Below are 57,671 nucleotides of genomic sequence, written 5' to 3' on the forward strand. Positions count from 1 at the left end.
AATTAATAGTTTGTTAACATACTAATGTTTTTCTTAGGCGATCTGTGTATGCCGAATGATTAGGTTGTGTGTATTAAGTTATTGGAGTTGTTATGAGTTTTTGGGTTGGTTTTTTGCATGTTGTGGGGCTTTTCGCGGTCATCGGAATGCTTTTATTAGCAGGTCTTTTGATCAGAGCGTTGCTTTCAGATCCTGAGTGCAAGCCAAAGTATCGCTTGCCGCTGCTTAATTCAGCTAAGTATTTGGCATTTGGTCTGATGTTTTTGAGCACAGCGAGTGTCATTCGTCTTGGAGAGGCATTTAGCCCCATTTTGTCAGCATGGCGTGTCCTGATCGGAGATCCTCTCGAAACTGAGTTCAGCTCTCAGTTTCCTTACCCATGGCTTTTGTTATCTGAATACTGGCCCAAAGTGATTGAGTTCTGGGCATATGGTGGCAATGAATACCCTGTCTTGTGGTGGATTAGCATTATTTCAAGTGGTGTTCTTTGTATTGCCGCTTTGGGAAACATTATAGAGGCTTTCCGTCTGAAACGGTCTGAACCAGATACACGCTGGCATTTCATATTTTTTGACATAACTGCTTTTGCTGCTGTCTTTTCTACGTATCTTTTGTGTTGGCATATATTGATGTTCATATCGGCTTATGTGCTTGGTTTCCTCGTATCTTTTCTGCTCGGAATATTTTTGGTTGGTATAATTATTTTGGGCTTGCTGTTCTTTGGGGCAGTTGCACCAACGCCTGTATACGTTGTGAACAACAGTGGTATCCGTGAATAGGGAACAAAGGTGACCAGGACCTCGGACCTACGTTCATTGAACTAACAATACAAATCTTAGGGAAAGTAATTTCGCTTGCCGCGACGCTGCGATACGGCGAAAAGTCCAGTCGTTCCGCGTATACCCCCTTGCCAAAGCGAACGCCTGCGTGTAACCGGCCACTCTGCCATTTTCAGTGGCAGATTCTGATGTGGGAGGTGACGGCAGCGCGCTGTTTGAACCGGACCACGGCAACCGAAAACCCGCCTGACGCGTCAGGTGTGGTGTTGAAAGAAGGAGAGGCCATATGGCCAAGAAAGTCGCTGGCACGATGAAGCTGCAGGTTCCTGCAGGTCAAGCCAACCCATCCCCGCCCGTCGGACCCGCTCTGGGTCAGCGTGGGATCAACATCATGGAATTCTGCAAGGCGTTCAACGCCAAGACCCAGGATATGGAGCCCGGTGCGCCGTGCCCGACCGTGATCACCTATTATCAGGACAAGTCCTTCACCATGGACATCAAGACGCCGCCTGCGTCTTATTACCTGAAGAAAGCCGCCAAGGTGAAATCTGGCGCCAACAACCCAAGCCGTGAAACGGTGGGGTCTGTCACGGCGGCTCAGGTACGTGAGATTGCTGAGGCCAAGATGAAGGACCTGAACGCCAACGATATCGAAGGCGCAATGCTGATCATCGTGGGCTCGGCCCGGTCGATGGGTATCGAGGTGAAAGGGTAAGTCATGGCCAAGTATGGAAAACGCACAACAGCTGCGCGTGAGGCATTTGCCGGTAAGGAAAATGTCACGGTTGAGGAAGCCGTTGCCCTGGTCAAGGGCAATGCCAAGGCCAAGTTCGACGAAACGGTCGAGATTGCCGTGAACCTAGGGGTTGACCCGCGTCACGCCGATCAGATGGTCCGCGGTGTTGTCAGCCTGCCCAACGGCACAGGTAAAGACGTCCGCGTCGCTGTCTTCGCCCGCGGTCCCAAAGCGGACGAGGCGAAAGAGGCTGGTGCTGATATCGTTGGGGCCGAGGACCTGATGGAAACAGTGCAGGGCGGCAAGATCGAATTCGACCGCTGCATCGCGACCCCTGACATGATGCCGATTGTTGGCCGTCTGGGTAAGGTGCTGGGCCCACGCAACCTGATGCCGAACCCAAAGGTTGGCACCGTGACGATGGACGTGGCCGAGGCTGTGAAAGCGGCCAAGGGCGGCGAAGTGCAATTCAAGGTCGAAAAGGCCGGTGTGGTGCACGCAGGCGTCGGCAAGGCGTCCTTTGATGAAGCCAAGCTGGTCGAAAACATCCGCGCCTTTGTGGATGCGGTGGCCAAGGCCAAACCCGCCGGGGCCAAGGGTGCCTATATGAAGAAAATCGCGCTCAGCTCGACCATGGGGCCGGGTGTCAGCGTATCGATCGACAACGCGACCGGCAATTAAGACAGTCTTTCAAGCGGCCCCGGTTTGGGGCCGTTTTTATTTTCAGGGTCTGCTTTCATGCTTCGATACGGCCTGGCTGTATTTCTGGTTGTCATTAGCGCCCGCAGCGGCGTTGGGGCCGAGCGGGTGTTAGGCGTTGATCGTGTGGATCGTCTGATGTGCGATCCGGTTTGACTGAAATAGGCGGCGCCGCCTGTTCGGCTGCGGTTTCATTCAAAGGGTTTGAGGCCCCTTTGGCCCGTTGGGAGTTATCCCTGATCCAGCTGGTTCAAAATTCCCGTGAGTTGGGCAATCGAAACCATTTCCTGATGTGCGGGGGCGTCACTCGCCCGCGTTGGTACCGGGAACGGGTTTTAGGCGTGAAAGGTTAATGCCGCCTTGGGGATGCGTGCGGTGGTGCTGTAAGGTCCCGGATCAGGTCCGGGACTGCGTAGGTGGTGGGAATTGAGCTGAGTGTTAGACGCTGCGCGGATAGCGATGTTGGGATTTGAGTATTTGGGCCAAGAAGAGTGAGGGCCGTCTTGGAAACGCTCTGGGGGAGCGTTTCAGGCCCGAACGGGCGGAGCCCAGTGTAATGCGCATCATTGTTCTGAAAATACTCATGAGACGGCCTTTACCAGGCGCCACGGCAATTGAGCATTATAAAAAACGCTGTATTTGCTAAAAAACTCTTGCTCGGGGGTTTTCATATCCGCGCGTTGGGCATAAGCGGAACACCTGACCCGTCGAAGTGATTCGTGCGGGTCTACTTCGTCCGAGACGGAGGGTGAGCGTAAGTTCATAATTCCTTCCTGAGATGGGGAACGAGTTTAAGGTTTCCGAGGGATGTTTCCTCGGGCGATCCGGCCTCGGGACCCTGAATGCGGACCCGAACGCCCCGAGACCGGGGCAAACATGAGCCGGGGGGTAACCCCCAGATTTGGAGTAAAACTGTGGATAGAGCCCAGAAAGAGAAAGTGGTCGAGGAACTCGGCCAGATCTTCGAAAGCTCTGGCGTCGTTGTGGTGGCCCACTACGAAGGTCTGACAGTTGCTGAGATGCAGGACCTGCGCGCGCAAATGCGTGACGTTGGCGGGTCCGTTCGCGTTGCCAAAAACAGGCTTGCCAAGATCGCCCTGGAAGGAAAGCCCTGCGAAAGCATTGCTGACTTTCTGTCGGGTATGACCGTACTTGCCTATTCCGAAGACCCTGTGGCCGCGGCCAAGGTCGTGGATAAATACGCCAAGGACAACGATAAGTTGGAAATCCTTGGTGGTGCCATGGGCGAGACGGCATTGGACGTTGCCGGTGTCAAAGCCGTCGCAGCGATGCCATCGAGAGAGGAGCTTATTGCTTCGATCGTCGGTTGTATCGGTGCGCCTGCTTCGAATATCGCCGGTGCGATTGGCGCGCCCGCTTCGAACATCGCAAGCATCTTGTCCACGATCGAGGACAAGGCAGCAGCTTAAGACCGGCGTAGGGAAGACCCTGACGTTGGAACACACTTAGTAAACGGAAAGCATATCAAATGGCTGATCTGAAAAAACTTGCTGAAGAGATCGTTGGTCTGACGCTTCTCGAAGCCCAAGAACTGAAAACCATCCTGAAGGATGAGTATGGCATCGAACCTGCAGCCGGTGGCGCAGTGATGATGGCAGGCCCTGCTGGCGGTGACGCGGGTGCGGCTGCAGAAGAGAAGTCGGAATTCGACGTTGTTCTGAAGAACGCTGGTGCGTCGAAAATCAACGTGATCAAAGAAGTTCGCGGCATCACCGGTCTTGGTCTGAAAGAAGCCAAGGATCTGGTTGAAGCCGGCGGCAAGATCAAGGAAGGCGTTGACAAAGCCGAAGCCGAAGAGATCAAGGGCAAGCTGGAAGCAGCTGGCGCCGAGGTCGAATTGGCCTAAATCACGTTTTTCAGGGCGCAGGCCTTGTAATTCTGTGGCTGGACCCGATTTATGCGGGTCCAGCCTGACCTGTCTTAATAGTTCCCCGCCAGCACGGGGCACTTTTAGGGAAGGTTTCATGATCGGGAGGCGCCCGGTGGGACGGTCGCCAGGAATAGATCTGAACCCCCTGTCTCAACTGGGTGCATCGCCGGGGCCCGACGGCGGATGCGATCCGATGAGAAACGAAAGGTGTTATCACACATGGCTCAGTCCTTCCTTGGCCAAAAACGCTTGCGCAAATACTACGGAAAAATCCGCGAAGTTCTGGAAATGCCGAACCTGATCGAGGTTCAGAAAAGCTCTTACGATCTGTTTCTGAAATCCGGCGATCAGCTTGAACCGCTTGACGGCGAGGGGATCAAAGGTGTTTTCCAATCGGTTTTCCCGATCAAGGATTTCAACGAAACGGCGGTTCTTGAGTTTGTGAAATACGAACTGGAAAAGCCGAAATACGATGTTGAGGAATGTCAGCAACGTGACATGACTTACAGCGCGCCGTTGAAGGTGACGCTGCGGCTGATCGTGTTTGATGTTGACGAAGACACCGGCGCGAAATCGGTCAAGGATATCAAGGAACAGGATGTGTTCATGGGCGATATGCCCCTGATGACACCCAACGGCACGTTCATCGTGAACGGGACCGAACGGGTGATCGTATCTCAGATGCACCGGTCACCCGGCGTGTTCTTTGACCACGACAAAGGCAAAACGCACAGCTCGGGCAAACTGCTGTTTACCTGCCGTATTATCCCATATCGCGGCAGCTGGCTGGATTTTGAATTCGACGCCAAGGATCTGGTTTTCGCCCGCATTGACCGCCGCCGCAAACTGCCCGTGACGACGCTGCTTTATGCTTTGGGTCTGGATCAGGAAGGCATCATGGATGCCTATTATGATACGATCGACTATAAATATAAGAAGAACAAGGGCTGGATTACCAAGTTCTTCCCTGAACGTGTGCGCGGGACGCGGCCGACGTTTGATCTGGTGGATGCCAAGACGGGTGAGGTGATTGCCGAGGCCGGTAAGAAGGTTACGCCACGTGCGGTCAAAAAGCTGATCGACGACGGCAAGGTCACCGAATTGCTGGTGCCTTTTGACTATATCGTCGGCAAGTTTGCGGCCAGGGATATCATCAACGAAGAAAACGGCGCGATTTATGTCGAAGCCGGGGATGAGCTGACCTGGGAAACCGACAAAGACGGCGACGTCACCGGTGGTACGCTGAAAGAGCTGATGGATGCGGGCATCACCGACATTCCGGTTCTGGATATCGATAACATTACCGTCGGCCCCTACATGCGCAACACCATGGCCAACGACAAGAACATGAACCGCGACACGGCGCTGATGGATATCTATCGCGTCATGCGTCCGGGCGAGCCGCCCACCGTGGATGCGGCCAGCACCTTGTTCGACAGCCTGTTCTTTGACAGTGAGCGTTATGATCTGTCAGCCGTGGGTCGCGTCAAGATGAACATGCGTCTGGCGCTGGATGCCGAAGACACCGTGCGCACCCTGCGCAAGGAAGACATCGTGGCCTGTGTCAAGGCTCTGGTTGATCTGCGCGACGGGCGCGGTGATATCGACGATATCGACCACCTTGGAAACCGCCGGGTGCGGTCCGTTGGCGAGTTGATGGAAAACCAGTATCGCGTGGGTCTGTTGCGGATGGAACGCGCGATCAAGGAACGCATGTCGTCGGTCGAAATCGACACGGTGATGCCGCAGGATCTGATCAATGCGAAGCCTGCCGCAGCGGCTGTGCGTGAATTCTTTGGCTCATCTCAGCTGTCGCAGTTCATGGACCAAACGAATCCGCTATCCGAGGTCACCCATAAACGCCGTCTGTCCGCGCTTGGGCCAGGCGGTCTGACCCGTGAACGCGCGGGCTTTGAGGTGCGCGACGTGCACCCGACCCACTACGGCCGCATGTGCCCGATTGAAACGCCCGAAGGTCCGAACATCGGTCTGATCAACAGTCTTGCGACTTTCGCGCGGGTGAACAAATACGGCTTTATCGAAACGCCTTACCGCAAGGTTGAAAACGGTCAGGTGACAGACGAAGTGCACTATATGTCCGCGACCGAAGAAATGCGCCACACCGTGGCGCAGGCCAACGCGAACCTGGACGAAAGTGGCAAGTTTGTGAATGATCTGGTGTCGACCCGTCAGTCGGGCGAATACACCTTGGCGCCCAATGAAAATGTCGATCTGATCGACGTGTCGCCGAAACAGCTGGTGTCGGTTGCGGCCTCGCTTATTCCGTTCCTGGAAAACGACGATGCGAACCGGGCGCTGATGGGGTCAAACATGCAACGTCAGGCCGTTCCATTGCTGCAGGCGGAAGCCCCGCTGGTCGGCACCGGTATCGAAGAAGTCGTTGCGCGCGACTCTGGCGCCGCCATCATGGCCAAGCGGGCAGGGATCATCGACCAGGTGGACGCCACCCGGATCGTTGTGCGTGCCACTGCTGATCTGGAGCTGGGCGATGCGGGCGTTGATATTTACCGCATGCGCAAATTCCAGCGGTCGAACCAGAACACCTGCATCAACCAGCGTCCGCTGGTGAAGGTGGGTGATACGGTTCAGAAAGGCGAAGTGATTGCCGATGGTCCGTCCACCGATATGGGGGAACTGGCGCTTGGCAAGAACGTGGTCGTCGCGTTTATGCCCTGGAATGGCTACAACTACGAAGACTCGATCCTGATTTCGGAACGTATCGTGCGCGATGACGTCTTCACCAGCGTCCATATCGAGGAATTCGAAGTCGCCGCTCGTGACACGAAACTGGGGCCTGAGGAAATCACCCGCGATATTCCGAACGTCGGCGAAGAGGCCCTGCGGAACCTGGATGAGGCGGGCATCGTCTATATCGGGGCCGAGGTCGGGCCAGCGGATATTCTGGTGGGTAAAATCACACCCAAGGGCGAAAGCCCGATGACGCCGGAAGAAAAGCTGCTGCGTGCGATCTTTGGCGAAAAGGCCAGCGACGTGCGCGACACATCCCTGCGTCTGCCGCCCGGTGACTACGGGACGGTTGTTGAGGTGCGCGTCTTTAACCGCCACGGCGTGGAAAAAGACGAACGTGCCCTGCAGATAGAACGCGAAGAGGTCGAACGCCTGGCCCGTGACCGCGATGACGAGCTGGCGATCCTGGATCGGAATATCTATGCCCGTCTCAAAGGCATGATCCTGGGCAAGACCGCGGTGAAGGGTCCGAAGGGCGTGAAGCCGAATTCGGAAATCACCGAAGATCTGCTGGAAACGCTCAGCCGTGGCCAGTGGTGGCAGTTGGCCTTGGGCGATGAAAAAGACGCCAGCCAGGTCGAGGCCCTGAACGAGCAGTATGAGGTGCAGAAACGCGCCCTTGATGCCCGGTTCGAGGATAAAGTCGAAAAGGTCCGCCGCGGCGATGATCTGCCCCCCGGTGTGATGAAGATGGTCAAGGTCTTCGTGGCTGTGAAGCGCAAGCTGCAGCCTGGTGACAAGATGGCCGGTCGTCACGGCAACAAGGGTGTGATTTCCAAGGTGGTCCCGATGGAGGATATGCCGTTCCTTGCAGACGGTACGCCCGTTGATTTCGTGCTGAACCCGCTTGGGGTGCCGTCACGGATGAACGTCGGTCAGATCCTGGAAACCCACATGGGTTGGGCCGCACGTGGTCTGGGTATTCACATCGACGAAGCGCTTGGGGAATATCGCCGGTCCGGTGATCTGACACCTGTGCGGGATGCGTTGAAGATTGCCTATGGCGATGACGTCTACGACGAAGGCATCCAGGGCATGGATGAAGACACGCTGGTCGAGGCTGCGGGCAATGTGACCCGCGGTGTTCCGATCGCAACGCCTGTTTTCGACGGTGCCAAGGAAGCCGACGTGAATGACGCGCTGGTGCGTGCGGGCTTTAGCGAAAGCGGTCAGTCGGTGCTGTTTGATGGTCGGACGGGCGAACAATTCGCGCGGCCTGTGACGGTGGGCATCAAGTACCTGCTGAAACTGCACCACCTGGTGGACGACAAGATCCATGCGCGCTCCACCGGGCCATACAGCCTTGTGACGCAGCAACCGTTGGGCGGTAAAGCCCAGTTCGGTGGCCAGCGTTTCGGGGAAATGGAGGTCTGGGCGCTGGAAGCATACGGCGCGGCCTATACCCTGCAGGAAATGCTGACTGTGAAGTCGGACGACGTGGCAGGGCGGACCAAAGTGTACGAGTCCATCGTGAAGGGCGAAGACAACTTTGAGGCTGGCGTGCCCGAGTCGTTCAACGTGCTTGTGAAAGAAGTCCGCGGCCTTGGCCTGAACATGGAGCTTCTGGATGCGGAGGAGGACGACGGCGGGATTCCAGCCGAATGACAGTGGGCAAACGCATGATTTCCTTAGGCGTCGCAGCACCGATATTGGCGGGTTGCGATCCTATTGGTGGTATGGATTTCGTGGACACTCGCGACAACTCCCTGATCTATGCGGAATGGGATACCAGTTCACCACACAGGTTATCAGCCTGCAGCTATTCATCGGAGAGGCAGGAAATTGCCCCTCCGCCGCGTGACGTTCTGTGGAGAGCCACAACTGAGGGCGGGCCAATGTCTGAAAATATCTACCGGCGTGCGACGTTCTACGTTTGCCCCGAACTTAGAGAGGTTTCCGAATGAACCAGGAACTGACAAACAACCCGTTCAACCCGTTGACGCCCCCAAAGGTGTTCGACGAAATCAAGGTCTCTCTGGCGTCGCCCGAGCGAATCCTGTCGTGGTCTTATGGCGAAATCAAAAAGCCCGAGACCATCAACTACCGGACGTTCAAGCCTGAACGCGACGGTCTGTTCTGTGCGCGGATTTTTGGGCCGATCAAGGACTATGAATGTCTGTGCGGTAAATATAAGCGCATGAAGTATCGCGGCGTTGTCTGCGAAAAATGTGGGGTTGAGGTGACTCTGCAAAAGGTGCGCCGTGAACGGATGGGCCACATCGAACTGGCCGCGCCCGTGGCCCACATCTGGTTTCTGAAGTCGCTGCCAAGCCGCATCGGCCTGATGCTGGATATGACGCTGCGCGATCTGGAACGGATCCTTTATTTCGAAAACTACGTGGTGATCGAACCCGGTCTGACCGATCTGACCTACGGTCAGCTGATGACCGAAGAAGAGTTCATGGACGCTCAGGACGCCTATGGCATGGACGCCTTTACCGCCAACATCGGCGCCGAGGCGATCCGCGAGATGCTGCAGGCGATTGATCTTGAGGCCGAGGCCGAACAGCTGCGCGCCGATCTGAAAGAGGCAACGGGTGAACTGAAGCCGAAAAAGATCATCAAGCGTCTGAAAATCGTCGAAAGCTTCATCGAATCCGGCAACCGCCCGGAATGGATGATCCTGACCGTCGTGCCTGTGATCCCGCCGGAACTGCGCCCGCTGGTGCCGCTGGATGGTGGCCGCTTTGCGACGTCGGATCTGAACGATTTGTATCGTCGTGTGATCAACCGGAACAACCGTCTGAAGCGTCTGATCGAACTGCGCGCGCCTGATATCATCGTGCGGAACGAAAAGCGGATGCTGCAGGAATCTGTGGATGCGCTGTTCGACAACGGCCGTCGCGGCCGCGTGATCACGGGGGCCAACAAACGCCCGCTGAAATCGCTGTCAGACATGTTGAAGGGCAAGCAGGGCCGCTTCCGTCAGAACCTTCTGGGGAAACGCGTCGACTTCTCGGGCCGTTCGGTCATTGTGACCGGGCCGGAACTGAAGCTGCATCAATGCGGCTTACCCAAGAAAATGGCGTTGGAGCTGTTCAAGCCGTTCATCTATTCGCGGCTTGAGGCGAAGGGGCTATCGTCCACCGTCAAACAGGCCAAGAAGCTGGTCGAAAAGGAACGTCCCGAGGTCTGGGATATTCTGGACGAGGTCATCCGCGAACACCCCGTGATGCTGAACCGTGCGCCTACGCTGCACCGTTTGGGTATTCAGGCGTTTGAACCTGTGCTGATCGAAGGCAAGGCGATCCAGCTGCACCCACTGGTATGTTCGGCCTTTAACGCCGACTTTGACGGCGATCAGATGGCGGTGCACGTGCCGCTTTCGCTGGAAGCCCAGTTGGAAGCGCGCGTGTTGATGATGTCGACGAACAACGTTCTGTCGCCTGCCAACGGTGCGCCGATCATCGTGCCGTCGCAGGATATGATCCTGGGTCTTTACTATGTGACCCTGGAACGTAAGGGCATGAAGGGCGAAGGCATGGCCTTTGCCAGCGTTGACGAAGTTCAGCACGCCCTGGACGCGGGCGAGGTGCATCTGCACTCTAAGATCATCGCGCGTATCAAGCAGATCGATGACGAAGGCAACGAGGTCTACAAACGGTTCGAAACCACCCCCGGCCGTGTCCGACTGGGGGCGCTGCTGCCGCTGAACGCCAAGGCACCGTTTGATCTGGTCAACCGTCTGCTGAAAAAAGGCGAAGTGCAGCAGGTGATCGACACAGTCTATCGTTACTGCGGTCAGAAAGAGTCGGTGATCTTCTGTGACCAGATCATGACCATGGGCTTCCGCGAGGCGTTCAAGGCTGGCATCAGCTTTGGTAAAGACGACATGGTGATCCCCGACAACAAGTGGGACATCGTCGATGGCGTGCGCGACCAGGTCAAAGAGTTCGAACAGCAGTATATGGACGGCCTGATCACTCAGGGCGAAAAATACAACAAGGTGATCGATGCCTGGTCGAAGTGTTCAGATCAGGTGGCGGATTCGATGATGTCCGATATCAGCGCGATGCGGGTTGAGGATGGTGTCGAACAGGAACCGAACTCGGTCTTCATGATGGCCCATTCCAAGGCCCGTGGTTCGCCCGCTCAGATGAAGCAGTTGGGCGGGATGCGCGGTCTGATGGCCAAACCATCCGGTGAGATTATCGAAACGCCGATTATCTCGAACTTTAAGGAAGGTCTGACCGTTCTGGAATACTTCAACTCGACCCACGGGGCCCGTAAGGGTCTGGCGGATACGGCGTTGAAGACTGCGAACTCGGGCTATCTGACCCGTCGTCTGGTGGACGTGGCACAGGATTGTATCGTGCGCGAACACGACTGTGGCACTGAAAACGCCATCACGGCCGAAGCCGCCGTGAACGATGGTGAGATCGTGTCGTCGCTGTCCGAACGCATTCTGGGTCGTGTGGCCGCCGATGACGTTCTGAAACCCGGCACGGACGAAGTGCTGGTGTCGAAGAACGAACTGATCGACGAACGCAAAGCCGATGCGATCGAGGCCGCAGGTCTGGCCAATGTCCGCATCCGGTCGCCCTTGACCTGCGAAAGCGAAGAGGGCGTCTGTGCGATGTGTTACGGTCGTGACCTGGCCCGCGGTACGCTTGTCAACCAGGGCGAGGCCGTCGGTATCATCGCCGCGCAGTCCATCGGTGAACCCGGCACGCAGCTGACGATGCGGACCTTCCACATCGGCGGCATCGCGCAGGGTGGTCAACAGTCGTTCCTGGAAGCCAGCCAGGCTGGTAAGGTCGAATTCCGCAACGCGAATGTGCTGGAAAACGCCGGTGGCGAACAGATCGTCATGGGCCGCAACATGCAGATCGCCATCATTGACGATAACGGCGAAGAACGTGCCAGCCACAAGCTGGGCTATGGTTCGAAGCTGTTGATCAAAGACGGTGCCAAGGTCAATCGTGGGGATAAACTGTTCGAATGGGATCCCTATACCCTGCCGATCATCGCTGAAAAGGCGGGTATGGTACGCTATGTTGATCTGGTCAGCGGGATTGCTGTTCGTGATGAAACTGATGATGCAACGGGCATGACACAGAAGATCGTGTCAGACTGGCGCGCAGCCCCAAAGGGCAACGAACTGAAGCCCGAGATTATCATCGTGGGCAGCGATGGCGAACCGGTGCGGAACGAACAGGGCAACCCTGTGACCTATCCGATGTCGGTTGACGCGATCCTGTCAGTCGAAGACGGTCAAGACATCAAGGCCGGTGACGTCGTCGCGCGTATCCCGCGGGAAGGTGCGAAAACGAAAGACATCACCGGTGGTCTGCCCCGCGTGGCGGAACTGTTCGAAGCCCGTCGTCCGAAAGATCACGCGATCATCGCCGAAATCGATGGTTACGTGCGCTTTGGCCGCGACTACAAGAACAAGCGTCGCATCAGCATCGAACCTGCGGACGAAAGCCTAGAGCCCGTCGAATACATGGTGCCCAAGGGCAAGCACATTCCTGTTCAGGAAGGTGACTTCGTTCAGAAGGGCGACTACATCATGGACGGCAACCCGGCGCCGCATGACATCCTGTCGATCATGGGGATTGAGGCCCTGGCCGACTACATGATTGACGAGGTTCAGGATGTTTACCGTCTGCAGGGCGTGAAGATCAACGATAAGCATATCGAAGTGATCGTGCGCCAGATGCTGCAAAAGTGGGAAATCAGCGAAAGCGGTGACACCACGTTGCTGAAAGGTGAACACGTCGACAAGCAGGAATTCGATGCCGCCAATGACAAGGCGCTGGCCAAAGGCGGGCGTCCGGCGCAGGGCGAACCGATCCTGCTTGGTATCACCAAGGCATCGCTGCAGACACGGTCGTTCATCTCGGCTGCGTCCTTCCAGGAAACGACCCGCGTTCTGACCGAGGCTTCGGTGCAGGGCAAGAGAGACAAGCTGGTCGGCCTGAAGGAAAACGTGATTGTCGGGCGTCTGATCCCTGCGGGAACCGGTGGTGCGACACAGCGCATGCGCCGCATCGCGCAAGAGCGTGACAATGTCGTGTTGGAAGCCCGCCGGGAAGAGGCCGAAGCCGCTGCGGCCCTGGCGGCCCCCACAACATCGGCCGAAGATGTTTTTGGCAGCAATGAGGCCGAGGGCGAAATGATCGATACGCCCGAAAGTCGCTAAACGGTTCAAACGAATAGAAAAGGCCCGCATCATGCGGGCCTTTTTTGTTGCCCGGATGCGTCCTATAACAGTGGGGTGACTTGGATAGGGGATTATGGTGGGACAGCCCGTTAAAAACCAGATCGTCGGACTGATCCGTTTTTCCTATCCATCGATCGGCGGCTTTAAGCAAAGCCAGGATAGCGATGAAAAAACAAGGGCTTATCTTTATGACCCGAACCGTCTTGAACAGCGTTTCCGCCTGTTCGAACGTCTGACCTTACCCAGCCTGATCAAGCAGACTGACCAGGATATGACAGTGCTGATCCTGACCGGTCGCGACCTGCCGCACGCCTATAGCAGCCGTCTGAATGATCTGGTGGCGGGCTATGACTGGATCAAGATCATCCGCTACGCGCCGCGCAAACACTATAACGCGATCAAATCCGCTTTTGCCGAGATCAGCCGCGATGGCTTTACGCATCGCACGACGTTTCGGTTGGACGACGACGACGCGGTGGACATGCGGTTTATCGAACGGCTTCGACGCACCTGCGATGATCTGGCGGGTCATCTGGCCGTGACACGGCCCACGGCGATATCTTTTCAGCACGGGCTATATGTCGATTATCGCAGCACACCGCCCAATCTGTTCAGCGCCACGGAAAAGACGCCCTTGTCTGTCGGTACAGCATTATTGGCGCCCGTTGACTACACGGATAATATTTATCGCCGCAATCACAGGATCTTAGGGCAGTTTTTTAATGTGTTTTCAGACTGCGACCCCCCCAGCTTTATTCGCGCCATTCATGATCACAACGACTGCAATCCGGGCTTTTCTGGACGAACCGGGGATCTGAGCAATCAGGACATCGACCGCGTTCTAAAAGATCATTTCGCGATATCCCGCATGGATCTGCTGGCCCGCTGAACTGTCGCAGATGATCAAAGCCCCCTCCGAAAGGAAGGGGCCACGGCATTCGGTTCAGCTTGACGGGGATCGGAAATTACCATCTTCACTATCAGGCTGGGGTCCGCCGTTGATTTCGTCCCGCAGATTATTACCCCACCCAATCGGTGCAGGCCCAAGATAGTTAACGTTCAGATCACCCGCTTCGGCGACGGTGCCTGCGACACTGTTCGAATTCTGCGATCTGAAGTTATAGTTCAGGTCGGCCGCGCCGATTTCACGTGCAGCGTCCTGCATGTCGGCCCATCGCGCGCCTTCATTCACCTGGGCTCCGTTCTGAGCCTTAAACAGGTTCCACTGTCCGCCGATGCTGTAGCTTTTCAGAAAGTCACCCAAGCTCATGACCTGGACATTCAGCTTGGTCTGATCGACGCCGTTCACATCCGGGTCACTGGACGGCCCCGCATTGATGATCTGCGCGGGCGAGCCATCGGCCGGAATACGGATAAAGTGTCGGTGATCGGCCAGACCCGTCGCTGGCCCCAGGTTGATCGCCGCCGTCACAGCATAGATGCCAGGGTCCAACACATCAGACCAGTCGATCTTAGGATCGCCTTCGACGCTGTTGGCAATGGCTTGGTTCAAGCCGCCGTTTTCAGTGATCTGGTTGCGCAGCGTGGCGATCTTTTCACGGGTCTGGGGGTCTGAGGTCGAGGTGATATCAGCCGCCGTCACGGTGTCGTTGTTTCGGACGGATTGCGAAACAGAAAAGCGGATCTCATTGGGGCCCAAGGGGTCGGGCCGTGTGAAACGGTTTGCGACGGCGGGCGCCTGGGTGCTTTGCTGGGCCAAGGCAGTGCCAAAATCAGCCTTGTCCACTGTGGGCGCGGGCGTTTTCGCGATACTGCCCGCCGTTGCTTGCTGGATATGTGTCATATCTGATCCTCTGTCTGTGGGTGGTGCCCCATTCAGACCAGAACGACCTTACGGCAAGCTGACGTTAGGCTGCTTTTAATGCCCGTGGCATCAAATCATAAGGCGGTGCCCAATCGGGCAGGTCTGAGATACGGGTCAGCCAGGCGTCGATATGGGGCCAGTCTTTGCGATCAAAGCCCATGTCTTCGGGATAATACAGATAGCTGCAGCAGCTTAGGTCAGCCGCGGTGATGGTATCGCCCACCAACCATGGCTGATCCTGCAGGGCGGTGTTGAGGATTTTGAACGCGACACGTTGGCGGCCTTCTAGAAAGGCGATCGTCTCAGCGGGGCGTTTGTCCGCTGGCAGAAAGTTTTTCAGAAAGCGCAGGACGCCGATGTTTGACGACATTTTGTGATTGTCCCACAGCACCCATTTCAGAACATCCCGCCGGATGGCAGGATCATGCAGCCCGAAAAGCCCCGTCTTTTCCGACAGATAATCCAATATCACACCAGATTGTGTCAACGTGACATCACCGTCGACCATCACAGGCGCTTCGCCCATGGGGTTCAGGGCCAGATAGTCGGGCGTGCGGTTTTCGCCGTTGAAGAAATCAACAAAGACGGGCTGCCAATCCAGTTTGGCCAGGGTCAATGCCAGCGCAACCTTGTAGGAATGGCCGCTTTCGCCGAAACAGTGCAGTTTTATGGTCATGGGGTGGCTCCTGGATATGTGCTGGTATTTGAACGCACTGCGGGGCATTCTTCAAGCGGACAAAAGGGGCAGGGCGGATGACATTGCAAAAAATCGTCATATTGGGGGCCGGCAGCATTGGGTGTTTCGTGGGCGGGCATTGGGCCGCCGCTGGTGCTGATGTCACGCTGTTGGGCCGCGCGGGCAAGCTGGACGCGCTGTCGGGCGGATTGGTTCTGGGCAGTGACGCGGGGCAGATATCTGTCGCGCCTGATCGATATCAGTTGGCCACCGATCCGGCCGTTCTGGGGCAGGCGGATCTGATCGTTCTGGCGATCAAGTCCCATGGGTTGCCGACTGCGATTGCTGAAATCACGGCCCATGCCGGGGAAATGACGCCGGTATTGAGTTTGCTGAACGGCGTCAGACCCGCGGCCACACTGGCGCGTGAACTGCCGGAACGCTGCGTTTTGGCTGGGATGGTGCCGTTCAACGTGGTTTGGAAGTCGGGCAATCACCTGCATCGGTCAAGTCTGGGCCAGGTTGTCGTGCAGCGCAGCCCCGAGACAGCCGCGCTGGCGCGTCAGGTTCAAGATAGCGGAGCGCCGGTTGATCCTGTGATCGATATAACATCCATTCAATACGGCAAGCTATTGTTAAATTTGAATAATCCTGTTAATGCGCTGTCGGGAGTGACGCTTTATCAGCAGATGTCTGACCGCGGCTTTCGTCGCATTTATGCGGCTGTCTTGGAAGAAACCCTGACCGTTTATCGTGCCGCGGGTATCCACCACGAAAAGGTCGGGCCAATGTCGCCCGGTCTGATCATCCGCCTGCTGCGCAGCCCTGATTTTCTGTTTGGACTTGCTTTGCGTATTCAGAAGCTGGACCGCGACAGCATGACGTCCATGGCCGTAGACCTGCGCGATGGGCGCAAGACCGAGATTGAGGTGATCAACCAGGAAATCGTCGATCTGGCCGCCAAGACTGGGCAAACCGCACCGCTGAACGCAAAGCTGGTGGATTTGATTCATCAGGCTGAACAAGGGGGGCAGAAGGTTTATTCAGCTGAGGAATTGGCGGCCGCTTTGGGGCTTGGCTGATTCATCTTCCTAAAATGAAATTGCTTTGTTCAACCAACCCGCCCGGTGGGCACCACCGGGCAGCGCCCGACCGCCCCCCATGGGCGGGCGCTTCACGCCCACCCGCGGACGGCCGCTGCCCTCTTCGTTTTAGTATCCATGCTTCAAAACTTCAGGCCGATGCACGTAAAATAAAACGGGCGCCCGAGAGTTCGGACGCCCGCTGATCACGTGAGTGGTTAGACTTTAGAAGTTCGCCGCATCCAGCGCCATGACCGTGTCTGCGCCGCTTTCGATGCGGGCCAGATGGGTGCCGGTGACGGGCAGCTGGCGGGCCATGTAGTATTTACCCGTGGCGATTTTGGTTTCATGGAACTCGGTGTCGGATGTGCCGTTTTCCAGCGCGGTGTAGGATGCCTTGGCCATCATCGACCAGACATAGCCCATGCAGACCTGACCGAAGAGGTGCATGAAATCATAGCTGCCCGACAGCGCATTGTTCGGGTTCTGCATCCCGTTCTGCATGAAATACATGCCAGCGGCCTGCAGGTCCTTGGACGCTTTCTTCAGCGGTTCCAGGAAGGCTTTGTTCAGGTCTTCGTTGGCTTCGTTTTCTTTGATAAAGCCCTTGATCAGCTCAAAGAAGCCCATAAAGGTCTGGCCGCCGTTCATGGGCAATTTGCGCCCGACCAGGTCCAACGACTGCACGCCGTTTGTACCTTCGTAGATCATGGTGATCCGGCTATCGCGAACGAACTGTTCCAGGCCCCATTCCTTGGTAAAGCCGCTGCCGCCCAGGGTTTGTTGGGCCAGAACGGTGGTTTCAAAGCCTTTATCGGTCAGGAAGCCCTTGACGATCGGGGTCAGCAGCGACACCAGGTCGTCGGCTGCTTTATCCTCATCACGCTTGGCTTTGTCGATCAGTGTCGCGGCCCACAGGGCAAAGGCACGGGCACCTTCGATGAAGGATTTCTGATCCATCAGGTTCCGACGCACGTCGGGGTGGACGATGATCGGATCGGCGGGTTTGTCAGGTGCCTCGGTCCCGGTGACCGCGCGACCCTGCAGTCGGTCCTGCGCGAAGGCCAGCGCGTTCTGATAGGCCACCACGCCTTGGGCATAGCCCTGCAGGCCAACGCCGATGCGGGCTTCGTTCATCATGGTGAACATCGCGCGCATGCCTTTGTGCATTTCACCAATCAGGAAGCCGGTGGCGCCGTCATAGTTCATCACACAGGTCGCGTTGCCGTGGATGCCCATTTTCTTTTCCAGACCACCACAGGACAGGCTGTTGCGTTCGCCCAGGCTGCCATCTTCCTTGACCATGAACTTCGGAACGATGAACAGTGAGATACCCTTAACGCCGTCGGGCCCGCCGGGAATTTTCGCCAGAACAAGGTGAATGATGTTGTCCGACAGGTCGTGTTCGCCGGCCGAAATCCAGATTTTCTGACCCGAGATTTTATAGGTGCCATCGTCCTGAGGTTCCGCCTTTGTGCGGATCAGGCCCAGATCGGTGCCGCAATGCGGTTCGGTCAGGTTCATTGTACCTGTCCAGGTGCCTTCGATCATCTTGGGCAGGTAGGTTGCTTTTTGTTGGTCCGACCCATGTTCATGGATCGCGGAATAGGCACCGTGGGTCAGGCCCTGATACATGTTGAACGCCATGTTCGAGGCGGTGAACATTTCACCCACAGCAGACCCCAACACGAAAGGCATACCCTGCCCACCGTATTCGGGATCTGCATCCAGACCCAGCCAGCCCCCTTCGACCATCTGGTCATAGGCTGCCTTGAACCCCTTGGGCGTCCGCACGACGCCGTTTTCCAGGTGGCAGCCTTCTTCGTCGCCTACGGGATTAAGCGGTGCCAGCACCTCAACCGAAACCTTGCCGGCCTCTTCCAGGATCGCGCTTGTGAAGTCGCGGTCCAGATCGGCGTAACCAGGTGTAGATTGTTCCGACACTTGCAAAACGTCATGCAGAACAAATTGCATGTCTTTGGTCGGGGCGGTGTAATGCGGCATCTCTCTCTCCCTTGAGACTAACGATTACTCAGCGGCTTGTGAGCTATGAAGCGATTTAACCATTTCATCGACCCATGTCAGCTGTTCCTTTAGGTCACGAATTGCCAGATCCAGTTCACTGCGCTGGCGTTCCATGTCTGCAAGGTGCTTTTGGCCAAGCTCCTGAGTTTTGATAAGTTGTGTGGCCTGCTGATCGTTCAGATCATACAGATCCAGCAGTTGGCGGATTTCCTCAAGGCTGAAACCAAAGCGCTTGCCGCGCAGGATCAGCTTAAGGCGGGCGCGATCGCGCCGGGTGAACAGCCGTTTCTGACCCTCACGGATCGGGAACAGCAGTTCCTTGGCTTCGTAGAACCGCAATGTGCGAGGAGTCACTTGGAACGCATCACACATTTCACGAATAGTCATAGTTGTACCAGTCATGATCATTTCTCTCGCGTGTTGTTGAATGACCGGTCAAATGCGGCTCGTAGGCGTTTCTTACAAGCTTTCTTGACCTAAGGGTAATTGTAACGCGGCGTCATTCAATAGCTGACGAAAGGTAAAGGAAGTCTTACCCGTGTTTTGCGCAACTTTTGAAAATTCAAAGCGCTTTGAGTTCAGGAAATTTGGCGAAAATGCCTTATTTTCCTTGTCGCGTGATTACGTGACGAGTCGCGCTGAACGCATCGGTTCACACAAGAAAATTCGAATGGCCTGGCCAAATCTGCTTAAAATGGATGCGTCACGTTACGTCCGAAATCACCGATAGACCTGGTCTTCGCCGGGGAAGCTGCGCGATTTGACCTCATCGGCGTAGTCGCTGACGGCTTTTTCGATCATCGGGCCCAGGGTGCCGTAGACCTTGACGAATTTCGGGGTCCAGGGGTTCATGCCCAGCATATCCTCCAGCACCAGGATCTGACCGTCGCAATCCGCACTGGCGCCGATGCCGATGGTGGGGATGTCGATCTGTTTGGTGATTTTCGCGGCCAGGGGTTCGACCATGCCTTCCAGCACGACGGCAAAGGCACCCGCTTCGGCCACCGCTTTGGCGTCGGCTTCGTGGGCGGGCCAGGTGTCTTCCTGACGGCCTTGGGTCTTGAACCCGCCCATCACGTGACTGGATTGCGGGGTCAGGCCGGTGTGCGCCATCACCGGGATGCCGCGTTCGGTCAGGAATTGGATCGTTTCAGCCATCCGTTCGCCGCCTTCCAGCTTGACCGCACCGCAACCGGTTTCCTTCATGACGCGGGCCGCGTTGCGGAAGGCGATGTTCGGGCTTTCCTCATAGGTGCCAAAGGGCATGTCGACCACAATCAGCGCTTTCTGCGTGCCGCGCACCACGGCCTTGCCATGCATGATCATCAGGTCCAGCGGCACACCCACGGTGGTTTCCATTCCGTGCATCACCATACCCAGACTGTCCCCTACAAGGATGAAATCGGCATATTTATCGACGATCGCTGCGGTGTGGGCGTGATAGGACGTGAGCGAGACAATCGGATCACCCCCCTTGCGCGCGGCAATCTGTGGAACGGTGTTGCGGCGGATTTTGTTCTGGACGCTCATGGTGTGATGACCCTTTGATCGATTAACAGAATGCCGCCGAATTCGGCCGACAGCATGATGGCGGTGGGATGGGATAGGGGGCCTGATAGCGGGGCCAGCGTTTCGGCGTGGACGATATCAAGACCTTTGAGTGTGGCGCGTGGTTCAGCGGAGATGGTGTCGCGGATCGTTTTTTCGGCGGCTTCTATAGTATCAGTGTTTTCCGCCGCATCCAAAGCGCGCGACAGAACGGTGGCCACAGCGCGGTCCGGGTCTGACAGGCGCACGTTGCGCGATGACATCGCCAAGCCGTCCGCTTCGCGCATCGTTGGCACGCCGATGATCCGGATCGGAAAATGCAGGTCGCGGACCATTCGTTTGATGATCTGCAGTTGTTGATAGTCCTTTTCGCCGAACACAGCGATATCAGGCTGCACCATGTTAAACAGCCGCGCGACAACGGTTGTCACCCCGCGAAAATGGCCGCGGCGGACCTGCCCGTGCAGCATATTGGCCATGCGCGTGGTTTCGACAATGGTTTCATCGCCCTCGGGATAGACATCGGCGACCTCGGGGATCAGCACCGCGTCCACGCCCGCCGCGCGCAGCATGTCCAGATCGCGGGTTTCATCCCTGGGATAGGCCTCAAGATCAGCCGCTTGCCCAAACTGAGTGGGGTTCACAAAGATTGTCACGACCACGCGATCGGCGCTTTCCTTGGCCTGATCCACCAGCGCCATATGCCCTGCGTGCAGAAACCCCATGGTGGGGACCAATGCGACGCTTTCAGAGGCCGCGCGAAAGGCTGACACCGTTGCGCGCAGATCAGCAATGTGGCGACAAACCCTCATAGATATCGACATTGTATCTTTGACACAGCCGACGCAACGAAGCGTGCAGGGCGGCGCCGGCCCGAGGGGGGCGCAAACGCGCCGCCCTGGGGGGCGGGTCGGCGCGGCCCGGTGGTGCCCACCGGGCGAATAAGATGAATTGGCAATCCCGCGTTACGCATTCTGGGGCTCATACGCCTTCCCAAACGTCATTCAGACGGTTTGATACTGCGCAACTTTCTGATCTACAACCAGATCATGGTCGGTTTTGCAGTCTGATGCGTCGGAAGAACGGCGCAGGTTTTGAACGATTGCGCCAAACTGATCCAAAAAGACGGAGAGCGCCCATGAAAACACATGTCAAAGCCCTGGTTGTCGGTGGGGGCGCTGTGGGGACCTCGATTGCCTATCACCTTGCCCGCGCAGGGTGGGACACGATGTTGCTGGAACGGGATGAGCTGACCAGCGGTTCGACCTGGCATGCGGCGGGGCTTTTGCCGTATTTCAATATGTCCTATGCGACGACCCACATTCATGACTATTCGATCAAATTCTATAAGGGGCTTGAGGCCGAAACGGGCCTGAACGCTGGCTTCTATGTCGTGGGCAACCTGCGGATGGCCCAAACCGACGCGCGGATGGATGAATATATGCTTTATGCGTCCACGGCTGAAACATGCGGTGTGCCATATGAATGGCTGTCACCTGCGCAGATCAAGGATCGCTATCCGCTGGTCCGGACCGAGGACCTGAAAGGCGCGATTTATCACCCGACCGATGGCTATATAAACCCCGCGGATGTGACCATGGCGATGGCCAAGGGCGCGCGGCAGCATGGCGCAGTGATCGAACGCAAGTGGCAGGTGGATGGCTATGACTGGACCGGGTCTGAATGGCGTGTGACGGTCACGAAGATGGTGGAAAAGGGCGGCAACCTTGTGCCCTCGGACGAGCAGACGGTTATCACTGCCGAACATGTGGTCACGGCCACCGGCAACCATGCGCAGCGGACGGCGCAGTTGTTGGGGCTGAAAATCCCGGCCATTCCGGTTGAGCATCAATATATCGTCACCGAACCCGATCCGGCGCTGGTCGAGTGGCGCAAGTCGAACCCCGAACACCCGGTGCTGCGGGACGCCGACGCCAAGTGGTACGTGCGCGAAGAACGCGGCGGCTGGATCTTGGGCCCTTATGAACGCAATGCCCCTGCGCGGTTTGAATATGCCGTGCCGGACAGCTTCCGCGCGGATCTGTTCCCGCTGGATCTGGAGCGGATTGAAGAAGAATACATGAGCATGATCCACCGCATTCCGTCTTCGGAAACCGTGGGGCTGAAGGACGACTATAACGGTCCGATCTGCTATACACCCGACGGCAACCCCTTGCTGGGGCCTGCGCCGGGGCTGCAGAACATGTGGCTGGCCGAGGGGTTCAGCTTTGGCATCACGGCGGCCGGTGGGGCAGGGCACTATCTGGCGCAGCTGATGGTCGAGGGCGAGGCCGAGATCGACATGGCCAGCCTTGATCCCAAGCGCTATGGGCCCTGGATGACCACCGAATACGCCGCCCGCAAGAATGAAGAGGCGTATGAACACGTCTATATCCTGCACCACCCGGACGAAGAACGCCCGGCCTGCCGCCCCCTGCGCACCAGCCCGGCCTATGACCGGCAAAAAGCGGCGGGGGCTCAGTTTGGGCAGGTGAATGGATGGGAACGGCCGAATTATTATGCACCTGACGGGTTCAATGACCACGACAGCCGCAGTTTCCGCCGCGGCGGGTGGTGGCAATATGCTGTGGACGAGGCGAAAGCGATCCGCAGCGGTGTTGGTCTGATCGATGCCACCGCCTTTGCCAAACATCGCATCAGCGGCCCGGGCGCGACGGCGTTTCTGGATTGGTTCACCTGCAACCGTCTGCCCAAGGTCGGGCGGATCAACCTGACCTATGTGCTGACCAGCCATGGCACGACCCGCACTGAATATACCATCGTGCGGGTGGCCGAGGATGATTATTACCTGATTTCCGCAGGCGCATGGCATGCCTATGATCAGGATTATCTTTATAACGCGATCATGGATAAGGAACCCGAGTTCGGCCGCATCAACGAACAGGACGTGACGACCCAATGGGGCGTCTTCGCCATTGCAGGGCCAAAGTCGCGGGATGTGCTGCAAAGCCTGGTCAGGGATGCTGACCCCGAAACTGTGTTAAGCAACAAGCGCTTTCCGTGGCTGTCCATGCGGAACATCGAACTGGGCATGTGCCCGGTGCGTGCGGTGCGGGTGGCCTATACGGGCGAGTTGGGGTGGGAACTGCACCACCCGATTGAGATGCAGAACTATCTGTGGGACCAGCTGATGGTCGCGGGCGAGCCCCATGGCCTGAGGCTGGTGGGCGCGCGGGCGCAAAACTGGCTGCGGCAGGAAAAAAGCTATCGCGCCTTTGGCACCGAACTGGGCCGTGACGCGACGCCGCTTGAGGCAGGGCTGGATCGGTTTGTTGATCTTGAGAAAGATTATCACGGCAAGCAGGCGATGCTGGACACCGGCGTGCGCTTCAAATGCGCGACGTTCCTGATTGATGGCCCATCGGATGCGGACCCCTGGGGGCGTGAGGCGCTTTATCATGGCGACACGCGCGTTGGGCGCCTGACCTCGGGCGGGTATTCGGTGCATTTCGGGAAATCCATCGGCATGGGCTATGTCACACCGGATCTGGCCGCACCTGGCACACAGCTGAAGGTTAAGATGTTTGACCAGCTTTGGGACGCCGAAGTGGCAGAAGACAGCCCATATGACCCCAAAAACGCGACAATCCGCGCAGATATCACCTGATCGGGTCAAAATCGATCACGAAATGCCAAGCCTTTTCCCTGATTTTGCCGCATTTGGTGTTAACGCTGAACTGTAGTGGGGAAACTTGGGGCGCTTGTACACATGGGACACCTGTCTGAAAAAGATAGGATGCTGCAGCATCTTCTATCCGGTCTGGCATCGAACAGTGAAATTCGCACACCGTGCGGGCCGCGCCGCATTTCCTGTATCCGGCCCGGCGATCTGATCATCACGCGCGACAACGGCTTGCAACCTGTCCGCATGGTCTGGAGCTATCATCTGCATGACGTCCTGCAACCGTCAAAGCCAAGGTCGCCTGTTTGCCTGAAAACGCGTGCCGTTGGCCCCATGATGCCAATGAAACCGTTGATCCTGGCACCTGATCACAAGGTTCTCGTGCCGTCCTATCTTGTGGCCAGTGCTGATGACGCAGATCAGGCTTGCTTTCTGGCTGCGTCCGGTCTGGCGGGGTCAAACGCCTTGGCGTATTATGATGCGAATGGCCAGGCGGGTGAGTTCTTTAACCTGGTGTTCGATCACCACGAAATCATCTTTGCCAATGGTCTGCCGGTCGAGTCATTCCGCCCGACGGTCGAGGCGCTGTCTTGTGTCGATGAAACGGCCCGCGCTGAAATCACGGCGCGGTTTCCTGCGTTGAAGCTGCAGAAAACGCCGTTTCCAGCCGCTTATCGCACCATTGGCTCGGCTGAGTATCTGCCTATTTACGCCTGATCTGCCTGAAATCTGATGTTTGTGCGTACCACAGATATCGGCACGGGCTTTCGCATGGCGCGCACGCAATAGGCGGTCAGTAAAAGCGACAGGATCGTGGCAGCAAGGCCGATGTATAACCCCGCCATGCTTGCCACAGGAATGGCAAACACAAAGGCTGCGCCGCCGATGCGGGCTGCGATGATGTCCAGGCTGGCAATGCGCCCGTGCTGCACCTTGTCGCTTAGACGGAAGGCCAGATCGGTGGTCGGCGCGTTGTTCAACGCCATGCCCATACCGATGCAAATGGCGGCGATGCTGGTCAACAGCAGTGTCGGCTCAAGCAGGGTAAAGATTCCGACACCGCCAAGGTTCAGCAGGACACCTGCGTTCAGCATAAAGCCCACGTTCACCCATTTGCCGGTTTTGGCGATGATGAAATTGCCCAGGCTGAAGGTCGCCCAAAGCAGGAACAGGATAAAGCCGATTTCAGTGAAAGTTCCGCCCTCGTCCCCATAGCTGAGCGACAATGACACGATGAACCAAGTCGTCATACCATAGTTCAGCGCGACATAAGCCATGACCGCCCAGACCTTGGCACTGATGCGTTGGCGCATTTCCGAAAGTTCGGGTGTTGCGGTTTCATAGCTGACCACGTCGCGGGACGAGGGCAGCCCGAAGAATGCAATGATCGTGACCATGGGCACCATCAGCCAGCCGATCTGCCAGCTGAAATTATCTGTCAGAACCGCGCCGATAAAAGGATAAAGCGCGGCAGCGGCCCCCGTCAGCATTCCCCAGAACCCCAGGGCTGCAATCGGATCATGCGGTTTACGGGCCGCCAGAAGGGCGGGCACCATGGGCGAAAACAACCCCGCGCCGATGCCCTGCACAATGCGGAAGACAAGCGCCTGTTCGCCCGATTGCGCAAAAAGAACGGCAACAGCTGACGCCCCAAACAACAGCGCACCACCGGCAAAGACTGTTTCGCGCGAAAATTTATCGCCCAGCCAACCACCGACCAGAACCGAGGTGACAAGTGCCACGCTATAGGCCACGATCAGCAATCTGGCGAATTCATCATCGAACCCAAGCGACTGGGACATACTTTCCAAAATCATCGGGAAAGTCGTTATTTCGATCACATAGGCAATGCTGGCCAGCATTATCCCAAAAGCAGGAATACCTTTAAATCGCACCCGGGTCGCTCTTTCTTCGCTTGCGTGCCGTTTTGGCATAATCACCAGGCACGCGTTTATCGCCTACGCGTTCGACAATTGTAGCACGATAATCGTTCCAGTCAGCCTCTGTCATGTCGTGCATCCCTGCAACCTTTTTCGCGCTTTGGTTGATTTTCGGGTCTAGATGGCTGCGATGCAAGGGCTGAATTGTAAAAAGTGGGTGATTGTGTTTAAAATCCACACGTGTGTCCGTCTTGGTCAGACGGATGTTCGTGAACAGCGGGCCGAACCAGCGGTCGGTTTCGACCACCCCTTCAAATCCCTGAAAGTGCTGATTTTTCGGCAGGTTGGCCGGTTCACGGATCAGCAGGCACCAGTCGGGCGCCGTGCGCGCAATCAGGCCTGACCAGATTTGCAGCACACCGGGCTGCAGAACGGACGCCAGAAAGGGCGGCGAATATCCGCGGATATCTTCGGGGCAGTGAGAATCAAACTCGGCCGCGAACTTGGGAAATTGCGCGGCATCCAGCGGCATCCAGTCAGCGGCACCATCATAGGTCCAATGGATCTGAGTGCCATCCCACATCAGCGAAAAGTCGATCGGCGGGAACACATACCACCCCAGGCCCGATGCTACGCGGATCGGTTCGCAATAGCGATAGGCGCGCAGGGGCAGGGTGCCGCCCGCGGCTTGATCGGCGGGCACAGGTTGGCTGGCCGATGGGACCATCCGGTAAAACGTCGCCAGCGCCTCTGTTTCAGGGGCGCTGACGGTATCGGTCTTTTGTCCGTCGTGCATTCAGAACAAATCAGGCAGCGATGTCGAAAGCTGGTGATTTGTTCGCGATGTGCACGCGACCGGCGTCTTCGCAATCGGTGCTGAAGGCAGGTGACTTGTTGGCGATGTGGACGCTGCCCGCATCTTCGCAATCCACGCTGAAAGCTGGTGATTTGTTTGCGATGTGGACGTTACCTGCGTCTACACAGTCCGTGCTGAATGCGGGCGACTTGTTGGCGATGTGAACAGTGCCAGCATCTTCGCAATCCGTGCTGAACGCAGGTGACTTGTTGGCAATGTGAACAGTGCCGACATCTTCGCAATCCACTGCGAAAGCAGGTGATTTATTCGCAATATGCACGTTACCTGCGTCTGTACAGTCGGTGCTGAAAGCGGGCGATTTGTTTGCGATATGAACGCGGCCAGCGTCGTCACAATCCGTACGGAAAGATGGTGATTTGTTGGCAATATGAACGCGGCCTTGGTCTTCGCAATCGACGTTAAACGCAGGCGACTTGTTTGCGATGTTAACGTTTCCGATGTCTTTCGTATCGGCGAACTCGGTACGGAAAGCAGGGGATTTGTTTGCGATGTGAACACGGCCCGCGTCAGTCACGTGATCGAATTCGGTCTCGAAAATCGGTGATTTGTTGGCGATGTGAACGAGGCCGGCATCAAGTGTGTCGCGAAGGGTCATCGTTATCTCCTGAGGATATGGTTAATACAACCTTAGGTTTTCAATAGATACATGGTCTGTCAAACACTTCTTGAAATAATTGTGTCCGCAACCACAAGTTGTGCCACAATTTGTGGTAGGCCCAACATATTGCGGCCAAAATATGACATGGTTACTAAGACTTGACGTGCGGGAAATAGAATCACCCGTGAATACATCATAAAAATAGCCCGGCAAAATGCCGAGCTATTGTCACTTCAGTAGGCGGATTTTAGTTCGGAATTTCGCCTGTCAGACCCTCGATATAGAAATCCATACCGGCCAGGGTTCCGTCATCTGCGACCTCACCTTCGGCCAGCCACGGGGTGCCGTCCTGACGATTTATCGGGCCGGTAAAAGGGTGATATTCGCCCGCCGCAATCGCGGCTGCCATGGCTTCTGCTTCTGCTTTAACGTCGGCTGGAACGCGGTCCGAGATCGGCGCAAGTTCGACCATGCCAGGCGCGATACCGTCCCAGGTGTCGGCGCTTTCCCAGGTGCCATCCTTCACCGCGCGAACCCGATCGATGTAGTAAGGCGCCCAGTTATCAATGATCGCAGTCAACTGCGCATTGGGGCCGAAATTGCCCATATCCGAGGCCTGACCGAAGGCAACTATCCCTTTTTCTTCGGCAATTGTCATCGGTGCGGTGGAATCTGTGTGCTGCATGATCACGTCTGCGCCCTGTTCGATCAGCGCTGTTGCAGCGTCGGCTTCCTTGGCTGGATCGAACCATGTGTAGACCCAAACGACATTGAATTCGACATCAGGGTTCACCTTCTTGGCATGCAGGTAAGCGGCGTTGATCCCTCGGATCACTTCGGGGATCGGATAGGACGCGATATAGCCCACCTTGTTCGTTTCCGTCATGTGCCCCGCGATATGGCCGATCACCGCACGACCTTCGTAAAAGCGGGCGGAATAGGTCGACACATTGTCGGCGCGCTTATAGCCAGTGGCATGTTCAAACCGAACATTCGGAAACTTCGACGCCACGTTCATCGTCGCATCCATAAAACCGAAAGATGTCGTGAAAATCAGGTCATGACCCGAAAGTGCCATTTGCGTCAAAACACGCTCAGCATCGGCGCCTTCGGGCACGCTTTCGACAAAGGTGGTTTCAACCGCATCACCGAATTCTTCCTCGATCGCCAAGCGGCCTTCGTTGTGTTCGTAGGACCAGCCATAGTCGCCCACAGGGCCCACATAGATGAAGCCGACCTTGGTGGGGTCCTCGGCCATGGCGGCGGTGGCCAGCCCAAGGGCCGCGGCGGCGGTTGTCAGCATTGTTTTGATTTTCATTCAGGTTTCTCCCGGTTGGTGGCCTCTAGCTTGAGGCATGGAATTTTCGGCCCAACATCGCGGGCGCATTCAGCGTGGCCCGCGTTCGGTCGACCGATATAAGAACAAGCACAAGGATGGTAATCAGATAGCGGCTCATCGATAAATACTCGACTGGGATTTTCACGCCAGCGGCCTGCAGGTTTAGCTGCAGAACGGTAATTCCGCCGAAAAGATAGGCACCCAGTAACACACGCCAGGGCTTCCAGCTGGCAAAGACGACCAGCGCCAGCGCGATCCAGCCCGCGCCCGCGGTCATGCCTTCGGTCCACTGCGGCACACGGATCAGGCTAAGGTAGGCGCCGCCAAGCCCGGCACAGGCCCCGCCAAAGGCAATTGCGGCAATCCGGATGCGCACCACCTTATAGCCAAGCGCATGGGCGGCGTCGTGGTTTTCACCGACCGCCCGCAGGATCAGCCCAAGCCGCGTGGCCCGCAGCGCCCACCAGATCAGCGCCACCAGTCCGATGCCCAGAAACACCATCAGGTCCAGCCCCAGCACCAAATCGCCCGAGCTTGGCGGCCTTTGCCCGATGTACCCTTGCCCGATCAGCGCCGATAGCCCCAACCCGAACAGTGTCAGCGCAAGGCCCGTTGCGACTTGGTTGGACAACAGCACCTGGGTCAGAAACGCGAAGATCAGCGATAATACCGCGCCCCCAAGGGCACCGCCCAGAAACCCAAGCGCGGGTGATCCCGTTTCGATCGCCACCGCAAACCCGCAGATGGCGCCGGTGATCATCATCCCCTCGACCCCCAGATTCAGCACGCCGGTCTTCTCGACCACCAGTTCCCCAAGTGCGGCCAGCAGGATGGGGGTCGACGCCACCATCAGCGACGCGAACAGAACAATGGGATTGATGGCCGATAAATCCATTAGTTAAGACCCTTCTTCCCAACCAAAATCCGATAATCCGTCAGCACATCCATGGCCAATAGAAAGAATAACAGCATGCCCTGAAACGCCAGAATGGCCGCAGCAGGGATGCCCAGCATCAATTGTGCCAGCTCTCCGCCGATGTAGGTCAGCGCCATCAGAAGCCCGGCCAGCAGGATACCGACAGGATGCAGACGGCCAAGGAAGGCCACGATGATCGCGGTGAAACCGTATCCGCTGGCAAAGTCGATATTGATCTGACCCGAGGGGCCCGAGACCTCAAACAATCCCGCCAGCCCCGCCAGAATACCGGAAAACCCAAGGCAGACCGCGATGATCAGATTGGGGTTCACGCCGGCAAAGCGGGCGGCGCGGGGGCTTTGACCGGTCAGCTTGATCTCAAACCCGATGCGGTGGTGGTTCAGCAGGACGTAAGCCACTGCGACGGCGAAGATGGCCGTGACGACGCCCCAATGCGCGCCGGTGCCCGCGATCAGTTCGGGGTTCGCCGCACTTGGATATTGCTGCAGGTTTCGACTGCCGGGAAACCCGCCGCCGTCGGGATTGCGCAGCGCGCCGAAGGATACCGAGGCCAGATAAAGGTCCGCGACATAGACCAGCAACAGCGACACCAGGATTTCGTTCGTGCGGAACGCGATTTTCAGCAGGGCAGGGATCATCGCCCACAAAAATCCGCCCAAAGCCCCGGCGATGACCATCAGCGGAAAGATCAACGCGCTTTCAGTGGGAAAGAACGCCAACCCGACCGCCGCGCCTGCAATGGCGCCCATGATATACTGCCCCTCGGCCCCGATGTTCCAGACGCCCGCGCGAAAGCCAAACGACAGACCGATGGCGATCAGGATCAGCGGTGCGGCTTTGACCAGAATCTGTGGGCGCGAATAGCTGGCGAACTGTTCATTGAACAGTGGATCCCAGAAGATAATGCGGATCGCCTCGACCGGGTCTTTGCCTAATAGCCAGAACATGAACCCACCCGCGATCATGATGGCGACAACGGCCAGCGGGGGCGTCAGATATGTCCAACGCTTTGACGGTTGGCGGCGTTTTTCAAGGCGTATCATTGGGCTGCGGTGCTTTCTTCGGGGGCATGCGCCACTTCCATCCCATGCGCGCCGCCCAGCATCAGGCCAATCTGTTCGACATCCAGGTCCGCCGTTGGTCGCGGTGCGCTTAGCCGCCCTTCGTTCAGGGCCGCAAACCGGTCCGTGATCTCCATCAGTTCGTCCAGATCCTGACTGATCACGATAACCGCAGCGCCTTCTGCCGCCAGATCCAACAGCGCCTGACGGATCGCCGCGGCCGCCTGCGCATCGACGCCCCAGGTCGGTTGGTTCACGACCAGAACCAGCGGATTTTGCAGGATCTCACGCCCGATGACGAATTTCTGCAGGTTTCCGCCCGACAGAGATCGCGCCGCATTCGCAGCATTGGGCGTGCGAACGTCGAACCGATCAATGATCTGATCGGCAAATCTACGTGCTTTATTCCAATTCAGAAAGCCGTTCTCTTCCAGCGCCTTACGGACTTTTCCGCTGAGCAGGGCATTTTCGGTCAGGGTCATGTCTGGGGCGGCGGCATGGCCCAGTCGTTCTTCGGGTGCGGCCAAAAGACCGAGGCGTCGCCGCTTGTTCGGCCCAAGATGCCCTATAGGGCGGTTGCCAAGCCGGATCGCGTCGGGATTAACCTGCATTTCGCCCGACATCGCGGCCAGCAGTTCGTCCTGACCATTGCCTGCCACCCCACCGATACCAAGGATTTCACCCTGCCAAAGCTGAAATGAGACATCGCGCAGCCGCGTGCCAAAAGGCGATACGGCGCGGGACGTCAGACGGTTTACGGTCAAAGCGACCTGATCGGTGGCATGGCTGACCTTTTCCGGCACATGCAGACGGCTGCCCACCATCATCTCGGCCATGTCGCGGGCCGCAGTCTGGCGCGGATCACAGGTCCCAACATTCTGCCCGCCGCGCAGGATCGTGGCCGTGTCACACAGCGCGCGAATTTCCTCAAGCTTATGGCTGATATAAAGGATCGAGGTGCCCTGGTCACGCAGCAGACGCAGTGTGGCAAACAGAATATCGACCTCTTGCGGGGTCAGAACGCTGGTGGGTTCATCCATGATCAACAGCTTGGGGTCCTGCAGCAGGCATCGAATGATCTCAACCCGTTGCCGTTCGCCCGCCGACAGATCGCCCACTGTGCGATGCGGGTCCAGCGGCAGGCCGTAGTCCTGACTGACGGTGGTGATCCGATCCGACAACTGGCGCATGGGGGGCGGATTTTCCATGCCAAGGGCGATGTTTTCAGCGACGGTCAGGGCCTCAAACAGACTGAAGTGCTGGAACACCATCGCCACGCCCGCGGCGCGCGCAGCCCTTGGTTCAGCCGGGGCATAGGGTTTGCCGCGCAGCTGCATCTGACCCGCGTCCGGCTTGACCAGCCCGTAAATCATCTTGACCAGCGTCGACTTGCCCGCCCCGTTTTCCCCAAGCAGCGCGTGCACCTCGCCCGCGTCGATCTGAAAAGATACGTTATCGTTGGCGATCACGCCGGGGTAGGCCTTGGTCAGGCCGTCAATCTTTATAAGCGTTCCCGTCACCCCGTGCGTTCCCGAATGGCAGCTGTCTTTTGCGGCTGTAGTAGCGCAGCGGCAACGCCCACTGCAATGGCGTGCGGGTGTTTTCCAAGGCCTGGATCACCGATGGGGCAGGTAATACGCGCGATGGATGTGTCAGTGTGCCCAAGGTCGCGCAAACGGGACCGAAACCGCGCCCATTTGGTGGCCGATCCGATCAGTCCGGCAAAGCGGAAATCATGCAGCAGCAGCCGGTGACACAGCTCAAGATCAATGGTGTGAGAGTATGTCAGGATGAAATGTTCAGCACCCGTGGCCGCATGTGGGACAAGTGCGGACAGGTCGGCGGCAGGCACAGTTGTGACGCCGTGGTGCCCCTTGGGGAAACGCTCTGGCCCCGTATCCGCCCACGTGATCTTCAGATCGGGCAGGGGGGCCAGCACATCAACCAAAGCGCGCCCCACATGCCCCGCGCCCCAGATCCATATATCGCGTGCGGGGCGCAGGACGGGTTCAACCATCCAACTATCGGTCATATGCGGGGTCAGCGGCTGTGAACTGTTGCGCGCGGTGGCCAGCATTCGTTGCACCGACAGGGGCATATCGCCGGGGCCACGCGCGATGATATCGTCTGGCAGATCAGCCAGCCGTGCAGCATCATAGACCTCGGTCAGCAGTGTCACCGCCCCGCCGCAACACTGTCCAAGGGCGGGGCCAAGGGGATGTTTTGTAACCTGATCCTGACGTAATATCAGCAGCTTACGCGCCATTTTTATCGCTTCAAACTCCAGCGCACCGCCGCCAATCGTTCCGCTTTGCCCGTCTGCCCACACCAGCATCGCCGCCCCGACCTCACGCGGGGTCGAGCCGTTGATATCGGCCACAACAACGCGCGCAACAGTACCGTGTTCTGAGACGGCCTGACCTAGTCCACACAGATCAAAGCTCATGCGTGCACCCGATTGACTGCTGCCAAGATCCGCTCGGCTGTTGCGGGTGCATCCAGCGCCGGATAGTCCGCACCGCAGGCGGCCACCGCATCCGACAGCGCCAGAAAGGCGGAAATCCCCAGCATGAACGGCGGCTCACCCACGGCTTTGGACCGATAGATTGTCTCTTCCCGGTTCTGACCATCCCACAAAGCCACATTGAAGATATCGGGTCTGTCCGAGCACGCCGGGATTTTATAGGTTGATGGCGCATGGGTGCGCAGCCGCCCTTTGTCGTCCCAGACCAGTTCTTCGGTGGTCAGCCAGCCAGCGCCCTGAACATAGCCGCCTTCAATCTGCCCGATGTCCAACGCGGGGTTCAGAGAAGCGCCGCAGTCATGCAGAATATCCGCGCGCAAAATGCGGTTTTCGCCGGTCAGCGTGTCGATCACCACCTCGGTCACCGCCGCGCCATAGGCGAAATAGAAGAACGGCCGCCCATAGCCCTTGATCCTGTCCCATTGCAATTTCGGCGTTTTATAGAACCCCGTGGCCGACAGGCTGACGCGGTTCTGATAGGTCAGTGCTGCGGCCTCGGCAAAGCTGAGACGGTCCGCGCCGACCTCAACATGACCATCCCGAAACACGACTTTAGCCGGATCGGCCTGATGCAATTCCGCCAGGCAACGCGCCATCCGGTCGCGGATTTCGTCACAGGCGATCTTCACAGCCATCCCGTTCAGGTCCGACCCAGACGACGCCGCCGTGGCCGAGGTATTGGGCACCTTCCCCGTATCCGTTGCCGTGATCTTGACCGCCGCCAAGGGCACGCCGAACCTGTCGGCTGCGACCTGCGCGACCTTCTGAAACAGCCCTTGGCCCATCTCGGTCCCGCCATGGTTCAAGTGGATCGACCCGTCCTGATACACATGCACCAAAGCGCCCGCCTGGTTTAGATGGGTCAGGGTAAAGCTGATCCCAAACTTCACGGGCGTCAGCGCAATTCCTTTTTTTAACAAAGGGTTACGGGCATTCCATTCAGCAACCGCCGCCCGCCGCGCGTGATAATCCGAAGATACCTCTAACGCCTCAACCATCTCATGCAGAATGAAATCCGTCACCTCCATTCCATAATGCGTGGTGTGCGGCTTTATTGTTCTCGAAATACTCCCGCCGGAGGCATAAAAGTTACGACGCCGAACCTCCAACCCATCCCGCCCCAGAAAATGCGCGATATGATCCAGCACGCGTTCGATGCCGACCATTCCCTGCGGCCCACCGAACCCGCGAAAAGCCGTCGCAGACTGCGTATGCGTCTTCAGCCGGTGCGAGGTGACGCGTGCAGTGGGCAGATGATAGGCATTATCGGCATGCAGCATCGCGCGGTCGGCGACGGGCAGGGACAGATCCTGCGCCCATCCGCAGCGCATAAGGTGAGTAAAATCGACGCCCGCAATCCGCCCCTCATCGTCAAACCCGACGTGGTAGTTGATCCGCAGATCATGCCGCTTGCCGGTAACCATCATGTCGTCATCGCGGTCATAGCGCATCTTGCAGGGGCGGCCCGTGGCCCGCGCGGCAACAGCGCAAGCAACGGCTAAAGCATTGCCCTGACTTTCTTTTCCACCAAAGCCACCGCCCATCCGGCGGACCTCAACCCGGACGCTGTGCATGGGCTGACCGATGGCTTCGGCCACCTTATGCTGAATTTCCGTGGGATGCTGGGTTGAGGAATGGACGATCATATCGCCCCCCTCTTGCGGCAGCGCCACTGCCGCCTGGCCCTCAAGGTAAAAATGTTCCTGACCGCCGACCTCGATACTGCCCCGCACCTGATGCGGGGCCTCGGATATCGCCCGTTCAACGTCACCCTTCGCATAGATGCGCGGGCCGTCCTCGAACCGGCTGTTCGCGGCCATGGCGTCGTCAATCGTCAGGATCGCGGGGCGTTCGTCATAGGTGATTTCCCCCAAGCGCGCCGCCTTTCGTGCGGCAAGGTAACTTTCTGCAATGACAAGAAAAATCGGCTGACCCAGATAAAAGATTTCGCCTTTTGACAGCAGTGGTTCGTCATGGGCCGAGGGCGAGACATCATTATCAAACGGCAGGTCATCTGCGGTCAAAACGGCCAGTACGCCGGGGGCCTGACGCACCGGGTCAAGGTCGATTTCGGTAATGATGCCATGGGCGATATCAGACAAGCCGAACACTAGATGCAGACAGTGCGCAGGCGTCGGAATGTCATCAACATAGCGCGCCTGACCGGTGACGTGCAGGTGTGCTGCATCATGCGGCAGGGGTTTGGCGACGGTCATGGCTGGACCTCTAGCACCGATGTCTTTTCACCAATACTTTCAAGATAATAGCGCATCAGCATGTTTTCGGCAGTTTGAAGGCGATACACCGCCGAGGCGCGCATATCAGACAAGGGTTGGAAATCTTTTGAAAAAACAGTTTGAGCGGTCTTGATCGTTTCCTTGGACCATGTCTGACCTATCAGGGTCTGTTCCACATGGCTTGCACGTTTCGGGATGCCGGCCATGCCGCCAAAGGCGATGCGCGCGGCTGTTACATGATTGTTTTCAATGGAGATATTGAAACAGCCACAGACGGCCGAAATATCCTGATCGAAGCGCTTGCTGAGTTTGTAGCATTTTAGATGATTGGGCTGGTGAGGGATACTGACAGCTTCGACAAATTCACCAGGTGCGCTGTCTTGTTTGCCGTAGTCGATGAAGAAATCCTCAATGTTTATAACGCGTTGCATGTCACCGTGGCGCAGATGCAGCTTGGCATCCAGCGCGATCAACGCGGGCGGGTTATCCCCGATGGGTGAGCCATTGGCGATATTCCCGCCGATGGTCGCAGCGTTTCGAACCTGGGTTGAGCCATAGCGGCGGATCAGTTCGGCGTATGAGGGGAAATGGTCACTGGCCCATTCAAGAACCTGTGTCATCGTGCATCCAGCTCCGATGTGTGTGTGATCTTTTGCAATATCAATGCGTTGCAGGTCGTTGCAGCGATGAAGAAAGGCGACGGGGGCCAGATCACGAAGCTGCTTTGTGACCCAAAGACCGACGTCTGTCGCACCTGCGATCAGGGTGGCGTCGGGATGGTCGGCGTACCACGCGGCTAGTTCATCGGTGTTTTCGGGAAGATGTGCATTTTGCACATTTTCCAGCGGTGTGTCGATCATCCAATCCGGTACTGGTTCGGACGCCGCGGCTTTGGCCGCACGGATGATCGGCGCGTAGCCGGTGCAGCGACACAGGTTGCCCGCCAGTTGATCGTCAAAGTCAGACCGTTTTTTCATGTGCGCGCAGGCCATGCTGACGACAAAGCCGGGGGTGCAGAAGCCGCATTGCGATCCGTGGTGGTCAATCATGGCTTGTTGCACAGGGTGCAATTTACCGCCGGGGCCTGAGATGCCTTCGACCGTGCGAACGGCTTTTCCGTGCAGTTGTGGCAGGAAAAGAATGCAGGCATTCAGGGTTTTGGGGCCGTCATCATCGGTGACGATCACCGTGCAGGCGCCGCAGTCGCCTTCGTTGCAGCCTTCTTTCGTCCCGGTCAGACCGCGGTCCTCGCGCAGCCAGTCGAGCAGGGTGCGGGTCGGCGGCGCGTCCACCTGCACTGTCTCTCCGTTCAGAAGAAACGTAATTGTCATCGAAGAAAACCCGCCGCCTTACCGAATTATAATTACACAGCGCGCGCTCGATGCGGCGTAGAACGCAGGGCACTGTTTTGTGTCACCCGCTAGAAAAGCGCATATTGGTCGGGGTTTGCAAGTGTGCTGATGCCCGGGGAACGTATTTTTGTGGCATCTGTTTAAAAATTGTGCGCGCTGTCGCGCGCGCTACTTCTGGCACTGCGTGCGATTTGGGGCTCTGCCCCAAACCCCGGAGTACTTAAGGAACAATAATGGGTTTTGGTTTTTCGGGTGCAGGTTTAGGGTGCGTCTATGACAGATAGCCCCCGATTCATTCACCTGCGTGTTCACACTGAATATTCCCTGTTGGAGGGGGCAGTACCTGTTAAGAAGCTGCCGGGACTGTGTGGCGATGCAGGCATGCCCGCCGTGGCGGTCACAGATACGAACAACATGTTCTGCGCACTGGAGTTTTCCGAAGGTGCAGCCAAGGCCGGGGTGCAGCCGATTTTGGGGTGTCAAGTGAATGTGGCCTATGATCCGGCCGCACCCGGGGAAAAGCCGCGCGATCCGGCGGCGGTTGTATTGTTGGTGCAGTCCGAGCGTGGGTATGAGTGCCTGATGAAGCTGAACTCCTGTCTGTATCTTGATAAGGGCGGTCAGCTGCCTCAGGTCACTTTGGATGAATTGGCGCAATACTCGGATGGTGTGATTTGCCTGTCGGGTGGGGCGGATGGACCTGTTGGGCGGTTCTTGCGGAATGGGCAGCAGGCCCGCGCGCAGGCCTTGATGACTCAGTTGGCAGGGATTTATGGCGACAGGCTTTATATCGAATTACAGCGGCATCCGGGGGAAAACGGCTTGCCCGAGGCCGAGGCGCAGACTGAGCGTGGGTTTGTCGAGATGGCCTATGCGATGGAGTTGCCGCTGGTCGCGACGAATGATGTCTATTTTCCGCGGCCCGAGATTTACGAGGCCCATGATGCGCTGATCTGTATTGCTGAAGGCGCCTATGTCGATCAACAGGAACCGCGCAGGCGTTTGACACCGCAGCATTATTTCAAATCGCCCGAGGAGATGGCGGCGCTTTTCGCTGATCTGCCCGAGGCGCTGGAGAACACCGTTGAAATTGCGCGCCGCTGCGCATTCAAGGCCTATACACGTGATCCGATCTTGCCGAAATTCGCCGATGATGAGGTTGAGGAACTGCGCAGGCAGGCGCAGCAGGGGCTGAAGGACCGTCTGGCCGTGATCCCCCATGCGGCACCGGTTGAGGACTATGAGAAGCGGCTGGAGTTTGAGCTGGGCATTATCGAGGGCATGGGCTTTCCCGGCTATTTCCTGATCGTTGCGGATTTTATCAAATGGGCCAAGGAAAAGGACATCCCCGTGGGGCCGGGGCGCGGGTCAGGCGCGGGGTCTTTGGTGGCCTATGCGCTGACGATCACCGATCTTGATCCCCTGCGCTATAGCCTTCTGTTTGAACGGTTTTTGAACCCCGAGCGGGTCTCGATGCCCGACTTTGATATCGACTTCTGTATGGACCGACGCGAGGAAGTGATCCGCTATGTGCAGGAAAAATACGGGCGCGATAAAGTAGGGCAGATCATCACCTTTGGTGCGCTGTTGTCCAAGGCCGCGGTGCGCGATGTGGGGCGCGTGTTGCAGATGCCCTATGGGCAGGTGGATCGCCTGTCGAAGATGATCCCGGTTGAGGGCGTCAAACCCGTCAGTATCGAAAAAGCCTTGGCCGATGAACCACGCCTGCGGGAAGAGGCGAAGGCGGAAGAGGTTGTCGAGCGACTGTTGACCTATGGCCAGCAGATCGAGGGGCTGCTGCGCAATGCCTCGACCCACGCCGCAGGAGTGGTGATCGGCGACCGGCCACTGGATGCGCTGGTGCCGCTGTATCAGGATCCGCGGTCCGATATGCCAGCCACGCAGTTCAATATGAAATGGGTCGAACAGGCGGGGTTGGTGAAGTTCGACTTTCTGGGTCTTAAGACTTTAACTGTGATCCAGAACGCATTGGATTTGCTGAAAAAGCGCGGGGTTGAGATCGATATAGGCGCGATCGATCTGGAGGATGAGAAAAGCTATGAGCTTTACTCGAAGGCCAAGACGGTTGCGGTGTTTCAGGTGGAAAGCTCAGGCATGATGGATGCGCTGAAGCGGATGAAACCCACCTGCATCGAGGATATCGTGGCGCTGGTGGCGCTTTACCGGCCCGGTCCGATGGAAAATATTCCGCAGTATTGCGACGTGAAGAACGGCAAGGCCGACCGTGAACGGCTGCATCCGTCGATTGACCATATTCTGGACGAAACGCAAGGGATCATCGTTTATCAGGAACAGGTGATGCAGATCGCGCAGGAAATGGCGGGATATTCCCTGGGCGGTGCGGACCTGCTGCGGCGCGCGATGGGTAAGAAGATCCAAGAGGCGATGGATGCCGAGCGACCCAAGTTCCTGGCAGGCGCTGCGGAAAACGGCGTCGACAAGGACAAGGCGCTTGAGGTGTGGAACCTGCTGGACAAGTTCGCCAACTATGGTTTCAACAAGTCGCATGCTGCGGCCTATGCGGTGGTCAGTTACCAGACCGCCTGGCTGAAGGCGAATTATCCGGTTGAGTTCATGGCGGGCGTCATGAACTGCGATATCCATCTGACCGACAAGCTGAATGTCTATTTTCAAGAGGTGAAAAAAGGCCTTGGACTGCCCTATGTGCCGCCCTGCGTGAACCGGTCGCAGGCGCTGTTCACGGTGGATGACGGCAAACTGGTCTATGCCCTGGGCGCGCTGAAGAATGTGGGGGTTGAGGCGATGCGGCTGGTCACGGACGCGCGCGGTGACAAGCCCTTTGTGACTCTGTTTGATTTTGCGCGACGGGTGGATCTTAAACGCGTGGGCAAGCGCCCGCTTGAGATGCTGGCGCGGGCTGGGGGCTTTGATCAGCTTGATCCAAACCGGCGGCGGGTTTTTGAAAGCCTGGATGCATTGGTGAATTATTCAACGGCGATCCATGATCAACGTAATTCCAGTCAGGTCAGCCTGTTCGGCGATGCGGGCGATGACCTGCCGGAACCACGTCTGTCACCGGTGGGTGACTGGTTGCCTGCGGAACGGTTGGGCGAAGAATTCAAGGCGATCGGCTTCTACCTGTCGGGTCATCCGCTGGACGACTACATGGTGTCGCTGAAACGCAAGGGTGTGTTGACGCTGGATGACGTGACCGCCAAGGCCGAACAGGGCGCCTTTGTCGCCAAAATGGCGGGGACTGTGTCGGGCCGTCAGGAACGCAAATCGGCCCGCGGGAACCGCTTTGCCTTTGTGCAGCTGTCCGACCCGACGGGCGGGTACGAGGTAACGGTGTTTTCCGACACGCTGGAAGCCGCGCGCGAACATCTGGAAACCGGCAACAAGGTTCTGATCACGGCCGAGGCGACGATGGAGGGCGATCAGCTAAAACTGCTCTGCCGCGGCGCACAACCCGTTGACGCCGCAATTGCGGGCAGTGCGGCCAGCGGTCTGAAGATATTCGTCGACAATCAGGATGCGATCGGGCCGGTGTCCAATGTGTTGCAACAGGCGGCCGAGACTGTGAAATCAGGTGGCAAAGGCCCGATTGTATTCTGCCTGATGGACCCAGACCTGCCGGGCGAGGTCGAGATGGCCCTTAAAAAGGATTTCCCTGTGAACCCCCAAATCAAAGGCGCGATCAAATCGCTAGACGGCGTGGTGCTGGTGGAGGAGGTTTGATGCGCACGGGTGGCACGGTCACAAGCAAATAATATTATTGTATTCGAACAGGTGAGATAACGCCCTTTCAACTGGCTGCAGTTAAACAATGAAAATGCGGACAAAGTGAATTTGGGAATGTTCGGTATGAACGACCGCTTTATGCGCTGCTAGATTATGGCGAAAAACATCTTTGGAAAGCGCAGCTTCACCGCATTTGAAAATACCATAGTAAAATTACGAAAGCAGAACTTAAGCTGTGGCGCTTACGCCTTTTAATTGCGCGCGCAAAAACTTTTTTCACCACAGCGAGAATAAACCACTGCCCTGCCGCGTAACTCCACCACAAGGCCGGGACAACGATGTCTTGGTCAAGTTCAACACACTGAAAAAAGGAGATACTGTAATGTCTATTGTAACAAAACCAATTGGTGGAGATGGCGGGAAATCTTTCGATATTGAAGCCGTTCGCACGATCGGATTTCGCTCGGGCAACCGTGTCGACGCACTTGTCCTGAATGGCAAGCGCAACGGCGGCGGCGGTGGCCGGGAAAGCAAGGTCCTTGAGATGCAGGGCGATGAGTATATCGATCACATGGAAATCTGGTCGGGTCGCTACAAGAACCGGTCGACGCGCATCCACAAGATCTTTCTGCGCACAAGCCGGGGCCGCACGCTGACGGTGGGCAAGGAATCCGGCACAAAGACCACGCTGACTGGTATGCGCGTTCTGGGTCTTGGCGGCAAAAGCGGTGACGAACTGGACAAGCTGCGGGTGCGCTACATCAAGGATTACACGCCCTCGGACGTCATTGACCAAGGTGCCCTGGCCATCATCGGCGTGATCCCGCAGGGGCAGACCACGGAAACCTTCGTGTCCAGCCGGGTGTCGAAACTGTCGGCCTCCAGCCTGTTTCTTGAGATCGTGTCAACCATCGAAAGCACGACTGAGAGCGGCGGTGTAGCGGGTGAATTCACCGCCAAGGCCAGCACGACCTTTGGCTTGTCGGTGACCACATCAAGCGAGTTCCGCGAAGAGATCGAGACCGAAACCGTGGAAAGCGAGCGCATCACCTATGCACCGCCGGCAGGCCACGTGGGCCTCGAGGTCATTCAGATCGACGTCTTCAAGGCAAGTGATGGCACAATCTGGCAGTTCCCCGTATCCGAGCCGTCGATTGTCTCGACCCCGGTGGACAGCACCCCGGCGCTTTTTGCCAATGTCTATGACATGACCGGGACGCTCAGCCTGAACTTCCCAGCACTTGCGCAAGAGCGTGTTGAGAAAAACGGTCAGGACTACTATGCGCTACGGGCTATAACCGCAGCGGCCTGATCAAATCCAACCTAGCTGAGGGGCGTAGATTTCCTCTCAACACTTAACTTAACCATAACTTCCGCAGAAAGGCTTTTCTTTAAAGGAGCCTGCTGCGGAAGTCTCGCTTTGTTTCAGTAGGCCGATGATTTGCTTTGCGTTGAGGTAAGGTCACCAGGATATTTTGAGACAACCACATGTGCCAACATGGCTCGTTCCGGACTTTCGCCGTGCGTTCTTCGACATGTCGCTTTTGCGATTTTGTTGAATTGCAAACTCTCTTGCAAAAAATCTTTGGTGGGCCAGTCACAAGGCTTTAGGGCTGGCCCATACTCTTACAACCTCTCAATCGCCAGTGCGATGCCCTGGCCGCCGCCGATGCACATGGTGATCAGGGCTTTGTTGCCACCCGTACGTTCCAGTTCATACATCGCTTTGACGGTGATTATAGCACCGGTGGCGCCGACGGGGTGGCCCAGGGCGATGGCGCCGCCGTTTGGGTTTACCTTGGCCGCATCAAGGCCCAGTTCCTGCGATACGGCCAGGGCCTGGGACGCGAAGGCCTCGTTCGACTCGATCACGTCGAAATCGTCAGCGGTCAGGCCGGTGCGGTCCAGCAGGTTGCGCACGGCGGGGACGGGGCCGATGCCCATGACCTCGGGGCGCACACCGGCGTGAGCATAGCCCAGAATGCGGAATTTCGGGGTCAGACCGGCGGCTTGCGCGGCCTCGGCCCGGGCCAGCACAATCGCAGCCGCCCCGTCGTTGATACCCGAGGCATTGCCAGCGGTCACCGTGCCGTCTTTCTGGAACACAGGGCGCAGACCGGCCAGTTGTTCGGGGGACGTGGCCTTGGGGTGTTCGTCGACCTCAAACGCCACGGTGTCGCGTTTCACGCGGACCTCGACCGGGGCGATTTGGTCTTTGAAATGCCCCGCTTCGATCGCCTTGGCGGCGCGCGTCTGGCTTTCCATCGCGAAATCATCCTGCGCCTGCCGCGTGATCTGGTGTTCGGCGGCGACGTTTTCGGCTGTGACGCCCATGTGACCCGTGCCAAATGGGCAGTTGAGTGCGCCCAGCATCATGTCCAGCGTCTTGATGTCACCCATCTTGGCACCCCACCGCTGGTCCGGGATGATAAAGGGCGACCGGCTCATGTTTTCGGCCCCGCCTGCCAGTCCAAAATCGGCGTCCCCCAGCATAAGGCTTTGAATAACAGACACAATTGCCTGAACACCCGACCCGCACAGGCGGTTGACATTCATCGCGGGCACGGTTTCTGGCACACCCGCCTGCATCGCTGCAACACGCGAAAGATACATATCGCGCGGCTGGGTATTGATCACATGACCGAAGGACACATGGCCGATCTGGCCACCCTCGACCCCCGCACGATCCAGCGCGGCTTTTGCAGCGACAGTGCCCAGGTCAATCGGCGGTGTGCCGGCCAATGCGCCGCCAAAGGTGCCAATGGCCGTGCGGGCCCCGGATAAGATGACGATATCGCTCATGTTCAACCTCCCTTCGTTTCATGTCACTATGTCTATTCCATCGGCGCAACGCAGCTATGACGTTTCGTCACTCGGATGCTCTGTTTTCGTCATATCAGGTCGTTTATAGCGCTGTCTTTAGACGGGATATCGGCACAGTGTCGATCAAAAGGGGAAAAGCCATGTCCAAATTCATCGACGATGTTCAGGCCACATTGCGGGAAATCGACGCGGCAGGGCTGCATAAGCGCGAACGCCCGATCACGTCGCCGCAGGCGGGGCATATCACAGTGGCCGATCGCGATGTGCTGAACCTGTGTGCGAACAATTATCTGGGGCTGGCCGATCATCCGGCGCTGATCAAGGCGGCACAGGATGCCTTGGCGGATCACGGGTACGGCATGGCCTCGGTCCGGTTCATCTGCGGCACCCAGGATATGCACCGCGTGCTGGAACAGAAGCTGGCGGCGTTTCTGGGCATGGACGACGCGATTTTGTTTGCGGCCTGTTTTGATGCGAATGGCGGGCTGTTTGAACCGCTTTTGGGGCCAGAGGACGCGATTGTGTCGGATGCGCTGAACCATGCGTCGATCATTGATGGGATCCGGCTGTGCAAGGCCAAGCGCTACCGGTTTGCCAATTCTGATATGGATGATCTTGAGGCACAGTTGAAGGCCGCCCGCGATGCTGCAGAACGGTCTGGATGTCAGCCGTGTGATCACGCACCGCTTCAAGATCGATGATTTCAAACAGGGGTTTGATGTTATGCGATCAGGTCAAAGCGGAAAGGTCGTGCTGGACTGGACCTGATGGGACTTCCGTGTTGTCGCCAGGATGTTTTCCCACTATTGCATTGGCACTGCTTCAAAAAATGGTCTTTGCCCCGTGATCACGGCATATTTCGCAAAAATACGTGGTTTCCTGCCCGGCGTGGCTTTTGCCGGGGTTATCGCGCTGGCCGCGCATGCCTTGTCCAGCCACTATGGCGCGCCTGCGATGTTGTTTGCGCTGCTGTTGGGAATGATCTTTTTCCACCTGTCCAGCGATGCCCGAATTGCACCGGGGATCGGCTTTGCTTCGCGTGATTTATTGCGGCTTGGGGTGGGTTTGTTGGGGCTGCGACTGTCGTTCGAGGACATCGCATCACTTGGGTGGGCACCGGTTCTGGCGGTGATTGCCTTGGTCGCTTGCACAACAGTCATTGGCGTTGTTTTGGCGGTCGCACTTGGGCGGACAAAATCCTTTGGCATTCTGGCAGGCGGCGCCGTGGCGATCTGTGGTGCCTCGGCCGCCTTGGCGATTGCCGCTGTATTAGGATCGAAACGCGCGCCGGAACGGGATGTATTGTTCACAGTGGCCGGGGTCACGACGCTGTCGACGCTGGCGATGATCCTGTATCCGGTACTGTTTTCAGTGATGGAGCATTCCCCGCGCGAGGCTGGCTTTCTGATCGGCGCGACGATCCATGACGTGGCGCAGGTCGTGGGGGCAGGGTATTCGATGGGCGAACAGACGGGCGACATTGCGACATTCGTGAAACTGCAGCGCGTGGCGCTGTTGCCAGTGGTATTGTTCGCGCTGGTGCTGCTGATGCGAAACAAGGATGGCGGCAAGGGCGGTATCGGGCTGCCCTGGTTTTTGGTGCTGTTTATTGTCCTGATGCTGGCCAATAACCTTTTGAGCTTGCCGGTGTGGCTGACGGACTTCGTGCGGACCGTATCTGGCGCGCTGTTGCTGGTGGCGATTGCGGCGTTGGGGGTCAAGACATCATTGGCCGAAATGGCGAAATTGGGCCCGCGCGCTGCGTTTATTCTAGTGGCGACGACGGTGTTTTTGCTGATCGCGGCCATCGGCGCAGAAATTGTGGTCTCTTAGGGGCGCATCATGCGTCCGTATCAGTTTTTTCCTGATCCTGACTGTGCAGTATTGGCCCCACCCGCAGGTTCGTTCCCGTTTCGAACCGCGTCCGGGTGCGCAGGACAGGTGTTGTGTTCGATACGTTCTTGCGACCTTCGCGCAAGACAATGTAAAGGCCGCTGGCAATGATGATACCGGCCCCGACAAAGGTCGGCACATCCACGACCTCTTTGAAATAGAAATACCCAAAAGCGCTGGCCCAGATGATCTGCGAATACTGCATGGGGGCCACGATCACGGCTTCGCCGTTGCGATAAGCGGCGATCAGGCAAAGCGTGGCGATGAAGGCGAGGGCGGCAATCACGCCGCTTAGGGCGAAATCGACAAGCGGCATGGGCACATAGACAAAGGGCAGCAGGCAGGCCATCACGATAAAGGTGGCGACCATGGGATAGACCATCAGAACAGCACTGCGTTCCACCCGCCCGATCTTGCGCACAATGACCGAGGCCGTCGCGCCCCCAATGGCGGCGGTCAGGGCGGCGGCGTGGCCCAATGACAGCTCGGCTGAGCCGGGGCGCAACACGATGATCACACCGACCAGTCCGACGATCACAGCCAGCCAGCGCCGGATGCCGACCTTTTCGCCCAGAACCGGAATGGCCAGGATAGTAATCAGCAGGGGCGATGCAAAAAGGATCGCATAGGTCTGGGCTAGCGGCAGCACTGAAAACGCGTAAAAGGCAGATGCCCCGGTGATCACCACCGCCAAAGTTCGCACCGCCGTCCAGACCGGGAATTTCGGGCGCAGATCACCACGCGTTTTGTCGCGCATCAACATCAGCAGAACCAGGGGAAAACCCAGAAGTACGCTGAAAAACACAATCTGAAAGGCCGCATATTGCGCACCCAAGACCTTTACGATGGCATCATGCGTTGCAAAGACACCAAAGGCCGCCAGCGCAAGCAAGGCCCCTTTGGTGTTTGAAACAGGCGCGCTCATCCAGTTTGTCCCTTACGGTTTCGATGTATTCAGTGCGTAACAGCGCGCTGAATGCAAGGGCTGAATACCTGCGCCACAAGTCGGCCTAAAGCGTTTTGTCCAATTCGGCCAGAACCGCATCGCCCATATCCCGGGTTGTGGCGGGCGTTTCACCTGCCGACGGCATCAGATCGGCGGTACGCACTCCGTTGGCCAGTACATTTTCGACTGCCTTTTCAATGCGATCGGCCTCATCCCCCTTGTCGAAGGAATAGCGCAGGGCCATCGCGAAACTTAGGATGCAGGCAATCGGGTTGGCTTTGTTTTGCCCTGCGATATCGGGGGCCGAGCCGTGGACGGGTTCATATAGTGCCTTGGGGCGGCCATTCGCCATCGGTGCCCCAAGACTGGCCGAGGGCAGCATCCCAAGCGACCCGGTCAGCATCGCGGCGGCATCAGACAGTAGATCACCAAACAGGTTGTCGGTGACGATGACATCGAACTGCTTGGGCCAGCGGCACAGTTGCATGACGCCTGCATCGGCGTACATATGGCTTAGCTCGACATCCGGGTAATCTTCGTCGTGGACCTTTTGCACAATCTCGCGCCACAAAATGCCCGACTCCATGACATTCGCTTTTTCCATCGAACACACTTTATTGCCCCGCCGACGGGCCAGTTCAAAGGCGGATCGGGCAACGCGGTCGATCTCAGATTCCGTATAGCGTTGGGTGTTGATGCCCACACGCTCGTTGCCCTCTTCAATGATCCCACGGGGTTCGCCGAAATAAATACCAGACGTCAGTTCGCGCACGATCATAATGTCCAGACCTGCGACGACATCTTTTTTCAGTGACGAAAAATCGGCCAGCGCGTCAAAGCATTGTGCCGGGCGCAGGTTGGCAAAGAGGTCCATTTCCTTGCGCAAACGCAGCAGCCCGCGTTCGGGTTTGACGCTGAAATCCAGGTCATCGTATTTCGGCCCGCCCACGGCGCCCAGCAGCACTGCGTCAACCTCCTGCGCTTTGGCCATCGTGTCATCATGCAGCGGCGTGCCGTGTGCATCATAGGCGGCACCGCCGACCAGATCTTCGCTGACGTCAAAGGTCAGCCCCCGCTTGTGACCAAACCAGTCGATGATCCGCGTCACCTGGCCCATGACTTCGGGGCCAATGCCGTCGCCGGCCAGTATCAGAATCGACGGGTTACTCATGCGGTGTCCTTTTCATTCAACAGATCGCGCCCGTGGCTAGCGAGTTCGGCCCAGATGGTCAAGAAAGGATCAATCGAGGTAGAGATCCACCCAGAGCAGGCGATGGCGGCTGGCTTGGGTCCAATCGGCGGGCAGGTCATATCGGCTTGCTTCATCCTCGGTTGGTGAAAACACGCCCGCCGCCTTGATGCGCCAGCTTTGCGCAGGCAAAACATAGTCCAATCGAAGGGCGCCGATATCGTCGAAAAAGGCGGTATCTGTGGGGCCATGCGGGTCTTGGATTTTCGGATGGGTCAGGATGTCTTGCATGGCTTTACTGCGACCATCGCCCTTTTCCGGGTCCAGATTGCTGACACCGACTATCACAAAATCACGCGGGGCATTTTGGCCTTCGATATGGTGAAGCCAGAACAGGTTTTCATCTTGGTTTCTAAGGCCATTGCGATCTTCAGGCCCGTCGAAGACCGGTGGCGTGGCGTGATAGGTCAGCAGGGTCAGCACACGATCATTAAGCAGGCGGATGGGAACTGACCAATGTGCGGTGGAGGAGAGGCGCTGGATTTTCTGGACCTCGGGGCTGGGGAAGGGCGCCTCGTCGACTTTAGGCAGCGTCGCCCAGGGCAGTTCGGCCCAGATCACATCGGAAAAATCTGTTGTCTGATCCAACTGGATGGGATGTTTGGACAGCACCAGTAAACCGTTCTGACCGTGAAACAGACCGTACCCCTGGCCGTCGCGCGGCGTTCCTGTGCGCCCGTCGCCGTCCATATCCAGACCCGTGGCGCGGCCAGCATTTGGCTGCCTAGTGAAAATGTGGGGGTATTCAGCGCCTTGATCCGCAATCAGATCACGCAGAGCTTTGGCGGTGATGCCGTGATAATCATAATCAACGCCTTGCAGGGTGATAAGATCGGGGTTCGCAGCTGCAATAATCCTGGCGATTGTGATGATATCGGCGTCCTGACGGACAATATCACGCAATAAAAGACCCGGGCCTTTCCGCGACAGTTCAGTATGAAAACTGGCAACCCGTACCGTTTCAGCCTGTGCGCAAACAGCTAGACACCATATCAGGCAAAGACCAAACCATCCTCTTCGCCTTGCGGATAGGCGCTGCGTCGCTTTTTCATGATCAGCTTTGCGACCCGCCCCATGGCGAGGCCACGCATAAACAGACTGGCGGGGATAAAGGCCCATGCAGCAACAACCCAGATCATCGTTTGATAGTGAGCAAGGGAGAAGGCATCAAACACATGCGCAACGCCCCCGATCATGACTGGTACGATAAATGGCAGCAAAACCCCTAAAGTAACGTTAATGTAAGAATCCCGGTTCAGTCTTTTGATAACATCGCCACCGGCCGTTGGGTCAAAGGTGGGCAGATTGACCCAAACATTGAAAACGCTGCGGGCGGGCCATCGGCTAAATCCCAGAAAAAACATGAAAAAGATCACCGACAAAAACGACATAGCATAGCTAAGGCCAGCCGCGATCAGTAACATCTGCGCCTGATCTTCTGACCCTTCGGGCAGCATGGTGATCATCAACCTGACAGGTGAAAACGGTGCGTCGATCTGCGCAGCAACTGTCGCGCCGATTTTCGTCAGAAATTCGGTCAGGGCAGTGGGTTCGTAAAGCCCGCGGCAGATCAGGCTAAGCACCACGACCGTCGCGAAAAGCGACAGGAACCGTATGCGGTTGAAGGGCGGGGCGTCGCGAAACTCAATAAGGCTGGGGTAGGTTGACGCATATTCAAAGATCGTCATACCCGCCGCGAAAAGGGCGATCAGCGCCACGATTTGTAGCGTGTCGACCGTCAGCCCAGGCAACAGGATAGACGGCGTTGCGATCAGAACGATCACCAAAAATGCACGTAACACTGAACTGGCAAACCGAATTACCACTTACATCCCCCTGTTCCTGGCACTGTTTGACGGGTTCAGCAGCAAACACACGAAAGACCCACAGCGCGGCGACCCTGTTTTGCTAATCGCCATTTCTTAACTTTGACTTAACAAATGAGGCAAATTCGTGGTGAATTTGGCGCCATATTGGTGTTTCTTGATAACAAAAAAAGGGCCACGAATGGCCCTATTGTTCGCAAGATCGGAGTTTTGTCAGACCCAGGGACGCTGCTGTTGCATCGTGTTTTCATAGGCGGCGATGGCGGGTGCTTTTTCAAGCGACAAAGCGATGTCGTCCAAGCCATTGAGCAGGCAGTGTTTTTTAAACGCATCAACTTCAAAGGAAAAACTCTCGCCGTCAGATGTCGTGACGGTCTGTGCCTCAAGATCAATGGTCATGCGGGCGTTTGCCCCTTTTTCGGCATCTTTCATTAAGACATCGACAACCTCTTGCGGCAGGGCGATGGGCAGAATGCCGTTCTTGAAGCAATTGTTATAAAAGATATCCGCAAATGATGGGGCGATAACGCAGCGAATCCCGAAATCCTTGATTGCCCAGGGGGCATGTTCGCGCGATGATCCGCAGCCAAAGTTATCGCCGGCCACCAGAATTTCGGCATTGCGATAGGCGGGTTGGTTCAGAACAAAATCTTCGATCTCGTTCCCGTTGTCGTCATAACGCATCTCGTCAAAAAGGTTCACACCAAGGCCCGAGCGTTTGATGGTTTTGAGGAACTGTTTGGGAATGATCATATCGGTGTCGACATTGATCAGGGGCAGGGGTGCCGCAATTCCGGTCAATTTCTCAAATTTATCCATGATGTGGTCCTTGTCATATCAAGTGTGCAGGCCGTTTATTAGACGACATTGCCGCAGGATACCATAGGTTTTCAGCGCTCGGACAGCCGTGCTGCGCGTCCGCCGCGACGTTTTTGCAGGCGGGGTGCGCGTGTTGGCAGCTCTTCCATCACCTGGCTGCGCGCCTCGGGGGTCATGCGGCCCCAGTTCGTGATTTCGTCGATGGACCGAAAACAGCCGGTGCAAATGCGTTCGGTCGGGTGGACCACGCAGATGTTTATGCAGGGGCTTTCTATTTCAGCCCGTTTCCAGATGTCACTGCTCATGCGGCTGCCTTATGTGATTTAATCGATCTAGTGCACCTTGCAGAATATATCCAGCGGCAACGTGATCGATCACCTCGGCGCGACGTTTTCGTGTCGTATCTGCCTCAAGCAGCGCGCGTTCGGCGGCGACGGTCGACAGGCGTTCGTCCCAGAACCCGATGGGCAGGTCGGTCAGGCGCGACAAATTGCGGGCAAAGGCGCGGGTGGATTGACAGCGGGGGCCTTCGGTACCGTCCATATTGCGCGGCAGGCCGAGGATAAAGCCGCCCAGATTGCGGGTCTTGGCAATCTGAAGCAGGCGTTGGGCATCTAGGGTGAATTTCTTGCGTTTTATTGTCTCAAGCGGCGAAGACACCGACCGCAAGCTATCAGACACCGCCACCCCGATGGTGTGCGTGCCCAGATCAAGGCCTGCCAGCGCTGTCATCGGTTGCGCTGTTGCGGCGAAGTCCTCAAGCGTTTCGCAGATCAATCCGCCACCCCTGCACGACGCGCCGCGCTTTCAATAACCTCAAGGGCGTCGTCCAGCCCCTGAAACGCCTGCTGAGCATCAACCCAGACGGCGCGTGCGCGATCGGTCTGGCCCAGAACGCCATAGGCCTGGATCAGCCGCGCCCAGTCTTCGGGCGGGCCACCGGCGGTGCTAAGGCGGTCGGCCAGCCCATTCACCATTCCTTGGATCATTGCGTTGCGATCTTCGGGGTCCATATCCTGCGCGGCGGCGATATCATCGGCGGTGGGGCCTGTCAGCATATCGGGCAGTGTGAACTGAGCGCCCGCGCGCATTGCCACCAATTCGATCTGACGCATGATCGGCGCGATCCAGGGGGCGTTGGCAGGGCCTTCATCCAACTGCTGTTGCCATATGCGGAAAGCAACGTCGGGACGCCCGATCTGGCTGAACATCAGGCCCGAGTAATACCGGGCACGACCGTTGTTCGGATCGCGGGCCAATGCGCCATCCAGCGCCGCCTCGGCCTCGGGTGACACATAACCGCCCGCAGCCAGCACCATAAGTTCGGCATGGTCTGCGTAATCCTCGGCGGTGACCTGATCGCCCAGCAACTCGATCACACGGGCTTGAGCGCGATGGGCGGCCGCAAAGTTCTGCATCCGCGCTTCGGTCGTGGCCAGCAGAACGTAGCCCTGCAGGTCATCGGGGCGGTTTTCTAGAATATCACGTAACTGCTGCAACAGCGCCTGATCACGGCTGACGGCAGGGGGGCGTCCGGCTGAGGTGCGGCGGGTCTCAAATTCCTGTTCGGCTACCGCCTGCGACGGACGGGTGTCGCGGGCCATTTCGGCTGTCTGAATCCGCGCCTGATGGGGCAGGTCGCCATAACCGGGCGCGCCCACACCATCAAAGATAAGGGCCAACGTGTAGTCTCTGCCAAAGACTGATACTGAAAAATCCGTTTGTTCTTTCAAAGTTATCAGCCGAGCATCGCTTACCCCGAGCCAGTTTAAAATTCGCGCGCTACCGGCATAGGTAGCAAAAGTGATAGCAAAGACAATCAGCACCGTTACACCGGCCGTGACCGGATCGAACCGTTTGCCTTTATGGCCCTGCGCGGTCTCTTTCTGAATCTTTTTGTCCGCATCCAGAATGCGGCGCGATACCTCGATGCGCAGCCGCTCGGCCTCTTCTGCGTCTATCACGTTGCGGGCCAGATCGCGGTCGATCTCTTTTAGCTGCTCACGATAGACCTGCATGTCAAAAGCTGCAGCGGGCACAGCATCGGCACCGGCGCGGCGCAGCGCGGAAATCAGCAGCAGCGCAACCGCCGCGGTCATTAATATAGTCAGGATCCAGAACATCATTTTGCTTACCTAAGCCCAATCGCTGCGCGGCAAAACCCCCAATCGCAAGATGTCGCAGATGTGGGGTATTGTGCCGCTGCCGGTCGTGGGCCACAGTAGCAATCGCCTAACACTATTGGCCAGACCAGACTGGGATTTTATCGCCATGAAGCGCTATTCGGTTTTCGCCATCGCCCGAGAGGCCGCACGCTATCATACCGGGTGGGAACGGGCCTGGGCCGCGCGCGCGCCGAAAAAGAAGTATGATGTGATCATTGTGGGTGCGGGTGGTCACGGGTTGGCGACTGCTTACTATCTGGGCCGCAACCACGGGATCAGGAACGTCGCGGTGCTGGAAAAGGGCTGGTTGGGCGGCGGCAATACCGGGCGGAACACGACGATTATCCGGTCGAATTACCTGCAGGACCCGTCCGCCGCGATCTACGAAAAATCGCGCAGCTTGTATGAAACGCTGTCACAGGATCTGAACTACAACGTCATGTTCAGCCCGCGCGGCGTGATGATGCTGGCCCAGACCCACCATGAGGTACGGGGATATCAACGCACGGCCCACGCAAATGCCCTGCAAGGGGTGGCCACCGAATACATCAGCCCGCAGCGCGTGAAAGAGCTATGCCCGATCATCGACATCGACGGGCCGCGGTACCCTGTGCTTGGCGCGCTCTGGCAGCCCCGCGGTGGCACAGCCCGGCACGACGCAGTGGCCTGGGGCTATGCGCGGGCGTGTTCGGACATGGGAATGGACATCATCCAGCAATGCGAAGTGACCGCCGTGCGCCAGTCGGGCAGCAAGGTCACCGGCGTCAGCACCACGAAGGGCGAGATTGACTGCGATAAGCTAGGCATCGTCGTGGCGGGGCATTCAGGCGTTCTGGCCGATATGGCGGGTTTCCGTCTGCCCATCGAAAGCGTGGCGCTTCAGGCGCTGGTGTCCGAGCCCATAAAGCCCTGCATGGACGTCGTCGTGATGGCCAACACCGTGCATGGGTATATGAGCCAGTCGGACAAGGGCGAAATGGTCATCGGCGGCGGCGCGGACGGGTATAACAACTACACCCAACGGGGCAGCTTTCATCATATCGAGGAAACCGTGCGCGCGCTGATCGAAACCTTCCCGATGATCAGCCGGTTGAAAATGCTTCGGCAATGGGGCGGGATCGTGGATATGACGGGGGACCGGTCGCCCATCCTATCGAAAACACCGCTTGAGGGCTGTTTCATCAACTGCGGATGGGGCACTGGCGGGTTCAAAGCCATCCCCGGATCAGGCTGGGGCATGGCGGAACTGATGGCCAAGGGGGCGTCACCGCTGACGGATGCGTTTACATTGGACCGGTTCCGCGAAGGGCGGTTTATTGACGAGAGCGTAGCCGCGGGGGTGGCGCACTGATGGCCCAACTATCACTAGAAGATTTTATATTTGAGACACTTACCGCAATCTCAAATGGTGTAACACGCGCGCAGAAAAAATCGAAAGATGACAATAGTGTACCAATCGCACCTGCAGGAGTTGGCGGCAAAATGACTGAGCATGGCGAACAACTAGTGAAATTCTCGGTCACTGTAGAAGTTGCCGAACAGAGTACGAAGTCTGGAAAAATAGAAGCCAACGCCAATTTCGTATCTGTCATTTCTGGGCGTGCTGGTGTTGAGGGTGGGAAAGAAAGCAACGACAGAAGTGCTCATGTAATTGAGTTTAGCGTGCCGATGAACTTTGGTTCAGTTTGGCGTCATGAAGAAGGAGATGAATAGTTGTCATTTGTTTTTCATCGCTTCTTAGAAACTATTGTTCATAGAACCAAACTTATTATCGGTGATGGTCCAAGCTTAGATAAGCATCAAATTTGCTTTTGGATTGATAGATTTACTTCATTCCCCCCCACCATCTCCGCCGAAAGAGCCTCCGTCGGAATAATGATCGGGTCGTATCTGAGACTCGCCTGTGCGAAGATTTTTACCAGACCCACGGCGTTTTCTGCGCGTTTTCCATGTCTCACCGATATAGAGCAACAGCGCGGGGACGCTCATCGTGAAGATGACCAGAACGATGATAAGAAGCCATTTCATTTAACACCTGTGCTTCGATGCCATTTATCGATGATTGAGCTGTTTGCAATTCGCCTATCTATTATTTGTGCCCGCCAGAGTGCTGCGGCATATCGCGGCTTTGTCATAATCTATGCCCGGCTTATGCGGCTGGTGTGTCTGGACTTGAACCGGTTTCGATCTGCGAAAATACCGGATCGCTTTGTAAAGCCCAAAGAAAACGGCGCCGATCAGGGCGATGAAAAAAACTGTATCCATAATATAGATGTACGACCCGCTGCTGTGCTTTTCAATGAGTTCCATCGCAAAAGGCCCCTTGCATGCTGATCCTGACCTGCCCCTATTGCGGCGTTGCGGCCGATGAAACGGAACTTACCCCGGGTGGTGAGGCGCATTTGACGCGGGAAACCGTGGGGGCTGATGACGCAGCCTTCGAAGGCTATCTGTTCAAGCGCGAAAACCCCAAGGGCGTGCACTTTGAACGCTGGCGGCATGCCTATGGCTGTGGCAAGTGGTTTCATGCGGCGCGCTGCACGGTGACGCTTGAGGTTTTTGGTACGTATCCCGCCCAAACCACCGAACCGCCCAAGGACATCCGCGACAAGATCACTGCAAAACGTCCCGGCTGGTCGTGGAGGGACTTTGGATGAGCACGCGTCTGGCCCGTGACGGGCGTTTTCTGAACAAATCCAAGGCGATAAAGTTCACCTTTAACGGCAAGCAACTGCGGGGTTTTGAGGGCGACACGCTGGCCTCGGCCCTGCTTGCAAACGGGCAGACGCTGGTTGGGCGGTCGTTCAAATACCACCGCCCGCGCGGCGTGGTGGCCAGCGGGGCTGAGGAGCCGAACGCGTTGGTCAACCTTGGTGCCGAGGGGCGGTTTGAACCCAATGCACGCGCCACAACGACCGAAGTGTTTGAGGGCCTGAAAGCCGCCTCGCAAAACCATTGGCCCAGTCTGGACTTCGACGTAGGCGCCATCAATGCGCGTTTGGCGCGGTTCCTGCCTGCGGGTTTTTACTACAAGATGTTCATCCATCCACGGCCGTTCTGGAAGTACATCTATGAACCCTTCATCCGCCAGTCCGCCGGTCTGGGCAAGGCCCCCAAGGCGCGCGATGCCGATACCTATGATCATTTCTACGCCCATGTCGATATTCTGATCATCGGCGGCGGGGTCGCGGGGCTGGCCGCGGCTTTGACAGCGGGCAAGTCTGGTGCGCGGGTTTTGGTGATCGAACAGACCGCTCATTGGGGCGGCCGGGCGCCCGTGGACGGTGGTACGATTGATGGTCTTGATCCCGATGAGTGGGTGAAGAAAACCCTGCAAGCCCTTGAGAAAATGAAAAATATCATCCTGGGCGCCCGCATGATGGGGACAGGGATTTATGACCACGGCTATGTGCTGGGCTACGAACGGCTGACTGATCATACCCCCGACCAGGACGGTCCGCGGCATCGGTTGTGGCGCATTCGGGCCAAACAGATCGTGACGGCCACTGGCGCGATTGAACGACCGCTGAGTTTCGCGGGCAATGATGTGCCGGGGGTCATGCTGGCTTCGGCCATTCGGGATTATGTTGTCAACTATGCGGTTTCGCCCGGCGACCGCACAGTGATTGTGACCAATAACGACGATGCATATCGCACGGCCTTGGCTTTGAAAGACGCAGGCCTTGAGGTGCCCGCCGTCGTCGATGCCCGGCCTGAGGGCGGCGGCGCGTTGATGCAGCAGGTCAAGGACCGCGGCGTGCGCGTTCTGACAGGCAAAGGCATCGCCGGTGTGAGCGGCGGCAAGCAGGTGCAGGGCGTGAAGATTTGTGCCCAAGCGGGCGAGGGCGCGGTGCTGGAGGAAATCCCCTGCGACGCCGTGGCCATGTCAGGCGGCTGGTCGCCCGTTGTGCATCTGTGGAGCCATTGCGGCGGCAAACTGCTGTGGGATCAGGAAAAGGCGCATTTTCACCCCGATATCGGTCGTGCGCCCACAGGGGCCGATGGTGAACCCTTTGTCATTCCCGCAGGTGCCGCGAACGGGTCGATGTCACTGGCCAATGTGCTGGCCGGTGGGGTTGCGGCGGGTCAAATGGCGGTTGAGCGTGCAGGGCTGAAGCCAAAGCGCATCGCCACGCCCGAAGGCGACAGCGTGACTGAGGCGCCGATGCAGCCCGTCTGGATGATGCCTCAGGGGGCGGGCGTCAAACTGCGCAACAAGATGTGGCTAGATTATCAGAACGATGTGAAGGTCAGCGACGTGCAACTGGCCGCGCAGGAAGGGTTCGAAAGCGTCGAACATACCAAGCGTTATACGACGCTTGGCATGGCAACAGATCAGGGAAAGCTGAGCAATATCAATGGCCTTGCGGTACTTTCTAACGCGCTGAATGCCGATATTCCGCAGGTGGGTACAACCACCTTCCGCCCGCCTTATACGCCGATCTCGATGGGTGCCATCGCGGGTGAAGCGCGGGCCGAGCTGTTCCAGCCCATTCGCAAGACCCCGATCCATGAGTGGCACGACGACAATGGCGCTTATTGGGAGCCTGTGGGCCACTGGCGTCGCCCCTATTGCTATCCGCGCGACGGTGAAAGCCATGCGGACGCGGTGAACCGAGAGGTCACGAACACCCGCGAAAACCTGGGGCTGCTGGATGCCTCAACCCTGGGTAAGATCGTGGTCAAAGGGCCGGATGCGGGGGAGTTTCTGGATATGCTTTACACCAACATGATCAGCACACTGAAGCCGGGGCGTTGTCGCTATGGTCTGATGTGTTCAGAAAACGGGTTTCTGATCGACGATGGTGTGGTGGCGCGGATCGATGATGACACGTTCCTGTGCCACACGACCACCGGCGGCGCGGATCGCATCCACGCGCATATGGAAGAATGGCTGCAGACCGAATGGTGGGACTGGAAGGTCTGGACCGTGAACCTGACCGAACAATATGCGCAGATCGCGGTGGTTGGCCCGAACGCGCGGAAAGTGCTGGAAAAGCTGGGCGGTATGGATGTCAGCAAGGACACGCTGCCGTTTATGGCTTGGGCAGACGGCCAGATCGGTGGGATCGATGTGCGGGTCTATCGCATCAGCTTCTCGGGCGAGTTGAGCTATGAGATTGCCGTGCGCGCCGGGCAGGGGCGTGCGTTATGGGATGCCTTGGTCGAGGCCGGGCAGGAATTTGGCGTGATGCCCTATGGCACCGAGGCGCTGCATGTGATGCGGGCTGAGAAGGGCTTTATCATGATCGGGGACGAAACCGATGGCACTGTTATCCCGCAAGATCTGGGGCTGCACTGGGCGATTTCGAAGAAAAAGGACGACTATTTGGGCAAACGCGCGCACGAACGGTCGCATATGGTTGATCCGGATCGCTGGCAGCTGGTCGGGCTGGAAACCATTGATGGGTCGGTCATTCCGGACGGCGCCTATGCGGTGGCTGGGGGCACGAATGAGAACGGGCAACGTAATGTGCAAGGGCGTGTAACCTCGACCTATTATTCGCCCACCCTCAAGCGCGGCATTGCGATGGGGTTGGTTCACAACGGTCCGGACCGGATGGGTGAACGGCTGGAATTCCC

The 57,671-nt window shown here is 57.4% G+C and carries 44 protein-coding genes and 2 pseudogenes (1 of these 46 cut by a window edge); 21 read left to right on the top strand and 25 right to left on the bottom strand.

The genetic code is table 11. From position 1 onward, the window contains the following. Positions 1 to 92: 92 nt before the first annotated feature. From H7848_RS07675 to H7848_RS07710, 8 genes are all read left to right on the top strand, one after another. Positions 93 to 779, top strand: a complete 687-nt coding sequence (locus H7848_RS07675; protein ID WP_208349683.1) for a hypothetical protein — start codon at positions 93 to 95, stop codon at positions 777 to 779. 286 nt (positions 780 to 1,065) lie between these two features. Beyond that, positions 1,066 to 1,494, top strand: a complete 429-nt coding sequence (rplK, locus tag H7848_RS07680) for a 50S ribosomal protein L11 (RefSeq protein WP_208349685.1) — start codon at positions 1,066 to 1,068, stop codon at positions 1,492 to 1,494. Positions 1,495 to 1,497: 3 nt separating this feature from the next. After that, on the top strand, positions 1,498 to 2,196 hold the full coding sequence (rplA, locus tag H7848_RS07685) for a 50S ribosomal protein L1 (RefSeq protein ID WP_208349688.1): 699 nt from the start codon (positions 1,498 to 1,500) through the stop codon (positions 2,194 to 2,196). Between the two features lie 932 nt (positions 2,197 to 3,128). After that, positions 3,129 to 3,644 carry a 50S ribosomal protein L10 gene (rplJ, locus tag H7848_RS07690; protein ID WP_208349691.1) on the top strand — a complete coding sequence of 172 codons (516 nt, stop codon included), beginning with the start codon at positions 3,129 to 3,131 and terminating at the stop codon, positions 3,642 to 3,644. A gap of 59 nt (positions 3,645 to 3,703) precedes the next feature. Next, positions 3,704 to 4,081 (top strand): 50S ribosomal protein L7/L12, encoded by a 378-nt coding sequence (rplL, locus tag H7848_RS07695; protein WP_208349693.1) that lies wholly within the window; start codon positions 3,704 to 3,706, stop codon positions 4,079 to 4,081. Between the two features lie 243 nt (positions 4,082 to 4,324). Further along, positions 4,325 to 8,479, top strand: coding sequence for a DNA-directed RNA polymerase subunit beta (gene rpoB / locus H7848_RS07700; RefSeq protein WP_208349695.1), 4,155 nt, complete (start codon positions 4,325 to 4,327; stop codon positions 8,477 to 8,479). Positions 8,480 to 8,774: 295 nt separating this feature from the next. Then, entirely contained in the window at positions 8,775 to 13,019 is a 4,245-nt protein-coding gene (gene rpoC / locus H7848_RS07705) for a DNA-directed RNA polymerase subunit beta' (RefSeq protein WP_208349696.1), read from the top strand. 97 nt (positions 13,020 to 13,116) lie between these two features. Then, positions 13,117 to 13,929 (top strand): glycosyltransferase, encoded by an 813-nt coding sequence (locus H7848_RS07710; protein WP_208349697.1) that lies wholly within the window; start codon positions 13,117 to 13,119, stop codon positions 13,927 to 13,929. A 54-nt stretch (positions 13,930 to 13,983) separates the two neighbouring features. On the opposite strand, the gene H7848_RS07715 is transcribed toward H7848_RS07710, so the two are convergent. Together H7848_RS07715 and H7848_RS07720 are read right to left on the bottom strand one after the other, a co-directional pair. Further along, on the bottom strand, positions 13,984 to 14,844 hold the full coding sequence (locus H7848_RS07715; RefSeq protein WP_208349698.1) for a hypothetical protein: 861 nt from the start codon (positions 14,842 to 14,844) through the stop codon (positions 13,984 to 13,986). Between the two features lie 64 nt (positions 14,845 to 14,908). Then, positions 14,909 to 15,541: a glutathione S-transferase family protein gene (locus tag H7848_RS07720; protein WP_208349699.1), complete on the bottom strand. Its 633-nt coding sequence runs from the start codon at positions 15,539 to 15,541 to the stop codon at positions 14,909 to 14,911. Between the two features lie 77 nt (positions 15,542 to 15,618). On the opposite strand from H7848_RS07720, the gene H7848_RS07725 reads away from it, so the two are divergent. Then, complete coding sequence (locus H7848_RS07725; protein WP_208349703.1) at positions 15,619 to 16,623, top strand: 2-dehydropantoate 2-reductase; 1,005 nt, start codon at positions 15,619 to 15,621, stop codon at positions 16,621 to 16,623. A 225-nt stretch (positions 16,624 to 16,848) separates the two neighbouring features. Here H7848_RS07725 and H7848_RS07730 read toward each other — a convergent pair whose 3' ends face one another. The 4 genes from H7848_RS07730 to panC all read right to left on the bottom strand — a co-directional run bounded on the left by H7848_RS07730 (position 16,849) and on the right by panC (position 21,008). After that, positions 16,849 to 18,627 carry an acyl-CoA dehydrogenase C-terminal domain-containing protein gene (locus H7848_RS07730; protein WP_208349706.1) on the bottom strand — a complete coding sequence of 593 codons (1,779 nt, stop codon included), beginning with the start codon at positions 18,625 to 18,627 and terminating at the stop codon, positions 16,849 to 16,851. Positions 18,628 to 18,651: 24 nt separating this feature from the next. Then, entirely contained in the window at positions 18,652 to 19,056 is a 405-nt protein-coding gene (locus H7848_RS07735) for a MerR family transcriptional regulator (RefSeq protein ID WP_419555499.1), read from the bottom strand. Between the two features lie 312 nt (positions 19,057 to 19,368). Continuing rightward, positions 19,369 to 20,178, bottom strand: coding sequence for a 3-methyl-2-oxobutanoate hydroxymethyltransferase (gene panB / locus H7848_RS07740; RefSeq protein ID WP_208349718.1), 810 nt, complete (start codon positions 20,176 to 20,178; stop codon positions 19,369 to 19,371). Beyond that, positions 20,175 to 21,008 carry a pantoate--beta-alanine ligase gene (gene panC / locus H7848_RS07745; RefSeq protein ID WP_208349721.1) on the bottom strand — a complete coding sequence of 278 codons (834 nt, stop codon included), beginning with the start codon at positions 21,006 to 21,008 and terminating at the stop codon, positions 20,175 to 20,177. The genes panB and panC overlap by 4 nt, the downstream gene beginning before the upstream one ends. A 326-nt stretch (positions 21,009 to 21,334) precedes the next feature. Here panC and H7848_RS07750 point away from each other — a divergent pair, with 326 nt between their 5' ends. Both H7848_RS07750 and H7848_RS07755 read left to right on the top strand, forming a co-directional pair. After that, positions 21,335 to 23,824 (top strand): GcvT family protein, encoded by a 2,490-nt coding sequence (locus H7848_RS07750; protein WP_208349722.1) that lies wholly within the window; start codon positions 21,335 to 21,337, stop codon positions 23,822 to 23,824. 129 nt (positions 23,825 to 23,953) lie between these two features. Then, complete coding sequence (locus tag H7848_RS07755; RefSeq protein WP_208349723.1) at positions 23,954 to 24,556, top strand: Hint domain-containing protein; 603 nt, start codon at positions 23,954 to 23,956, stop codon at positions 24,554 to 24,556. Here the strand turns inward: H7848_RS07755 and H7848_RS07760 are convergent. The 10 genes from H7848_RS07760 to xdhA all read right to left on the bottom strand — a co-directional run bounded on the left by H7848_RS07760 (position 24,547) and on the right by xdhA (position 36,623). Continuing rightward, on the bottom strand, positions 24,547 to 25,734 hold the full coding sequence (locus tag H7848_RS07760; RefSeq protein WP_208349724.1) for an MFS transporter: 1,188 nt from the start codon (positions 25,732 to 25,734) through the stop codon (positions 24,547 to 24,549). The two genes, H7848_RS07755 and H7848_RS07760, sit on opposite strands and share 10 nt — an antisense overlap. After that, the gene (locus tag H7848_RS07765; RefSeq protein ID WP_208349725.1) at positions 25,724 to 26,515 is read right to left on the bottom strand and encodes a DUF6065 family protein; all 792 of its coding nucleotides are present in this window, start codon (positions 26,513 to 26,515) and stop codon (positions 25,724 to 25,726) included. Before H7848_RS07765 ends, H7848_RS07760 begins: the two co-directional genes overlap by 11 nt. Before the next feature lie 10 nt (positions 26,516 to 26,525). After that, positions 26,526 to 27,191 (bottom strand): hypothetical protein, encoded by a 666-nt coding sequence (locus tag H7848_RS07770; protein ID WP_208349726.1) that lies wholly within the window; start codon positions 27,189 to 27,191, stop codon positions 26,526 to 26,528. A 250-nt stretch (positions 27,192 to 27,441) separates the two neighbouring features. Next, the gene (locus H7848_RS07775; RefSeq protein WP_208349729.1) at positions 27,442 to 28,512 is read right to left on the bottom strand and encodes a BMP family ABC transporter substrate-binding protein; all 1,071 of its coding nucleotides are present in this window, start codon (positions 28,510 to 28,512) and stop codon (positions 27,442 to 27,444) included. 25 nt (positions 28,513 to 28,537) lie between these two features. Beyond that, positions 28,538 to 29,428, bottom strand: a complete 891-nt coding sequence (locus H7848_RS07780; protein WP_208349732.1) for an ABC transporter permease — start codon at positions 29,426 to 29,428, stop codon at positions 28,538 to 28,540. After that, positions 29,428 to 30,513: an ABC transporter permease gene (locus tag H7848_RS07785; protein WP_208349734.1), complete on the bottom strand. Its 1,086-nt coding sequence runs from the start codon at positions 30,511 to 30,513 to the stop codon at positions 29,428 to 29,430. Before H7848_RS07785 ends, H7848_RS07780 begins: the two co-directional genes overlap by 1 nt. Beyond that, positions 30,510 to 32,051 (bottom strand): ABC transporter ATP-binding protein, encoded by a 1,542-nt coding sequence (locus tag H7848_RS07790; protein WP_208349737.1) that lies wholly within the window; start codon positions 32,049 to 32,051, stop codon positions 30,510 to 30,512. Before H7848_RS07790 ends, H7848_RS07785 begins: the two co-directional genes overlap by 4 nt. Beyond that, positions 32,048 to 32,977, bottom strand: coding sequence for a xanthine dehydrogenase accessory protein XdhC (xdhC, locus tag H7848_RS07795; RefSeq protein WP_208349740.1), 930 nt, complete (start codon positions 32,975 to 32,977; stop codon positions 32,048 to 32,050). The genes H7848_RS07790 and xdhC overlap by 4 nt, the downstream gene beginning before the upstream one ends. Continuing rightward, positions 32,974 to 35,271 carry a xanthine dehydrogenase molybdopterin binding subunit gene (xdhB, locus tag H7848_RS07800; RefSeq protein ID WP_208349748.1) on the bottom strand — a complete coding sequence of 766 codons (2,298 nt, stop codon included), beginning with the start codon at positions 35,269 to 35,271 and terminating at the stop codon, positions 32,974 to 32,976. The genes xdhC and xdhB overlap by 4 nt, the downstream gene beginning before the upstream one ends. Further along, positions 35,268 to 36,623: a xanthine dehydrogenase small subunit gene (gene xdhA, locus H7848_RS07805; protein ID WP_208349750.1), complete on the bottom strand. Its 1,356-nt coding sequence runs from the start codon at positions 36,621 to 36,623 to the stop codon at positions 35,268 to 35,270. The genes xdhB and xdhA overlap by 4 nt, the downstream gene beginning before the upstream one ends. 294 nt (positions 36,624 to 36,917) lie before the next feature. On the opposite strand from xdhA, the gene dnaE reads away from it, so the two are divergent. Further along, a complete protein-coding gene (dnaE, locus tag H7848_RS07810) occupies positions 36,918 to 40,364 on the top strand; it encodes a DNA polymerase III subunit alpha (protein ID WP_208349753.1) in 3,447 nt (1,148 codons plus the stop codon). A 385-nt stretch (positions 40,365 to 40,749) separates the two neighbouring features. Next, the gene (locus tag H7848_RS07815) at positions 40,750 to 41,679 is read left to right on the top strand and encodes a jacalin-like lectin (protein WP_208349755.1); all 930 of its coding nucleotides are present in this window, start codon (positions 40,750 to 40,752) and stop codon (positions 41,677 to 41,679) included. A 314-nt stretch (positions 41,680 to 41,993) separates the two neighbouring features. Here H7848_RS07815 and H7848_RS07820 read toward each other — a convergent pair whose 3' ends face one another. Beyond that, positions 41,994 to 43,169, bottom strand: a complete 1,176-nt coding sequence (locus H7848_RS07820; RefSeq protein ID WP_208349757.1) for an acetyl-CoA C-acyltransferase family protein — start codon at positions 43,167 to 43,169, stop codon at positions 41,994 to 41,996. Between the two features lie 161 nt (positions 43,170 to 43,330). Between H7848_RS07820 and H7848_RS07825 the strand changes: the two are divergent. From H7848_RS07825 to H7848_RS07830, 3 genes and pseudogenes are all read left to right on the top strand, one after another. After that, positions 43,331 to 43,846 (top strand): annotated as a pseudogene (locus tag H7848_RS07825) (aminotransferase class I/II-fold pyridoxal phosphate-dependent enzyme); the annotation flags it as partial. Beyond that, positions 43,830 to 43,958, top strand: a pseudogene (gene tdh, locus H7848_RS19785) (L-threonine 3-dehydrogenase); the annotation flags it as partial. The pseudogenes H7848_RS07825 and tdh, both read left to right, overlap by 17 nt. A 75-nt stretch (positions 43,959 to 44,033) precedes the next feature. Beyond that, positions 44,034 to 45,023 carry a YeiH family protein gene (locus H7848_RS07830; RefSeq protein ID WP_336512074.1) on the top strand — a complete coding sequence of 330 codons (990 nt, stop codon included), beginning with the start codon at positions 44,034 to 44,036 and terminating at the stop codon, positions 45,021 to 45,023. Between the two features lie 7 nt (positions 45,024 to 45,030). On the opposite strand, the gene H7848_RS07835 is transcribed toward H7848_RS07830, so the two are convergent. From H7848_RS07835 to ccmI, 8 genes are all read right to left on the bottom strand, one after another. Next, positions 45,031 to 46,008 carry a DMT family transporter gene (locus H7848_RS07835; RefSeq protein ID WP_208349761.1) on the bottom strand — a complete coding sequence of 326 codons (978 nt, stop codon included), beginning with the start codon at positions 46,006 to 46,008 and terminating at the stop codon, positions 45,031 to 45,033. A gap of 85 nt (positions 46,009 to 46,093) precedes the next feature. Continuing rightward, complete coding sequence (gene leuB / locus H7848_RS07840; RefSeq protein WP_208349763.1) at positions 46,094 to 47,200, bottom strand: 3-isopropylmalate dehydrogenase; 1,107 nt, start codon at positions 47,198 to 47,200, stop codon at positions 46,094 to 46,096. A gap of 69 nt (positions 47,201 to 47,269) precedes the next feature. Then, positions 47,270 to 48,181: an endonuclease/exonuclease/phosphatase family protein gene (locus H7848_RS07845; RefSeq protein ID WP_208349866.1), complete on the bottom strand. Its 912-nt coding sequence runs from the start codon at positions 48,179 to 48,181 to the stop codon at positions 47,270 to 47,272. An 89-nt stretch (positions 48,182 to 48,270) separates the two neighbouring features. Then, positions 48,271 to 49,104 (bottom strand): hypothetical protein, encoded by an 834-nt coding sequence (locus tag H7848_RS07850; protein WP_208349765.1) that lies wholly within the window; start codon positions 49,102 to 49,104, stop codon positions 48,271 to 48,273. A 213-nt stretch (positions 49,105 to 49,317) separates the two neighbouring features. Next, a complete protein-coding gene (gene leuD, locus H7848_RS07855; protein ID WP_208349768.1) occupies positions 49,318 to 49,923 on the bottom strand; it encodes a 3-isopropylmalate dehydratase small subunit in 606 nt (201 codons plus the stop codon). A gap of 71 nt (positions 49,924 to 49,994) precedes the next feature. Further along, positions 49,995 to 50,228, bottom strand: coding sequence for a DUF1289 domain-containing protein (locus H7848_RS07860; protein WP_208349771.1), 234 nt, complete (start codon positions 50,226 to 50,228; stop codon positions 49,995 to 49,997). Further along, positions 50,218 to 50,655: a Holliday junction resolvase RuvX gene (ruvX, locus tag H7848_RS07865; protein WP_419555501.1), complete on the bottom strand. Its 438-nt coding sequence runs from the start codon at positions 50,653 to 50,655 to the stop codon at positions 50,218 to 50,220. The genes H7848_RS07860 and ruvX overlap by 11 nt, the downstream gene beginning before the upstream one ends. Before the next feature lie 41 nt (positions 50,656 to 50,696). Next, positions 50,697 to 52,046: a c-type cytochrome biogenesis protein CcmI gene (gene ccmI, locus H7848_RS07870; protein WP_237072644.1), complete on the bottom strand. Its 1,350-nt coding sequence runs from the start codon at positions 52,044 to 52,046 to the stop codon at positions 50,697 to 50,699. A gap of 148 nt (positions 52,047 to 52,194) precedes the next feature. Between ccmI and H7848_RS07875 the strand changes: the two genes are divergently transcribed. The 5 genes in view from H7848_RS07875 to H7848_RS07895 are tightly spaced (each overlapping or abutting the next) and all read left to right on the top strand, a layout consistent with a single transcriptional unit that may run on beyond the window. Further along, positions 52,195 to 53,439: a sarcosine oxidase subunit beta family protein gene (locus H7848_RS07875; protein ID WP_208349863.1), complete on the top strand. Its 1,245-nt coding sequence runs from the start codon at positions 52,195 to 52,197 to the stop codon at positions 53,437 to 53,439. Continuing rightward, entirely contained in the window at positions 53,439 to 53,801 is a 363-nt protein-coding gene (locus H7848_RS07880) for a hypothetical protein (protein ID WP_208349778.1), read from the top strand. The genes H7848_RS07875 and H7848_RS07880 overlap by 1 nt, the downstream gene beginning before the upstream one ends. Continuing rightward, positions 53,802 to 54,422, top strand: coding sequence for a hypothetical protein (locus tag H7848_RS07885; protein ID WP_208349781.1), 621 nt, complete (start codon positions 53,802 to 53,804; stop codon positions 54,420 to 54,422). It begins immediately after the preceding gene. Further along, positions 54,416 to 54,745 (top strand): sarcosine oxidase subunit delta, encoded by a 330-nt coding sequence (locus H7848_RS07890; protein ID WP_208349784.1) that lies wholly within the window; start codon positions 54,416 to 54,418, stop codon positions 54,743 to 54,745. Before H7848_RS07885 ends, H7848_RS07890 begins: the two co-directional genes overlap by 7 nt. Beyond that, positions 54,742 to 57,671, top strand: the 5' portion of a protein-coding gene (locus H7848_RS07895) for a sarcosine oxidase subunit alpha family protein (protein ID WP_208349787.1). The gene runs 82 nt beyond the window's last position; 2,930 of the gene's 3,012 nt are visible here — the first part of the coding sequence; it begins with the start codon at positions 54,742 to 54,744; its stop codon lies beyond the right edge, outside the window. Before H7848_RS07890 ends, H7848_RS07895 begins: the two co-directional genes overlap by 4 nt.

It is taken from the genome of Pseudaestuariivita rosea (assembly GCF_017592335.1).
Classification (GTDB): domain Bacteria; phylum Pseudomonadota; class Alphaproteobacteria; order Rhodobacterales; family Rhodobacteraceae; genus Parasulfitobacter; species Parasulfitobacter rosea.

What these genes read in the sequence shown, in the direction of transcription:
- H7848_RS07775 (WP_208349729.1), bottom strand. Translation starts at nt 28,512, where the DNA reads ATGAAAATCAAAACAATGCTGACAACCGCCGCCGCGGCCCTTGGGCTG.
- xdhB (WP_208349748.1), bottom strand. Translation starts at nt 35,271, where the DNA reads ATGACCGTCGCCAAACCCCTGCCGCATGATGCAGCACACCTGCACGTC.
- xdhC (WP_208349740.1), bottom strand. Translation starts at nt 32,977, where the DNA reads ATGAGCTTTGATCTGTGTGGACTAGGTCAGGCCGTCTCAGAACACGGT.
- H7848_RS07730 (WP_208349706.1), bottom strand. Translation starts at nt 18,627, where the DNA reads ATGCCGCATTACACCGCCCCGACCAAAGACATGCAATTTGTTCTGCAT.
- panB (WP_208349718.1), bottom strand. Translation starts at nt 20,178, where the DNA reads ATGAGCGTCCAGAACAAAATCCGCCGCAACACCGTTCCACAGATTGCC.
- H7848_RS07820 (WP_208349757.1), bottom strand. Translation starts at nt 43,169, where the DNA reads ATGAGCGATATCGTCATCTTATCCGGGGCCCGCACGGCCATTGGCACC.
- H7848_RS07750 (WP_208349722.1), top strand. Translation starts at nt 21,335, where the DNA reads ATGAAAACACATGTCAAAGCCCTGGTTGTCGGTGGGGGCGCTGTGGGG.
- H7848_RS07675 (WP_208349683.1), top strand. Translation starts at nt 93, where the DNA reads ATGAGTTTTTGGGTTGGTTTTTTGCATGTTGTGGGGCTTTTCGCGGTC.
- H7848_RS07815 (WP_208349755.1), top strand. Translation starts at nt 40,750, where the DNA reads ATGTCTATTGTAACAAAACCAATTGGTGGAGATGGCGGGAAATCTTTC.
- H7848_RS07755 (WP_208349723.1), top strand. Translation starts at nt 23,954, where the DNA reads ATGCTGCAGCATCTTCTATCCGGTCTGGCATCGAACAGTGAAATTCGC.
- H7848_RS07875 (WP_208349863.1), top strand. Translation starts at nt 52,195, where the DNA reads ATGAAGCGCTATTCGGTTTTCGCCATCGCCCGAGAGGCCGCACGCTAT.
- rpoB (WP_208349695.1), top strand. Translation starts at nt 4,325, where the DNA reads ATGGCTCAGTCCTTCCTTGGCCAAAAACGCTTGCGCAAATACTACGGA.
- H7848_RS07725 (WP_208349703.1), top strand. Translation starts at nt 15,619, where the DNA reads ATGACATTGCAAAAAATCGTCATATTGGGGGCCGGCAGCATTGGGTGT.
- H7848_RS07765 (WP_208349725.1), bottom strand. Translation starts at nt 26,515, where the DNA reads ATGCACGACGGACAAAAGACCGATACCGTCAGCGCCCCTGAAACAGAG.
- rplK (WP_208349685.1), top strand. Translation starts at nt 1,066, where the DNA reads ATGGCCAAGAAAGTCGCTGGCACGATGAAGCTGCAGGTTCCTGCAGGT.
- H7848_RS07780 (WP_208349732.1), bottom strand. Translation starts at nt 29,428, where the DNA reads ATGGATTTATCGGCCATCAATCCCATTGTTCTGTTCGCGTCGCTGATG.
- H7848_RS07720 (WP_208349699.1), bottom strand. Translation starts at nt 15,541, where the DNA reads ATGACCATAAAACTGCACTGTTTCGGCGAAAGCGGCCATTCCTACAAG.
- rpoC (WP_208349696.1), top strand. Translation starts at nt 8,775, where the DNA reads ATGAACCAGGAACTGACAAACAACCCGTTCAACCCGTTGACGCCCCCA.
- ruvX (WP_419555501.1), bottom strand. Translation starts at nt 50,655, where the DNA reads ATGACAGCGCTGGCAGGCCTTGATCTGGGCACGCACACCATCGGGGTG.
- rplA (WP_208349688.1), top strand. Translation starts at nt 1,498, where the DNA reads ATGGCCAAGTATGGAAAACGCACAACAGCTGCGCGTGAGGCATTTGCC.
- xdhA (WP_208349750.1), bottom strand. Translation starts at nt 36,623, where the DNA reads ATGACAATTACGTTTCTTCTGAACGGAGAGACAGTGCAGGTGGACGCG.
- H7848_RS07835 (WP_208349761.1), bottom strand. Translation starts at nt 46,008, where the DNA reads ATGAGCGCGCCTGTTTCAAACACCAAAGGGGCCTTGCTTGCGCTGGCG.
- H7848_RS07715 (WP_208349698.1), bottom strand. Translation starts at nt 14,844, where the DNA reads ATGACACATATCCAGCAAGCAACGGCGGGCAGTATCGCGAAAACGCCC.
- H7848_RS07785 (WP_208349734.1), bottom strand. Translation starts at nt 30,513, where the DNA reads ATGATACGCCTTGAAAAACGCCGCCAACCGTCAAAGCGTTGGACATAT.
- leuB (WP_208349763.1), bottom strand. Translation starts at nt 47,200, where the DNA reads ATGAGTAACCCGTCGATTCTGATACTGGCCGGCGACGGCATTGGCCCC.
- H7848_RS07860 (WP_208349771.1), bottom strand. Translation starts at nt 50,228, where the DNA reads ATGAGCAGTGACATCTGGAAACGGGCTGAAATAGAAAGCCCCTGCATA.
- dnaE (WP_208349753.1), top strand. Translation starts at nt 36,918, where the DNA reads ATGACAGATAGCCCCCGATTCATTCACCTGCGTGTTCACACTGAATAT.
- H7848_RS07880 (WP_208349778.1), top strand. Translation starts at nt 53,439, where the DNA reads ATGGCCCAACTATCACTAGAAGATTTTATATTTGAGACACTTACCGCA.
- panC (WP_208349721.1), bottom strand. Translation starts at nt 21,008, where the DNA reads ATGAGGGTTTGTCGCCACATTGCTGATCTGCGCGCAACGGTGTCAGCC.
- H7848_RS07890 (WP_208349784.1), top strand. Translation starts at nt 54,416, where the DNA reads ATGCTGATCCTGACCTGCCCCTATTGCGGCGTTGCGGCCGATGAAACG.
- leuD (WP_208349768.1), bottom strand. Translation starts at nt 49,923, where the DNA reads ATGGATAAATTTGAGAAATTGACCGGAATTGCGGCACCCCTGCCCCTG.
- rplL (WP_208349693.1), top strand. Translation starts at nt 3,704, where the DNA reads ATGGCTGATCTGAAAAAACTTGCTGAAGAGATCGTTGGTCTGACGCTT.
- ccmI (WP_237072644.1), bottom strand. Translation starts at nt 52,046, where the DNA reads ATGTTCTGGATCCTGACTATATTAATGACCGCGGCGGTTGCGCTGCTG.
- H7848_RS07735 (WP_419555499.1), bottom strand. Translation starts at nt 19,056, where the DNA reads ATGATCATGACTGGTACAACTATGACTATTCGTGAAATGTGTGATGCG.
- H7848_RS07770 (WP_208349726.1), bottom strand. Translation starts at nt 27,191, where the DNA reads ATGACCCTTCGCGACACACTTGATGCCGGCCTCGTTCACATCGCCAAC.